General features: G+C 30.8%; 44 protein-coding genes, 1 riboswitch and 1 other annotated feature (2 of these 46 cut by a window edge). Of the genes, 29 read left to right on the forward strand and 15 right to left on the reverse strand.

Going from position 1 to position 57671, the window contains the following annotated elements; translation table 11 throughout:
- Positions 1-1518: the 3' portion of a hypothetical protein gene (locus CPJCM30710_RS00235; protein ID WP_212902149.1), read on the forward strand. The gene continues 156 nt to the left of window position 1, outside the view; only the last 1518 of its 1674 coding nucleotides appear in the window; the start codon falls outside the window, past its left edge; the stop codon is at positions 1516-1518.
- Positions 1519-1823: 305 nt separating this feature from the next.
- Here the strand turns inward: CPJCM30710_RS00235 and CPJCM30710_RS00240 are convergent, their stop codons facing one another.
- From CPJCM30710_RS00240 to CPJCM30710_RS00250, 3 genes are all read right to left on the reverse strand, one after another.
- Positions 1824-3290 (reverse strand): flippase, encoded by a 1467-nt coding sequence (locus CPJCM30710_RS00240; protein ID WP_212902150.1) that lies wholly within the window; start codon positions 3288-3290, stop codon positions 1824-1826.
- 656 nt (positions 3291-3946) lie between these two features.
- Entirely contained in the window at positions 3947-5164 is a 1218-nt protein-coding gene (locus CPJCM30710_RS00245) for a nucleotidyltransferase domain-containing protein (protein ID WP_212902151.1), read from the reverse strand.
- 39 nt (positions 5165-5203) lie between these two features.
- A complete protein-coding gene (locus CPJCM30710_RS00250; protein WP_212902152.1) occupies positions 5204-6904 on the reverse strand; it encodes an ABC transporter ATP-binding protein in 1701 nt (566 codons plus the stop codon).
- Positions 6905-7092: 188 nt separating this feature from the next.
- Between CPJCM30710_RS00250 and CPJCM30710_RS00255 the strand changes: the two genes are divergently transcribed.
- From CPJCM30710_RS00255 to CPJCM30710_RS00285, 7 genes are all read left to right on the forward strand, one after another.
- Positions 7093-9081, forward strand: a complete 1989-nt coding sequence (locus CPJCM30710_RS00255) for an asparagine synthase-related protein (RefSeq protein WP_212902153.1) — start codon at positions 7093-7095, stop codon at positions 9079-9081.
- Positions 9082-9233: 152 nt separating this feature from the next.
- A complete protein-coding gene (locus tag CPJCM30710_RS00260; RefSeq protein ID WP_212902154.1) occupies positions 9234-9383 on the forward strand; it encodes a hypothetical protein in 150 nt (49 codons plus the stop codon).
- Positions 9384-9509: 126 nt separating this feature from the next.
- The gene (locus CPJCM30710_RS00265; RefSeq protein WP_212902155.1) at positions 9510-10481 is read left to right on the forward strand and encodes a hypothetical protein; all 972 of its coding nucleotides are present in this window, start codon (positions 9510-9512) and stop codon (positions 10479-10481) included.
- A gap of 4 nt (positions 10482-10485) precedes the next feature.
- Positions 10486-10770 carry a lasso peptide biosynthesis PqqD family chaperone gene (locus CPJCM30710_RS00270; protein ID WP_212902156.1) on the forward strand — a complete coding sequence of 95 codons (285 nt, stop codon included), beginning with the start codon at positions 10486-10488 and terminating at the stop codon, positions 10768-10770.
- 22 nt (positions 10771-10792) lie between these two features.
- Positions 10793-11203, forward strand: coding sequence for a lasso peptide biosynthesis B2 protein (locus CPJCM30710_RS00275; protein ID WP_212902157.1), 411 nt, complete (start codon positions 10793-10795; stop codon positions 11201-11203).
- A 57-nt stretch (positions 11204-11260) separates the two neighbouring features.
- Positions 11261-11428, forward strand: coding sequence for a hypothetical protein (locus CPJCM30710_RS00280; RefSeq protein WP_212902158.1), 168 nt, complete (start codon positions 11261-11263; stop codon positions 11426-11428).
- Positions 11429-11586: 158 nt separating this feature from the next.
- Positions 11587-11841, forward strand: coding sequence for a hypothetical protein (locus tag CPJCM30710_RS00285; RefSeq protein ID WP_212902159.1), 255 nt, complete (start codon positions 11587-11589; stop codon positions 11839-11841).
- A gap of 203 nt (positions 11842-12044) precedes the next feature.
- Here CPJCM30710_RS00285 and CPJCM30710_RS00290 read toward each other — a convergent pair whose 3' ends face one another.
- Positions 12045-13952 (reverse strand): ABC-F family ATP-binding cassette domain-containing protein, encoded by a 1908-nt coding sequence (locus CPJCM30710_RS00290; protein WP_212902160.1) that lies wholly within the window; start codon positions 13950-13952, stop codon positions 12045-12047.
- 246 nt (positions 13953-14198) lie between these two features.
- Here CPJCM30710_RS00290 and CPJCM30710_RS00295 point away from each other — a divergent pair, with 246 nt between their 5' ends.
- The 5 genes from CPJCM30710_RS00295 (at position 14199) to CPJCM30710_RS00315 (ending at position 18894) form a co-directional block, all read left to right on the forward strand.
- Positions 14199-15020: a VanW family protein gene (locus CPJCM30710_RS00295; protein ID WP_212902161.1), complete on the forward strand. Its 822-nt coding sequence runs from the start codon at positions 14199-14201 to the stop codon at positions 15018-15020.
- Between the two features lie 250 nt (positions 15021-15270).
- A complete protein-coding gene (locus CPJCM30710_RS00300) occupies positions 15271-16146 on the forward strand; it encodes a S66 peptidase family protein (RefSeq protein WP_212902162.1) in 876 nt (291 codons plus the stop codon).
- A 239-nt stretch (positions 16147-16385) separates the two neighbouring features.
- The gene (locus tag CPJCM30710_RS00305; protein ID WP_212902163.1) at positions 16386-17051 is read left to right on the forward strand and encodes a response regulator transcription factor; all 666 of its coding nucleotides are present in this window, start codon (positions 16386-16388) and stop codon (positions 17049-17051) included.
- A gap of 2 nt (positions 17052-17053) precedes the next feature.
- On the forward strand, positions 17054-18382 hold the full coding sequence (locus CPJCM30710_RS00310; RefSeq protein WP_212902164.1) for a sensor histidine kinase: 1329 nt from the start codon (positions 17054-17056) through the stop codon (positions 18380-18382).
- A gap of 113 nt (positions 18383-18495) precedes the next feature.
- Positions 18496-18894: a DUF2680 domain-containing protein gene (locus tag CPJCM30710_RS00315; RefSeq protein WP_212902165.1), complete on the forward strand. Its 399-nt coding sequence runs from the start codon at positions 18496-18498 to the stop codon at positions 18892-18894.
- Positions 18895-19074: 180 nt separating this feature from the next.
- Here CPJCM30710_RS00315 and gatB read toward each other — a convergent pair whose 3' ends face one another.
- The 4 genes from gatB to aspS are packed head-to-tail and all read right to left on the reverse strand — an operon-like array spanning position 19075 to position 23609.
- The gene (gene gatB, locus CPJCM30710_RS00320) at positions 19075-20526 is read right to left on the reverse strand and encodes an Asp-tRNA(Asn)/Glu-tRNA(Gln) amidotransferase subunit GatB (protein ID WP_212902166.1); all 1452 of its coding nucleotides are present in this window, start codon (positions 20524-20526) and stop codon (positions 19075-19077) included.
- Between the two features lie 15 nt (positions 20527-20541).
- Positions 20542-22005, reverse strand: a complete 1464-nt coding sequence (gene gatA / locus CPJCM30710_RS00325) for an Asp-tRNA(Asn)/Glu-tRNA(Gln) amidotransferase subunit GatA (RefSeq protein ID WP_212902167.1) — start codon at positions 22003-22005, stop codon at positions 20542-20544.
- A gap of 12 nt (positions 22006-22017) precedes the next feature.
- The gene (gatC, locus tag CPJCM30710_RS00330; protein ID WP_212902168.1) at positions 22018-22305 is read right to left on the reverse strand and encodes an Asp-tRNA(Asn)/Glu-tRNA(Gln) amidotransferase subunit GatC; all 288 of its coding nucleotides are present in this window, start codon (positions 22303-22305) and stop codon (positions 22018-22020) included.
- A 14-nt stretch (positions 22306-22319) separates the two neighbouring features.
- Entirely contained in the window at positions 22320-23609 is a 1290-nt protein-coding gene (gene aspS / locus CPJCM30710_RS00335) for an aspartate--tRNA(Asn) ligase (protein WP_212902169.1), read from the reverse strand.
- An 85-nt stretch (positions 23610-23694) separates the two neighbouring features.
- Positions 23695-24035 (reverse strand) — a binding site (T-box leader).
- A gap of 343 nt (positions 24036-24378) precedes the next feature.
- On the opposite strand from aspS, the gene CPJCM30710_RS00340 reads away from it, so the two are divergent.
- The gene (locus CPJCM30710_RS00340; protein ID WP_212902170.1) at positions 24379-25110 is read left to right on the forward strand and encodes a gamma-glutamyl-gamma-aminobutyrate hydrolase family protein; all 732 of its coding nucleotides are present in this window, start codon (positions 24379-24381) and stop codon (positions 25108-25110) included.
- 298 nt (positions 25111-25408) lie between these two features.
- Here the strand turns inward: CPJCM30710_RS00340 and CPJCM30710_RS00345 are convergent, their stop codons facing one another.
- Both CPJCM30710_RS00345 and CPJCM30710_RS00350 read right to left on the reverse strand, forming a co-directional pair.
- Positions 25409-26500, reverse strand: coding sequence for a PRK06851 family protein (locus CPJCM30710_RS00345; protein ID WP_212902171.1), 1092 nt, complete (start codon positions 26498-26500; stop codon positions 25409-25411).
- Positions 26501-26748: 248 nt separating this feature from the next.
- Positions 26749-28182, reverse strand: a complete 1434-nt coding sequence (locus CPJCM30710_RS00350) for a carbon starvation CstA family protein (RefSeq protein WP_212902172.1) — start codon at positions 28180-28182, stop codon at positions 26749-26751.
- Positions 28183-28864: 682 nt separating this feature from the next.
- On the opposite strand from CPJCM30710_RS00350, the gene CPJCM30710_RS00355 reads away from it, so the two are divergent.
- Complete coding sequence (locus CPJCM30710_RS00355; RefSeq protein WP_212902173.1) at positions 28865-29890, forward strand: branched-chain amino acid aminotransferase; 1026 nt, start codon at positions 28865-28867, stop codon at positions 29888-29890.
- A gap of 390 nt (positions 29891-30280) precedes the next feature.
- Here the strand turns inward: CPJCM30710_RS00355 and CPJCM30710_RS00360 are convergent, their stop codons facing one another.
- The gene (locus CPJCM30710_RS00360) at positions 30281-31198 is read right to left on the reverse strand and encodes a patatin-like phospholipase family protein (RefSeq protein WP_212902174.1); all 918 of its coding nucleotides are present in this window, start codon (positions 31196-31198) and stop codon (positions 30281-30283) included.
- A gap of 364 nt (positions 31199-31562) precedes the next feature.
- On the opposite strand from CPJCM30710_RS00360, the gene CPJCM30710_RS00365 reads away from it, so the two are divergent.
- From CPJCM30710_RS00365 to CPJCM30710_RS00375, 3 genes are all read left to right on the forward strand, one after another.
- Positions 31563-33125, forward strand: coding sequence for an alkaline phosphatase (locus tag CPJCM30710_RS00365; protein ID WP_212902175.1), 1563 nt, complete (start codon positions 31563-31565; stop codon positions 33123-33125).
- Positions 33126-33323: 198 nt separating this feature from the next.
- Positions 33324-34514, forward strand: coding sequence for a YibE/F family protein (locus CPJCM30710_RS00370; RefSeq protein ID WP_212902176.1), 1191 nt, complete (start codon positions 33324-33326; stop codon positions 34512-34514).
- Between the two features lie 342 nt (positions 34515-34856).
- Positions 34857-37202, forward strand: a complete 2346-nt coding sequence (locus tag CPJCM30710_RS00375; RefSeq protein WP_212902177.1) for a right-handed parallel beta-helix repeat-containing protein — start codon at positions 34857-34859, stop codon at positions 37200-37202.
- 269 nt (positions 37203-37471) lie between these two features.
- On the opposite strand, the gene CPJCM30710_RS00380 is transcribed toward CPJCM30710_RS00375, so the two are convergent.
- Entirely contained in the window at positions 37472-38428 is a 957-nt protein-coding gene (locus tag CPJCM30710_RS00380) for a D-2-hydroxyacid dehydrogenase (RefSeq protein ID WP_212902178.1), read from the reverse strand.
- A gap of 125 nt (positions 38429-38553) precedes the next feature.
- Here CPJCM30710_RS00380 and CPJCM30710_RS00385 point away from each other — a divergent pair, with 125 nt between their 5' ends.
- Positions 38554-39159: a DUF2238 domain-containing protein gene (locus tag CPJCM30710_RS00385; RefSeq protein WP_212902179.1), complete on the forward strand. Its 606-nt coding sequence runs from the start codon at positions 38554-38556 to the stop codon at positions 39157-39159.
- Between the two features lie 400 nt (positions 39160-39559).
- Positions 39560-39645, forward strand: a riboswitch (glycine riboswitch).
- A 168-nt stretch (positions 39646-39813) separates the two neighbouring features.
- Positions 39814-41172, forward strand: coding sequence for an alanine/glycine:cation symporter family protein (locus CPJCM30710_RS00390; RefSeq protein ID WP_281413941.1), 1359 nt, complete (start codon positions 39814-39816; stop codon positions 41170-41172).
- 172 nt (positions 41173-41344) lie between these two features.
- Here CPJCM30710_RS00390 and CPJCM30710_RS00395 read toward each other — a convergent pair whose 3' ends face one another.
- The gene (locus CPJCM30710_RS00395) at positions 41345-42934 is read right to left on the reverse strand and encodes an ABC-F family ATP-binding cassette domain-containing protein (protein ID WP_212902180.1); all 1590 of its coding nucleotides are present in this window, start codon (positions 42932-42934) and stop codon (positions 41345-41347) included.
- An 878-nt stretch (positions 42935-43812) separates the two neighbouring features.
- Between CPJCM30710_RS00395 and CPJCM30710_RS00400 the strand changes: the two genes are divergently transcribed.
- From CPJCM30710_RS00400 to CPJCM30710_RS00415, 4 genes are all read left to right on the forward strand, one after another.
- Entirely contained in the window at positions 43813-44823 is a 1011-nt protein-coding gene (locus tag CPJCM30710_RS00400; protein ID WP_212902181.1) for an AI-2E family transporter, read from the forward strand.
- Positions 44824-45092: 269 nt separating this feature from the next.
- On the forward strand, positions 45093-45857 hold the full coding sequence (locus CPJCM30710_RS00405; protein ID WP_212902182.1) for an exodeoxyribonuclease III: 765 nt from the start codon (positions 45093-45095) through the stop codon (positions 45855-45857).
- Positions 45858-45971: 114 nt separating this feature from the next.
- Entirely contained in the window at positions 45972-46157 is a 186-nt protein-coding gene (locus tag CPJCM30710_RS00410; protein WP_212902183.1) for a small, acid-soluble spore protein, alpha/beta type, read from the forward strand.
- Positions 46158-46343: 186 nt separating this feature from the next.
- Positions 46344-47129, forward strand: a complete 786-nt coding sequence (locus tag CPJCM30710_RS00415; RefSeq protein WP_246503417.1) for a M50 family metallopeptidase — start codon at positions 46344-46346, stop codon at positions 47127-47129.
- A 78-nt stretch (positions 47130-47207) separates the two neighbouring features.
- On the opposite strand, the gene ric is transcribed toward CPJCM30710_RS00415, so the two are convergent.
- Positions 47208-47906, reverse strand: coding sequence for an iron-sulfur cluster repair di-iron protein (ric, locus tag CPJCM30710_RS00420; RefSeq protein WP_212902184.1), 699 nt, complete (start codon positions 47904-47906; stop codon positions 47208-47210).
- Between the two features lie 255 nt (positions 47907-48161).
- Positions 48162-48869, reverse strand: a complete 708-nt coding sequence (locus CPJCM30710_RS00425; RefSeq protein WP_212902185.1) for a Crp/Fnr family transcriptional regulator — start codon at positions 48867-48869, stop codon at positions 48162-48164.
- A gap of 740 nt (positions 48870-49609) precedes the next feature.
- On the opposite strand from CPJCM30710_RS00425, the gene gltB reads away from it, so the two are divergent.
- The 5 genes from gltB to hydF all read left to right on the forward strand — a co-directional run.
- A complete protein-coding gene (gene gltB / locus CPJCM30710_RS00430) occupies positions 49610-54145 on the forward strand; it encodes a glutamate synthase large subunit (RefSeq protein ID WP_212902186.1) in 4536 nt (1511 codons plus the stop codon).
- Between the two features lie 19 nt (positions 54146-54164).
- The gene (locus CPJCM30710_RS00435) at positions 54165-55649 is read left to right on the forward strand and encodes a glutamate synthase subunit beta (protein WP_212902187.1); all 1485 of its coding nucleotides are present in this window, start codon (positions 54165-54167) and stop codon (positions 55647-55649) included.
- Positions 55650-55880: 231 nt separating this feature from the next.
- The gene (locus tag CPJCM30710_RS17980) at positions 55881-56009 is read left to right on the forward strand and encodes a hypothetical protein (RefSeq protein ID WP_281413940.1); all 129 of its coding nucleotides are present in this window, start codon (positions 55881-55883) and stop codon (positions 56007-56009) included.
- Positions 56010-56046: 37 nt separating this feature from the next.
- The gene (locus CPJCM30710_RS00440; protein WP_212902188.1) at positions 56047-57444 is read left to right on the forward strand and encodes an aspartate ammonia-lyase; all 1398 of its coding nucleotides are present in this window, start codon (positions 56047-56049) and stop codon (positions 57442-57444) included.
- Positions 57445-57458: 14 nt separating this feature from the next.
- Positions 57459-57671, forward strand: the beginning of a protein-coding gene (hydF, locus tag CPJCM30710_RS00445; RefSeq protein WP_212902189.1) for a [FeFe] hydrogenase H-cluster maturation GTPase HydF. The gene runs 1023 nt beyond the window's last position; only the first 213 of its 1236 coding nucleotides appear in the window; it begins with the start codon at positions 57459-57461; its stop codon lies beyond the right edge, outside the window.

Below are 57671 nucleotides of genomic sequence, written 5' to 3' on the forward strand. Positions count from 1 at the left end.
AAGGGAGACGGAGTAACAGATGATACGAAAGCAATCAATGATGCCTATAATTTCGCTAGAGCTAATAGAATGGATGTTTATTATACTAGTTCAGCTTATTTGATAACAAGCATAATAAACGGGACAGGGGTTAATTCATTTGGAAATATGTCACGATTAATATTTAAAGTTAATCCAACAACAGGATGTGCGTTTAGGTGGGGTGGAGAAGGGTGTACTGTAAATGGATTATGGTTTGATTTGTATAATACTGTGCAAAATACAGCAATGCAAGGTGTGGTAAACTCAGTTAATAATGTTAAAAATCAGAATTTTACTAATAATAAGATTAATACTAATACATTTATGTCTAATGGTGATGCAAATATTTACGGGCTATGGTTTGATTCAACAGGGATAGAAGATTTATATGTAGCTAATAATGGTATTGACAATTGTAAGTATGGAATTCAGATAAATAATCAATCTAGCCAGGATATAGATGTAGATATAAGTCCTTTAGGTAATCCAAGTAAAAATATTATTATAGAGAATAATAGGTTAATGGATGCAACAATTGGTATAAATACACCACATATATTTTGTAGTAATGTAATAGTATCTAAGAATATAGTTAAAAGTAAATATGGACTTGAAATCAATTTAGCACATGTAACGAATTATAAAGTTATAGATAATATTTGTGAAGGGGATATAAGTGCCATTGATAGTAATATTCATATTGAAGATGTATCTTATAACGGTATAATTAGTGGTAATGAATTAAAGCCAAGTGCTAATCAGGATGGTATTAGATATATTGTAGCTCCGGGAGTAAGTAAAGATAGTAGGAATTTTAATGATTCTTCAATAATTACAAATAATTTTATCACTGGCAAAGGATCCAATTCCAATACTTCAGGTATTTTAGTAGGAGATATATATGGTAATTTTCTAAAAATAACTAATAATAAAGTATCTTCAATTAAAAATGGAATTATAACATGTGGATATAACAATTCAACTTCAAGAAACAACATAGATAATGCAAATTTAGCTTTAACTATAATTGGAGCTAATACAGAAATAAATGATTCTACATTTATTAACTGTTTTAATATTATAAAGACAACAAAAGATGTTGAAATTAACAATTGTAAGATTATTAATTCATATTGCATTAGTCCTATTCGTGATAAAAAAAGTAATTCTAAAGTAATATATAATAACATTAATTATATTAAAATTAATGTCAATGATAACACTCAATATGATTTAATTACTTTGCCAGAAGGTGAATTTAATTTTGATATTGGTATAACCGCTCAAAATGAAACTGACGTAATCTTATCTGAGTTTAGCATTAAAGGAAATAAGGATGAAGTTCACATTGAAAGAAGGGGTAATAAAGAAGGAGGGGTAGATAATATTGTATTAGAGAATTATGGAGGGAAAATAAGTATTCATAATTTAAATGTGAATAAAAGTGAAAATATATATACAACAATAAATATTAAAGGCAAATTAGTGTTTTATTAATATTTCAGATGTGTAGACTGAATAGGAAGTGCTTAAATGATTATGCGTAATTAGAAAATAGTTGAACTTAGAGTTATCGAATTAGCAGCACAATTATGCAAAGATAGATAAATATACTCAATGTTTATTGGAAGATTCTCTATTAAATAATGGTTGATTTTTGATGGAACCTATCTAAACCTATAGCTGGATTTCTAAATATTTTATAACACTTTTTCTCTGAGTAACTTAAAACTAGCTCTACCAAACATAGACTTTTTTATAATTTTTAATTTACTTATATTTCCTTAGTAAAAAGAACAAAACTAAATTTTAAAACTTAGCTTTGTTCTTTTTATTTTTTTAGTAATTGAATAAATAAAATCTAATGCATACTTATTTTTTAATATTATTAATTCAAACAAATAACAAATAAAAAATACAAATACTGATATTACCAAAATAATAATTGGTCTTGAAAATAAGTTTTTTATTGTTAAAATAATTAAGGATTCTAAAGCTGTACCTATTCCAACACTTATAAAATTATTTAAACTAATCTTAAGCTTAAATAACTTAATCGAATATTTATATAGAACTATGAAAATAACTAGCTCAATTATAACCCTTGTTATAGCAGCCCCTATGTTTTTATACATAAAGATTAAAGACAGTCCAATAAACAAATTTGCCACATTACCTATTATAATAGACGTTAAGAATTGCTTTTCTTTATTATTTGGCATTAATATTTGATAAACCATAAAATTATTTAATGCTATTAATATAATTACTGGAGATAAGATTTTTAAACATATAATTGACTCATAAAAGCCACTGCCAGCAAATATAAGTATTATTTCTTTAGCCAATAAAAATAATCCTAATGTAATAGGAATTGCAATCAAAAACAGTATGTTAAATCCGCCCTCTAGTATTCTATTTAAGCTAGTGTTATCTTTTATCTCTATGTAATATGATAATCTTGGAAATACAACTATATTTACAGATATCATAATTGAGATTATTAATTGTATTAATTTAAATGATGTGCTATATACCCCCACATTTGCATCATTTCCCAATATACCCAAAATGATAACTACTGCCTGTCCGTATAAACTCATTACTAAGTTAGTAGCAAAGATAATAACTATATTGCTTAAATGCTTTTTAATATTATAATTTTTATATATTTTGAAAGTTATATATTTAAAAGAATTAATTAAATTCAAAATATTTGATCCAAAAGAGGATATTGTTATTAATAAAGCATAAGAAACATAATCATTTTTGTTTTTGACAAATAAAAATAATAAAATTAATGATATTATTTGAAAAAATATTGTTCTTACCGTTATATATATATATTTCTCCAAACCTTGATATAGCCACTCCATACCTGCAGCATTTAATATTATTCCTATACTTAATATTAAATATAAAGACTTTTGATTAAATGCACTTTTATAAAAATAGAGAAAAAATAAAAAAAATGAATATGCTACTATTACAGAACAAATATTTATTATAATCATTTCATGACAAAACTTACTTAGTTTATCTTTATCTTGTCTCAACTTTGCAACTTCTCTTGTAGCATATGTGTTAATACCTAGCATTGCTATTATAATAAAATATGATATTATCGTTCTAGCGAATTCAACTTTTCCAACACCATCTGACATCAATATTCTTGCGACATATGGAAATGTTATTATTGGATATATAACTGCCATTGTAACTCTTAGAATGTTGAACAATATATTAATTTTTACTGATTCTTGTTTCATATATAAATACTCCCCTATATTTGCTACTTAATTTTCACTCGTAATTATTTATTATTAAAATATAATAAAAGATATATTCTTTTATAAAATATTTCCTATCTTATAAGTATCTCTTCCGGTATATTCGTATATTCCTCTAAACGTAGTATTTTTTCTATACTTAGAATTGATAACTATAACATAAAATACTTTTTATCATTAGAGAGAGAAAATTTACAATTAAATGCTTAGGACATAAAAAATTCTTAATCGTTAATATATGATAATTTTCACTAAATAGGATGATGTATTAGGATTGTGATGAAGCTTGTTATTGCTAGTTACCACTTAAATGCCACACATATTTTTAGTATTACTGTATGTTCTTTTGATTCTAGCGAAGTTGTAAATATCATAATTTTTAATAGTGTGCTTGCCAGCGTGTTAAGTTGTTCCTGTCCTCTTACTCCACCAGTACAAGTATTGAATATTTTACATTTATCTATGGTGTTAGTAATCTTACTATCTATATAAATATCTGTTTTTCAAGAATTTCTAACAGTATAACCAATTTTAGTTATATTAATTTAGCTAATTATTCACATTCAAAAGTTAATCTAGTAAAAGAAACATTGCTATAGTTATTAATGGTAATGAGAGGTTCTTTAAGTGTTTACTTATAATTGTAACCAATCAATTAAATCAAACCTGTCTTTTACTAAAGAAGCTGTTGAACTAAGTTTGAAAAGTTCTTTTAGTCTTTTAAAGGTATTAAGAAACAATTCATAAAAGATTCTGTGTAACCAAGCAAAAACTATTAAGAAAGTATACTTGGAGGCATATGAATACCTTTTGTCCAACTTATCCGATGATGGGAAAACATATCTAAATATAAGCTTAAATTTATTAAAATCATCATTAGACTGTAAGCTGTGACTTAGAATTCTAGTACTTGTTACTCTAGTTTCATCCCTTTTGCCATAAACACCACTCTCAAAAACCTCATTGGTTAAAATTTTAATATATTCAGCTGAGTCAAAGTAATTTGTTTTATAAGTAGCAGGTACATTTAAATCAAGTAAAGTATCACATAAGGTTAAAATGACGCTAATAAGTTTATTAAGCCTGCAAGATTCAGATAAATCAAATAGTAAGTCCCAATCAATCGCAGTTCTCTCACTTTCTATAAATACAACAATATCACAAAGCTGTCTCACCCCAAACCCAGATTTAATCATATGGGATGCTATATGAATGAAAAGATGCATTAGTTCATATTCAAGGGAAAGAGCTTGTACTTTAACTCCGTGGAAATCAAGTTCTCTGAGATTATTCCACACTGTATCCTCAAAGGGGGCTACATTTCTTAAATGTTCATGATTACTTAAAGACCAGTGAAGGTCAATGGAAAGATTGTTTTCATGGATAAAGCAGCATTCATAAGCAATTGAGCTATCTTTCTTATAGCCTAACTGAAGCAAAACCGTTTCTGCTGCTTCAACAAATTCTTCTTTTACTAGAATGTCAGCATCAGACATAGTCCTAAATTCAGGCCTAGGATATAAATCCCTAAGGATTAAGCCCTTTAAAGCAATAACAGGAACACCATCTTCCTCAAAAGCTTTGAAAACATTTTTCATTTGATTGATATGCTGAGTTTGCACTATACTGTTAATAATTGTATCTTTACTCCATTCAGTCAATAAGATAGAGTCGATATTACAGGTTTTACTCATCTTCTTAAAAAGAGGATAAATAAGGGCATAAACCTCGTGAGCTTTAGCTTCCTCATAAACTTCTCGCCAGTTAATATCATGTATATCTAATTTATCAATATCTTTTCCACGAATAGCAGCAGATAATAAGGTAACTAATGTTTTTTGTGTACTATTCATTTATAATCCTCCTCTATAAATAATATGAAACAAATTAATCTACATAACTCCTAAAGCCGATTCTTCAATAGAATATCCATCTACCGCATATATATTTCCACCATCAAGTTTTAATACTCTGTTACAAATAGCTAGTGCTGAAGGTCTATGGGTGATAATAATACAGGTTGGATGGTAATCAAGATTTTTAATAGCCTCCAAAACCTTCACTTCCGTATCCATATCAAGAGCAGAAGTGGCTTCATCAAGAATCAATAAAGGCTTTTGTCGGATTAGAGCTCTAGCTATAACAAGTCTCTGAGCTTGTCCTTCTGATAACCCTATACCATTCTCCCCTATAATAGTAAGTGTTTTATTAGGTAACTTATCTACAAAATCCCAGGCACAAGCAGCTTTTAGTGCCGATAGTATGTCCTCTTTAGTAGCATTTAGGTTTCCATACTTAAGATTGTCTTCGATAGTACCTGAGAATAAAGTATTTCCTTGAGGAACGTAAGAAATTTGATGTCGTGTCATTGGTGAAGATTCAATTGACTCATTATCATTTATAAAGTTGATAGAACCACTATTACTATTAAGCAAAGCTAGAAGTAGCCTTATAAATGTAGTTTTACCTTCACCTGACGGACCTACTAAAGCAACAATTTCACCAGGAAATATTGTTAAAGATATATTCTTTAAAATAGGTAAATCTTTGTTATATTCAAACCATACATCTTTATACTCAATAATAGGTGAGTTATATGGTGTAATAGTTGAAGATGAGAACTCATGATTTTCCAAAGGTAGTTTTTCGATTTCCATAAGTCTTTCTGTTGAAGCATATGAAGTAATGAATTGTGACAGAGAACTAGCTAAACCAGAAAGCGGCATCTGCACATTAGCTGTTAATTGCAGTAGTGCAGTTAAAGTTCCAAAAGTAGAAACGCCAGCTGAAAGTCTGGAGGTTCCTAAAGCAAATACTAAAAAGTAAGTGAGCCAATAGCTGAAGTTAATAGTGGAACTGTAAAGAGAGCTTATGCTGCTTCTTGATAAGAAGAGCTTAAGTTTTTTGTTTTGTATTTCATTAAACTTAGTTAAGTTATTTTTCTCAAGACAAAAAGTCTTAACTATAAGCATGTTTTGAATTGATTCCTGCATAAAGGATAAATACTTAGATTCATTTTCTTGGGTTTTCAAGTGGATATTTCTCAATTTTTTAGCATAAAACCTACCGAATAATAACGAAACAGGAGCTATGATAATAGTTAAAAAAGCTATAGTTGGTTCGTAGGATAAGAGAATTATAAAAGATGAAATCAGCATAGCAGATAGTGATATAACATTTGGCAACGTATTTACTATTAAATTTGTTACATTTGAAGTATCGCTTAATATTCTAGATATCATATCTCCACTATGATACTTTGAACCTTCCATCCATTGGCTGTAGGTAATGTGAGAATAGAGCCTTTTCTGAATATTATTTGAAAGTGAAGTTGAACAATAGGTAGTAAGTAGAGTCTGAATATAATTAATTATAATTTCTCCAATAATTAATGAACCAAGTATAATCAAGGGAGTAAAAATCAGTGAAACATTTCCGGATATTGATGAATCGATTAAGTTTTTGATTACAATAGCTCTATATACACTGATAAATGAAGTTAATACTCCTAGAAATATTAAAAAAACTAATTGTAGAGCAATATATCTACATTGACTTATTAGCCATTTACTTTTAATTAATAAGCTTTTCAAAAATAAAATCCTCCTTAGAATAAAATATAAATTTTAACTTATATAAATAATTATAAATTTCTAGGAAAATAATGTAAATAAATTGTATGGAAAAAAATGTATTTACAAAGCAAAAAAACAGATATACAATTACAATATGGAAGATAATTACAAATATATGAGTTAAAGTTGTTAATGGGGGATGAGTTATGAGTGCTATCTGTGGGCTTATGCATATGGACTTTAAAGCCGAAACTTATGATACAGGAATAGCAATGCTTGAAAAATTTAATATATATAAAGTTGATTCAGTAAGGCACCTAATGATAGACAATGTATTTATGGGATGTGGGATTCAATACATAACTCGCGAATCCAAATATGAAACCTTACCAGCCTATGATCAAAAGAGAGAATTAATAATTACAGCAGATGCTATTATTGATAACCGTAGTGAGTTGCTTAAGGTTTTTAATATTAAGTTAGATTCGTGGAGTAAAACAACAGATAGTGAGCTTATACTTAGAGCTTATGAGATGTGGGGAAAGGATTGTGCAAAATATTTAATTGGTGATTTTGCATTTGTAATATGGGATAAAGTAAAAAACGAGATCTTCTGTGCAAGAGATCATGTAGGAAAAAGAACATTATATTATTATTATGATGGAAATACATTTGCCTTTTCTACTTTGATGAACCCATTGTTTGAGGTACAACAGGATGTGGAACTTAATGATAGATGGATTGCTGATTTTCTTTCAATAGACGGAATACTTCATGAAGTTGAATGTAATGAAACAATATATAAGGGAATTTATCAAGTGCCGCCAGCTACAATTATAACAATTAACAAAAATGGACTATGTAAAGATTTATATTGGGATCCATTGAAAGAAGTTAAACCACTTAGGCTAAAAAAAGATGAAGAGTATGATAAATATTTTAAAAAAGTATTCTTTGAAGCTGTGGATTGTAGATTAAGAAGCAGTGGTGAAGTTGGGATAATGTTAAGTGGAGGGCTAGACTCAGGATCAGTAGGCTGTATAGCAGCTAGAAATCTTGAAAATGAAGGAAAGAGACTAAAGGCTTTCTGCTCTATACCGATGGATAGCTATAAAAATATAAACAACCAGTATTACATGTCAGATGAAAGTGAGTACGTTGAGGAGATTATAAAAGCTTATAACAATATAGATATTACCTATTGTAAAAGTGAAGGAAAAAACTCTTCTACCAATATAGATAGATTTGTATCAATATTAGAACAACCATATAAGACAATAGAGAATTTGTTTTGGAATGATGAGATTTTACAGCGTGCATCTAAAAGTGGATGCAAGGTACTGTTAAGTGGTCAGTATGGCAACTGTACTATATCCTTTGGAGATTTTGTCACCAATGCACTTACTTTATTTAGAGATATGAGATATATAAGATTGTATAAAGAAATTAGAGCATATAGTAGATTGAAAAAAATTCGTAGATACAAGATTGGTAAAGCGTTAATAAAGGTATTTACACCATATAATATTAGGAAATTATTAAGTTCAAAAAATGAAGGTTATGATAATTATGCAGATGTTCCAGCAAATAGAGAATTAATTAAGAAGTGGAACGTAGATAAGAGACTTAGTGAGCTTAAACTTAATGAATATCCACAGAGGTATTATGACCTATATGAAACCAGAAAGAGTATAGTTAACCCAATAGCTTTTTCACATATAGGTGCTATGGAGACGAAACTATCCTTATCACATGGAATTATCGAGAGGGATCCAACTAGGGACAAGCGTGTAATTGAGTTTTGCTTAAGCTTGCCTACAGAGCAGTTTTATAATGATGGCCAAGACAGGAATCTCATAAGGAGAGGAATGAAGGGAATTCTTCCAGACAAAATAAGACTTAATAGAACTAGGAGAGGACTTCAGAGTGCAGATTGGATTGAAAGACTAAATGATTCATGGAAAAGTATCAAAGAGCAGTTAGATGAATATTTACAGCTTCCTGAAATTAAGAATTATATAGATGTAGAAAAAGTTAAACTTAAGTTATCTACTATTGATAGTTTATCTGGAGATGAAAAATGGTTTTCAATACGTCTCATACTGGAGGCATTAGTATTCTCGTATTTTCTATTAGGTTTTAAAGAAGAAAAAGCTAAAGAGATAATTAGAAGAGAAACAGCAGCAACAAAATAGGATCTTATTAAAGTAATAGTGCTAGTAGCTTAGATCTAAAACTTATAAATTTGTTTAGATATAAGTTATATATATACAATAGGTTTCTAATGTATATTGTCAAAAGTTAACCACAACTTTTGAATACACTACAATTGAAAGGGGGACATGCTATGTCAAAGAAGAATTGGAACATTCCAAAATTATTCGAATTAGGAGTAGAAAACACAGAAGCTGCTACATTTGAAAGTAAGAATCATGATGGTTTATGGGTTAATGTAAGTTATGAAGGTTCAACATTTCCAGTAGAAAAGCACTCCTAATCATCTTTAAAGAAAAATCAAAAATATTACAAAAAGCATAATTGCCTTTTGTAATATTTTGGTTTAATAGGTTCTCTAAATAAGAGTATATTCTATTTATGATATTTTATAGTATGGAGATGTCTTATGAATATAGAAAAGAAAAATCTAAAATACCATTACAGAGTTTATGGGTTAACTGTTGAGTCAGAAGTGTTACTTTCTGAATTGATGGTTGCAGGAGAAAATGAATTAGAAAAGATTGATGTTAACATTAATTATGGAATAATGCCTGACTACATAAGAGATGCAGTGGTTCAGGAAGAGAATTATAGACTTAAAAAGAATGAAATGTGGTTTTCAATAAAAGAGGTAGCTAATTATTACATATATGATGGGAATTCCATAATTGTGGAACCATGTGTTGATGCAGACCCGGCACAAGTAAAAGCATTTTTATTAGGATCTGCTTTGGGGTTATTGTTAATTCAAAGAAACATCGTTGCAATACACGGTGGAACTATATTGATACATGGACAAGCTGTTATATTTACTGGGGATACAGGAGCCGGAAAGTCAACAATGACTGCTGTTTTTAGAGAACGAGGATATTACTTCATGGCAGATGATGTATCTGTTATTGGAGAATTTAAAAGTTTTAATCATGCTATATACCCTGGGTATCCTCAACAGAAATTATGTAGAGACGCAATTAAGTTAATGGGGTATGATCCAGACAGTTTTGTTAAAATCGATGATGATAGAGAAAAGCATATTATTCCTGTAAGGAGCAGCTTTGTAAGCGAACCTTGTACATTAGGGGCAATATTTGAATTATCAAAATGGGAAGGTGCTAATGTAGAAATTGAAGAGGTAACAGGAAGTGAAAAAATCATTACTTTAATGAAAAACTTATATAGGATAGAAGCAACTCATTTTGTAGGATTAAACCGTGAATATTTTAGGAAGTGTGTTGAGATTGCGAAGGACATACCTATATATAGGATAAAGAGGCCAAATGACAAATATACAGTTGATGAGCTAGTGGATATCGTATTAAAAGCTATGGATAAGAAAGAGGATAAAAGTAGTGTAAGTTATATTGGAAAAGGGGGTTGAATTTATGCAAGAGATAATTAATTTAAACACCACGGTAGGAAAGATATATGACATAGATGTTACAGACTTAAATGGAGAAAAGGTAATGATGAACTTAGAAAGTGGACAATATTTTGTTCTAAATGATGTTGGAAGTAGAATATGGGAGCTTATTGAAGCGCCTATAACTGTGAATGAAGTTATAAATAAATTATTAGATGAATATGATGTTGATTATAAAAGCTGCGAGGAAGCAGTTATAGCTTTTTTGACAAGGATGAATTATGCGGAACTTATTAAAATTAGCTAAAAAAACAAGGAGATTCTTTAGAATGAGCTGGGGGGAAAAGTTTTTATTCTTTGAAGCTTTTATATTAACAGGGATCTCTAGAATGGCAATTCTATATATACCATTTAAGAGAGTTAAAAGGTATATGGGTAGCTATAACGTTGAATCACCCTTTGAAGTTGAAAATAGTGTATATGAAACTACTAAAAAGGTAAAGTGTGCAGTATTAAGGGCTAGTAAATATACACCATGGGAGAGTAAGTGTCTAGTGCAAGCATTAACTGTTCAAAGAATGCTTAAAAAGAGAAAGATATCAAGTACAATTTACTTAGGTGTAAATAAAGATAAGGGAGATAAAATGCAAGCTCATGCATGGTGTAGAGTTGGAGAATTAACTATTACAGGTGGAGAACTTAAACAATACTTTACTCAAGTAGCTAAATTTTCTAATTAAATATCAAACAGTAAATATTTTATATTTAAATATTTAAATTTAATAAGGGGGATGAAAATGATGAAAAAATGGAGTGATCCGCAAATATGGCAATTAGGTATTGAAAATACAGCAGGTATCGGTAATGAAGAATATCCTGATCCGAATAACCCTCCAACAACACAGCATCCTGATTGGGTTTGGTGTTTTAAACATGCTAGATGGCATCCAAAAAATCATTCTTAATAGTAAACGGAGAGGTGAGCTTTTATGCTCACCTCTTTTACTTGGTATCATTTCACGAAATGATATCTGATTAAAGCTGATCAAAACTTGATATCTGATTAGTTTTATTATAATATTTATGCTGGTATGTTTAAGTAATTTAAAATGAGGAGCTCAAAATGAAAGGCGCATTAATACTTTTACTTGTAATATTTAATATTCCTGTCTATAAAACTATATATAAAACCTTCTTAGCAGAAGTAATGGAGATAGATAAAACTGATAGGATAGAAGGATTACAACTTAAACAGGAATTTTATAATAAGTCTTATGGTGATATGAAATTTAGTTTGTTTATATTTCTTTGTGTATTAGCTATAATGTTTGAATTTTTTATTATAGAAGGAACAATCTCATTCATAATATTTAACTAAAATATTGTGAATTTAAAAAAACATAAAGACATTAAGATTCGCTAATAAGTTCAGTATTTTAATTTTGTTACATAATTATACAAAAGTAAAGGCTGCTGGTAAATTATCAGCAGTCTGAGGTAAAATACAATGATAAATAAAGATGAGCAGGCATCAAGCCTACTCATCTTGAGTCAGATTTCACTTCGTGAAATGACAGCAAATCAGCGTGTTTTACCTTGTTCAATTTTTTCAGCTAATTCATTAAGATAAATCCATCTTTCCATCTTTTCTTCTAATTGCTTTTCAACATCTTCTTTTTCTGCCAATAATTCCTGTAAAAGAGTATAGTCAGTAGTTGTCTCACTAATTTTCTGCTCAAGTTGTTCTATTTTATCTTCAAGTCCAGAAATGACTGTATCTATTTCGTCATATTCTTTTTGTTCTTTATATGAAAACTTTAAAGGTCTTTCTTTCTTTTTTTCTGAATCATTTTTATTTACAACTTCTTTGGTTTTATCTTCTTTTTTATTAGAAGAAATAGTGGTTTCAATATTTTTACTGTTCTCTTTATAGTCTGAGTAGTTTCCTGTATACTGTGTGATTCTACCATTTCCCTCAAAGGCGAATATTTTTTCAGTTATTCTATCTAAGAAATATCTATCGTGGGACACTGTGATAACTGGACCTTGGAAATCATCAAGATAATCTTCTAAGATAGTAAGGGTTTCAATATCTAAATCATTAGTTGGTTCATCTAGAAACAGTACATTCGGAGATTCCATAAGAACTCTAAGAAGATAAAGTCTTCTCTTTTCTCCACCAGAAAGTTTTGCTATAGGGGTCCACTGTACAGCAGGTAGGAATAAGAATCTCTCTAGCATTTGAGAGGCACTTATTTTTTGACCATCTGCAGTAGTCAAGAATTCTGCCCCTTCTCTTATATATTCTATAACTCTTAAGTTATCATCCATGTGATAAGTTTCCTGTGAGTATAAACCAATCTTTACAGTTTCCCCAACCTCAATATTACCACTATCAGGCTTTATCTTATCGCACATAATATTTAGAAGAGTGGACTTTCCTTTTCCATTAGGTCCTACTATACCTATTCTGTCATTTCTGAGGAGGATATAGCTGAAATTATCTATTAACTTTTGGTTACCAAAGGATTTACTTATATGCTCTAATTCAATTACTTTTTTACCAAGACGGCTTCCAGCTACTGATATTTCCATTTTTTCATCAGATGTTTTTATATTCTGTTCACTTAGTTGTTCAAATCTATCTATTCTAGCTTTCTGTTTTGTGGTTCGTGCCTTTGCACCTCTTCTAATCCAAGCTAATTCTTTCTTAAATAGACTCTGTCTCTTTTTTTCATTAGCTGCTTCAATGTTTTCTCTTTCCAGTTTCTTTTCTAAAAAGTCGCTGTAGTTACCTTGATATGTATAAAGTTTTCCTTGATCCAACTCAACAATTTCATTTACCACTCTGTCCAAAAAGTATCTATCATGGGTAATCATAAGAAGAGCACCTTTTCTTTTATTAAGATATTGCTCTAACCAATCTATAGTATCATTATCGAGATGGTTTGTTGGCTCATCTAAAATAAGTAAATCTGAAGGATTTATTAGAGCTGCTGCTAAAGCAATTCTCTTCCTTTGTCCTCCAGATAAAACTCCTACTTTGGCAGTAAAATCTGAAATACCTAGCTTTGTAAGTATAGCTTTTGCTTCACTTTCTATATTCCAAGCATTCATTGTATCCATTTGGTGAGTAAGTGTCATGATTTTTTCATTTGATATGTCAGGATTCTGCATAACTTCTTCGTATTCTCTTATTAACTTCATAACAGGAGAATTACCTTTAAAAACTTGATTTAATACTGTAGCTTCAGGATCAAAATAAGGACTTTGAGAAAGGTATTCTATCCTAACTGAGTTTCCTATGATTATTCGTCCTTCATCTACTTGCTCAACTCCTGCAAAAACTTTTAATAGTGTAGACTTACCAGTACCATTTATCCCTATAATTCCTATTTTGTCTCCCTCGTTTATTCCAAGGTTTATATTATTAAACAATTGTTTTTCACTATAACTTTTAGATATATTTTCTGCACTTAAAAGATTCATAATGGTTCCTTTCTACGATATACTTGTTTTTTTATTTTCTCTCATTTCACAAAGTGAAATGTAGCTAAAAGAAATAGGTTGGATACCTATTTACTTTTATTTCTTTATATCATATAGGGGGAAAAAGAGCAAATTTTTTAGCAATTAATGAATTTTTTATTATATTAAAGAATAAGAAAAGTAGTGTAATAAACTCATGTAACTGATTCTTTATATCCTTTGAGAATATATTATTGAGGTGATATTATGTATATAGAGAAGAAACCTATTAAAAGGTCAAAGATTAGAAGTATATTAGGAAAGAAGTACTATATTTATAGGAGATATCTTCAGTGGTGTATAACAGGTAAGAAATTTGCAAAGAATTTAAGTAGTAAAAAGTTAGAGCACAAGATTTTTGAACACAATACTCCGCTTTTAAGGAAACTTAAAAATGTAGAGATGTGGATGCAGTATAATAAGATAACTAACTTGAAGATAGCTGCAGAAAAAATAAATGGAATTTTGATTAGGCCAGGAGAAACTTTTTCTTACTGGAAACTTATAGGCAAGCCTACCTATAAAAAGGGATACTTAGATGGCATGGTACTTTGTCCTGATGGAACTTTTAAGCCTGGAGTAGGGGGCGGTCTTTGTCAGTTGTCCAATTTAATTTATTGGATGACACTTCACACACCATTAACTGTTATAGAAAGATATAGGCACAGCCATGATGTATTTCCCGATGTAAATAGAACTCAACCCTTTGGAAGTGGTGCTACCTGTGTATATAATTATTTTGATCTCCAAATATATAATCCAACGAAAGATATTTATCAACTTAATGTACACTTAACTGATTCAGATTTAGTTGGAGAATGGAGAAGTACAAACCCCTTACTCTATAGGTGTGAGATTTATGAAAAAGATCACTCAATGACACCTAGCTATTGGGGGGGATATATAAGGAACAACAAAATATATAGGAAGGTTTATAACCTTCAAAATGAGCTTATAGATGATCAGTTCATTACAGAAAATCATGCAATTATGGTTTATAATCCATTCATTGAAAGTAATATGGGATAAATAAGATTATTAAAGAAAGTATAGGATTGATAAGTGGAGTTATAAGTATATGTATAAAAGAAATAATAAGTATAATAAAATTTATACACATCGAACCTATTAAAGATACACAACTTCAATCTTTAACGAATTTTAGATAAATAACACTGAAAGGGCATCGAACTCTTTCAGCTTTAGTCAGTTTTTCGTTGTGAAATCACAGCAAATAAAAGAACAAATGAGCAAATATTAATTAATTGGGGGGGATAATATGGAACCACTACTATGTAAAGGTGATGTAGTAGCATTAATCAGCTGTTCTGATGGGATAAAGCAAAAGAATAGTAAAATGGTAGATGATATTATTGAAGTAATGATTGCTATGGGACTTCAAGTAAGACTAGCTTCAACAGTTTTTAAAAAAGAGAGCACCTTTATCAGTACAGGAGAGAATAGAGCTAAAGAACTTATGAATCTTTTTAATGACAATCAGGTAAAAGTAATTTTTGATGTTTCTGGGGGAGATGAAGCTAATCAGATATTGCCGTTTTTAGATTTTGAAGCCATAAAAACTAAGGCTAAGCCATATTTCGGGCATAGTGATTTATCAGTGATTTTGAATTCGCTGTATTCCCAAAGTGGAATTTATTCGTATCATTATAATATTAGAAATTTAATAAGGGAGTTCTCAAAGGAGCAGGAAGAGTATTTTAAGTCTTCTTTTTTTGAAGGAGAGGATGACATATATAATTTTGACTATAACTTTTTAAGGGGAGAATCTATAGAAGGTGAAGTTATAGGGGGAAACCTAAGATGCTTTTTAAAGCTTGCAGGAACAAAATATCTTCCTGATCCTGATGGTAAAATTCTATTTTTAGAAAGCTTAGGTGGTGGAATAAGTAGGGCAACCTCATATTTTGAGCAGCTTATTCAAATGGGATATTTGGAAAGACTGTCAGGAATACTACTTGGAACATTTACTCAAGTTGAAAAAGATGATTATACTGAGGAGTTATATAGTTATTTATTAAGAAGGACAGAAGAACTTGATATTCCAATGGTAGTTACAGAGGAACTTGGACATGGCAGTGCTAGTAAGTGTATAGTAGTAGGACGGACGTTGACATTGGAAAGATTAGTAGATTGATATATAGCTTTACTTAGACACAAAGTGTAAATTTAAAGATAGTAGAGATTTATATCATCTACTATTTTTTTATTAAACGTAATCTAAAAAACTTATTATATATATTTGTATATTTTTAATTTAAAATTATAAGTAAGATGTATAAAACAACTTTATAACTGAATTTATTAAGGCTGTAAGTTGCCTACATTTATTAGATTTTATAAACAAATTAAAAGTATATTTGAGGAGTGATTTAAATGAAAGGCAAAATATTGTTAGTAGAAGATGAAAAAAAGTTAAGAGAAGTAATAAAGTTATATTTGACGAAAGAAGGATATGAGGTAGTATGTGCGGAAGATGGTCAAGTGGGTGAGAATTTAATTGAAAGTGAAGGTTTTTCTTTAGTTATCCTTGATGTTATGATGCCTAAGAAAGATGGATGGTCATTATTAAGAAAGATAAAGAGCAATAATAGTGAAACACCTGTTATTCTTACTACTGCGAGAGGGGAAGAAGAGGATAGAGTTTTTGGACTAGAACTTGGTGCAGATGATTATATGGTAAAACCTTTAAGTATGCGAGAACTTGTATTAAGAGTTAATTTAAGAATTAAAAGTAAACCTGTTAAGGAAGCAGAACTTATCTTTGGAGAATTGGTTATAGAAGAGCAAAAAAGATCTGTAATAGAAAAAGAAAAGGAAGTAATACTCACACCTAAGGAATTTGACTTAATGATATTCTTTGCTAAAAATCCAAACATTGTATTTAAAAGAGAGCATTTATTAGATAAAGTTTGGGGATTCGATTTCGCAGGAGATACTAGGACTGTGGATACTCATATAAAAAATCTTAGAGAAAAAATTAATTATTTTAGTGAAAATTTAAAGACAGTATGGGGAGTAGGTTATAAGTTTGAGAGGTAATTATGGATAGAATTACAAAAAAGTTATTAAGATATTTTTTTCTTATCACAATAATAGTTATTAGTATATGCCTTTTCCTTTCTACTATATTGTTATCAAAGCTATACTTAAGTCAACAGTATAAACAGCTAGAGGAAACAAGTTATGAGATTTATGATTCCTATAAAAATAATAGAAATATAGAAGTTTTAAACGTATCTGCGGTATTAGTAAAAGGCAATTCAGTAATGTCATTTGGACCAGGTAAAATGATGAATCTGAGAATGATTGATTTCAATGAATTAAAAGAAAAAGATGAATTTATAAATCATCAAGGGCAGAAATTTATTAGCTATAAGTATTCATCAGAGATAGGAGATATTGTTGTTTTTAAAAATTATCAAGATTCTAATGCTTTTATGAAGGTGGTTTATATTGTACTAAGTATAGTTTTTATTTTTTCTATAATATTAACAATACCTATGGCATTGTACTTGGGAAATAAGTTTACGAGACCAATAATAAGTATCCAAAAGGCTTCAGAAGATATTGCAGGAGAAAATTTTGATGTAAAACTAGCTATAGATACAAGAGATGAAATTGAGGATCTTGCAGAAAGCATTAATTTAATGGCTAATCAATTAAAGCATAAGTATAAGCTCCAAAGAGATTTTATTGCTAATGTTAGCCATGATTTTAAAACACCTCTAAGTATCATAAGAAATTACAGCGAGGCTATTAAGGATGGTATAGTAGAGGAGAAACAGTGCAAGGTATTTAGTGAGGAAATAATTGATGAAGTAGATAGACTTAATAATTTAGTTTCTCAAATCATGCAGCTTTCAAAGCTTAAAGATAATAAAAATATTATGGAGATTAAATTTTTTAATTTAATTGATTTCGTTGAAGAAGCGTATAATAAATTCTCTATGCTAGTAAAGAGTATGAATATAAAGTTTAATCTTATAATAGAAGAGGATTTAAAGAAAAAAAATTTACTTATAAATGGAGATGGAGATTATCTATATAGAGTTTTGTATAATTTCATAGATAATGCTATTAAATATTCACCAAAGGGCGGAATAGTAAAACTTAAGGTTGGTAGTTATGATGATGGTATTAAAGTATCTATTAAGGATGAAGGCCAAGGTATTTCTAATGAGATTGTAGAAGATATATGGGATAGATACTATAAACATAACAGCAGTGGAGGTATGGGATTAGGATTAGCTATCTCAAAGGAGATTTTAATAAAGCATGGTTTTCTATATGGTGTGGAAAGTGAAGATGGACAGGGAACAGAGTTTTACTTTATTGTTCCTAAAAATAAATTTAGTATATCTAATCAATAATCTTTACAATTCCATCACAAATTCTCCAATACTTCTTTAAAAAGAGGGTTTATTATTAAATTGTAAGATAAACATAGAACAAAAAAATAATAAATTATTGGAGGTTGATTTTTATGAAAAAATCATTAATAGCATTAGCAATGGCTGGTGTTCTAGCAATTGGTACAGGAATAGTTGCATTTGCCAGTGAGTCTGATAGTGGAAGTGCACCTTTTGGATTCAGAACAAAGGGTACAACAGGGGTTCAATATGAAATGAGCCAAGGAAAGACCTTTGAGGAAGCTAAGTCAGCTATGCTTCAAAAAAAGTATGAATATATTGATAAGGCTGTTGCAGATGGAAAAATAACAAAAGAAAGAGGAGAAGAACTTAAGGCTCAAATGAAGGAAAATTCAGATGCTTGCACAGAGCCAGGATCAATGAGAGGTAAAGGTAATGGCCTTGGCTTAGGTGGAGGAAGAGGCATGGGATTTGGCCAATGTAATGGTTTGGATACTCAAAACAGTAAGTAAGGATAAATAACATTATTCCTTAATTCAATTATGAAGTTGTGTATTTATAGATTGAGTCAGATTTCACTTTGTGAAGTAACAGTAAATAAAAAGAAGCAAGTTAGTTAGCTTGCTTCTTTTTTTCATAAACAACTTTATAACTGAATTTATAAAGTTGCCTATCTTTAGTAGATTATATTTTTATAAATTTTCTACTCTTTCCTTAAGTTTGGCATCAATGATTTCTTTAGCTACCTTTGGATTTGCCTTTCCTTTAGAAGCCTTCATTAGTTGACCCATTAAGAAACCAGCAGCCTGAGTTTTTCCTGCAGCAAAGTCACTGATGGATTGAGGGTTGTTATCAAGAATTTCATCAACAATTCTCTCAAGCTCAGAAGTATCACTTATCTGAGTTAATCCTTTAGCCTTAACAATCTCTTCTGCACTCTTACCACTTGCAAACATTTCTTCAAAGACTTCTTTACCAGCAGTATTACTTATCTTTCCTTCCTCAATAAGCTTTAAAAGCTCGTATAATCCTTGAGGAGTAACTGGTATACTATCTGAAGAAATTTCTTTTTCTTTTAATAATCTAAGGATGTCACCTAACACCCAGTTTGCCACAGTTTTAGGATTTGCACCAGCAGTTACAGTATCCTCGTAGAAGTGAGCTAGTGCTTTATCGTCAACAATAATATCAACTTCTTTTTCAGAAAGACCGTATAGGTTAATGAATCTTTCCTTTTTAGATGCAGGCATTTCTGGTAAGGTAGATTTTATACTTTCAATTTGCTCATCCTTAATTATGATTGGCACAAGATCTGGCTCAGGGAAATATCTATAGTCGTGAGCATCTTCTTTAGATCTCATAGGCATAGTTTTTCCTTTAGCAGCGTCCCAACGTCTAGTTTCTTGTTTAATTTTGAACTCTTCTCCAAAAGCATAAAGCTCTCTTTGACGCTTTTCTTCCTTTTCAAGAGCTTTTTGAAGTTCTTTAAAGGAGTTGATGTTTTTAATTTCAACCTTAGTGTTATAAGTTTCTTGGCCTAATCTTCTTATTGATATATTAGCATCACATCTTAAAGAACCTTGTTCCATCCTACAGTCTGAGATTTCACCGTACTCAAGGATAGACTTAAGAGTTTTAACAAAAGCAACAGCTTCTTCAGGTGAGCGCATATCTGGTTCTGATACTATTTCAATTAGAGGAACTCCAACACGGTTGTAGTCAATAAGTGAAACAGGTTCATCTTCTAAATGCACAAGTTTTCCAGCATCTTCTTCTATATGAATTCTATTTAATCTTACCATTCTCTTTGTGCCATCTACATCAAGTTCAACATGACCCCCTTTACATATTGGAAGGTCAAATTGTGATGTTTGGTAGGCCTTAGGAAGGTCAGGATAGAAATAGTTTTTACGATCCATTTTATTAAGTTTATTGATTTCACAGTTTAGTGCCATACCAGCTTTTATTGCTAGGTTTACAACCTCTTCATTAAGAACTGGTAGTGTTCCAGGTAGACCTAAGCATATAGGGCATGTGTTTGCATTAGGTTTAGCACCAAATTCAGTGGAACAGGAACAGAATATTTTAGATTTTGTGTGTAATTCAGCATGTATTTCAAGACCGATTATAGTTTCAAAACTCATGTCTTTTCCTCCCTTCTATAGTTGAGGCAGCTTATCTGTAAGCTTTAGCTCTTGTTCTAAAGCGTATGCTGCTTTTAGTATTTGACTTTCACCAAAGTGAGGTCCTATTAATTGAAGTCCTATTGGAAGTCCTTCTTTGCTAAATCCACAAGGTAGTGAAATAGCAGGAAGTCCAGCAAGGTTAATATTTATTGTATATATATCAGCAAGGTACATTTCTAATGGATTTTCGCTCTTTTCTCCACATTTAAATGGAAGTACTGGAGAAACTGGGCTTAAGATTACGTCATATTTTTCAAAGGCTTCTTTAAATTGTTCCTTAATTTTCTTTTTAAGCTTTTGAGCTCTATTATAGTAAGCATCATAATATCCTGAAGAAAGAGCGTAAGTTCCAAGCATAATTCTTCTCTTAACTTCTTTACCAAATGCTTCAGTTCTACTTTGTTCCATTAAGTCTTCTACACCTTTAAATTCGTCAGGTCTATATCCGTATCTTATTCCATCAAATCTAGCAAGGTTAGAACTAGCTTCAGCAGATGAAATTATATAGTAAGCAGAAAGTCCTTCTTGAGTAATTGGAAGGGACATTTCTTCAACAACAGCACCAAGCTCTTTAAGTTTTTCAATAGAACTTTGTATTGAGGAAGCTATCTCTTCATCAAGTCCGCTTTGGAAGAATTCTTTAGGAACACCTATTTTCATTCCTTTAACGCCATCACCTAAAACACTTAAATAATCTTCTGTTATTTCATGCTTTACTGAAGTTGAATCTAATGGATCTTCTCCTTGAATAACTTCTAGTGTTAAAGCACAATCTTCAACAGTCTTTGAGAATGGGCCTATTTGATCTAAGGATGAACCAAAAGCAATAAGTCCAAATCTTGAAACTAAGCCGTAAGTTGGTTTAAGTCCTACAACTCCACAGAAAGCAGCAGGCTGTCTTATAGAACCACCAGTATCTGATCCAAGAGATAATGGGGCAATTCCAGCACCAACAACAGCAGCAGAACCACCAGAAGAACCACCAGGAACTCTATCTAAATCCCATGGGTTTTTAGTTTTCTTGAATGCTGAATTCTCTGTAGAAGATCCCATAGCGAATTCGTCCATGTTTGCTTTACCAATGATTATGGCATCTTCCTTTAGTAATTTGTTTATAACTGTTGCATTGTAAGGTGGAACAAAATCCGCAAGCATTTTTGAAGCACAGGTAGTTTTGATTCCATCAGTGCAAATATTATCTTTTATAGCTATAGGAATTCCTCCAAACTTTCCAAGAGGCTCACCGTTCTTTACTTTCTCATCTATTTTTCTAGCTTGAGTTAGTGCTTCTTCTTCACATAAAGTGATGTAGCCTTCAACTTTTGGCTCTACATCTCTTATTCTGTTAAATAGGGAAGTAACCACTTCTTCAGCAGTAAATTGTTTATCTAAAATACCTTTTTTTATTTCATGAGCAGTCATTGACTCTATCTTCATCTAAGCCACCACCTATTCAATAATCTTAGGAACCTTAATAGAGGTATCCTTCATTGATTTCACATTGCTAAATAGTTTTTTCTTGTCTTCAAAAACAGTAGTTTCATCCTTACGTAATACAGGTTTTAAGTCTTCAGAATATAAATCAAGATGAATATCACTTAAATCAAATTTGTCGATGGATTCAAAGTGAGTTAATATACCTTGAAATTCTTCTGCAAGTTTCTTTGCTTCATCTTCTGTAAATTTTAATTTTGCAAGTTTTGCAATATAATTTACTTCTTCAACACTAATTCTCATTTTAATTCCTCCTTCTAAGGTTCTAATCTCTTCATATCTCTTGGAAGTAGAGTAGCCTCTCTGATATTTTCAAGGCCTAAAATTTTCATAGTTAATCTTTCAAGACCTATAGCGAATCCACCGTGTGGAGGCATTCCGTATCTAAAGCTGTCTAGGTAGAATGAGAAGTCATCAGGGTTTAATCCAAATTTTTCAATGTTTGACTTTAACATTTCATAATCATGAATTCTTTGACCACCAGTAGTTATTTCTAGTCCTTTAAATATAAGGTCAAAGCTTCTAGTCATACCAGGAAGATTTTCATCAGGCATAGTATACATAGGTCTCTTTGATACTGGGTATTTAGTAAGGAAAATAAAGTCACTATCATAAGTTTCCTTAACGTATTTTGAAAGTATAATTTCACCTTCTGCATCAATGTTACCTACAGGAGATTTTTTGTTGAACTTTTCAAGTAAAAGCTCTTGTGCTTCACTTAAAGGCATTCTTGGAATCTTCACAACCTCTGGAAGAGTAATATTGTAAAGTGCAAGTTCGTCCTTACATGTTTCTCTTAGATGAGCATATAAATAATTGATAAATCCTTCTTCAACGTCCATAATGTCAAACTCATCTTTTATAAAGCCCATTTCTACATCAAGACTCACATATTCATTTAAATGTCTCCATGTGTTATGAAGCTCAGCTCTGTATGCGTGACCAATTTCAAAAACTCTCTCAAAACCTGCACCAACCATCATTTGCTTATAAAACTGAGGGCTTTGTGATAAGAATGCACGTCTATCAAAGTAACTAACTGTAAACATTTCTGATCCGCCTTCAGTACTGGATGATATTATTTTTGGAGTGTGTATTTCTGAAAATCTTAAAGATTTAAGATAGTTTTTAAAAGCTTCAGCAATTTCTTCCTGTACTTTAAATATAGCTCTTACCTTTGGAGCTCTTAGGCTTAAGCTTCTAAAATCCAATTGCTTTTCTAAAGAAGCTTTTTGTTTGTAGCTATTTATTTCAAATGGCAGTTTATCATAGTGTGCCTTACCTAAAACTTTCAATTCCTTAACTTGGATTTCTACTCCTTTTGGAGCTTTTTCATTAATAACTCTTTCTCCACAAGCTTCTATGCTCATCTCTAATCTAAGATTTTCTCTAAGTTCTTTATCTATAACAAGCTGAACTATACCAGTCTTATCTCTAAGATGAATAAATGTTATTTGACCAAGGTCGTGGATTTTATGAATCCATCCTCTAACCATTAAATTAGATTCTGTACTTTTGTTAACATCACATGCAAAAGTTCTTTCCATTATAATTTTCCTCCCTTTTTCCTTTTCAAGTTTAAAAATAAAAATAAGTCCTAAAATAAAAAATCCGTCCCTATACCTATAATGGTATAAGGACGGAAATAATATCCGTGGTGCCACCTTAATTAGCGAAATATCTATTTTAGGTGCGGATGAATAATAAAAAAACCATTTCTATACTTTCGTATAGGAACGGTAATATCCGCGGTGCCATCCTAAATTAGCTTTCGCTCACTCAAATTGGTACGTAACAGTATTTAACTATCCATACCTAGTCATTTTATCGGTTGACAACCGGTTAAGCCTACTCTTTACATTTCGGTTAACGTCTCAGAGGTGTTCTTCAATACAGGCATCATATTGGGCTTCCATCGTCCCCAACTCGCTTTAAATCTACGTTGTATTTACTCTCCTCGTCATTGACTTCCAACAGTAATTTTGTCATTGATATTATATGATTAACATTTAAAAAAGTCAACCAAATTAATTAATATTTTATAACCTGAACATATTCTAGCAACTTTCATAAAAAAAATCAATAGAAAAAGATGGTTTTTGTTATTGATCCTTCACTATCATATCATAAAGTGAAATTTGACAATAGTGAAGGGTTTTGATGCCTATTAAATTTTATTTTTATGATTGTATAGCTATATTTAACAAATGGCTTAAGAATAGGATATTTAATGGTATAAGGTATTTATGGCAAAAAGTTCAGATTAAGAATAAAATAAAGTAGCACCTGTAGAACAGAAAGAAGGAGGATATACTTATGAAAAAACCTCTTATAGGAATTTTAGGAAATTTGCTATTAGTTGAAAATGGAGTTTTTGCAGGTATGGAAAGATCTTATGTAAATAATGACTATATTGAATCAGTTAAAAATGCTGGGGGAGTGCCAATAATAATTCCTCCACTAGAGTGTATTGACGTAATAAAAGCTCAAATAAATATTTTAGACGGAGTTATCATATCTGGTGGATATGATATAAATCCATTGTTTTATGGAGATGAACCAAGAGAAAAACTGGGTCATGTTCATCCACTAGTTGATGAATTTACTGTAAAAGCAATAAAAGTAGCAGTACAGTTAGGTAAACCTATTTTAGGAATATGTAAGGGGATACAGATATTAAATGTAGCTTTTGGTGGAACATTATATCAGGATATATCCTATATGCCCGGTGCGTTTGTTAAGCATTCTCAGAATGTTGAAAGACATGCAGCAACTCATTCAATTGAAGTAGAGAAGGGGAGTAAACTGTATCAAATCACTCAAGGAGATATTCAGGTAAACAGTTTTCATCATGAGGTTTTGAAGGATGTGGCACAGGGATTTAAGGTTACAGCAAGGGCAAAGGATGGGGTTGTTGAGGCTATAGAGAAAGAAGGGGAAATCTTTGTTATGGGTGTTCAATGGCATCCAGAGATGATGGCAGCCACCAATGAAAAGATGATGAAGTTGTTTGAAAGATTTATAGATGAAGCCGGTGGTAAATTATAAATATTAATATATAGAATGAGATAAAAGTAGCTTATTCTGCAAGTTTATTAATTGTTCATTAATTTTATATTTAAAAAGACCAGTATTGAATGTTATAGATATACAACTTCATAACTGAACTTATAATTCCTGAAAAAGCATTGCATGTCGAGGCTATTTTCAGGAATTGTTTAAAGACTGAAGTTGTTTCTCTTTATTAATAGCTCAATATTGGTCTTTATTACTAAATTTTACACTTGATTAAGTGGTGTAGCTAAAATTTTAGTTATAAAATATAGGTTCATTTATATAGAACTACTTATTTAGTTAGATCATCTATTTTACAGTTAATCTCTTTAACTATTTCATTGATTTTGTCAAAATTCATTGAAGATATATAAATTTTTTCTAAATCATCATGTAATGATTTGGCTTTAGCAAGGAAAGAAGTACCTTCACTGATAGCTACTTTGTATCTTGAGACAATAGACTTCAATTCTTCTGAATACTTTTCGTCTGTTCCCTGAGTAATTAATTCGCTGTACATATCTATAATTTCATCAGAATCTCTAGAAGGGAAATATTCATGAGGGGCTGTAGAGTCAAAAATACATACATCTAATTCTCTAAGTATAACCATATCTAAACTATTAGGGTCAAAGCCACAATGATAAACTTCTACATCAAAACCTCTTTCTTCAGCTCTTTTTGCCAACTTTTTAAGTAGAGTTGATTTTCCAGAGCCAGGTCTACCTTTTATAAAATATCTTTTCGATACACTAGAAGTTAAGTTTTCAACAAAATCTCTAGCTCCTTTTGGTGTTGAACCTCCCATAAGACGATGTTTAATAATAGGTGATTTTATTAAACTGTGATTCTGTAATAATGTATTTATTATTTCTTCTGTTAATTTATCAGCTTTTGCAAAGTCCATATTAGCAATATATATTTTTTCCCATTCATCATGAATAGTTAAGGCTTTTTCAAAAAGAGAATATGCTTGTTTATAGCATTCATTAATAAGTTGCTTTATATCAATAATAGTATTTTTATAGTCCTTTAAATATTCTGAGTTCCAGGCTACACCTAAGTTAACATAATCTTCAATTGCGCCAGGTGCTTTAGGCTCTATAACATGTGGAGCAGTGCCATCTACTACACCAACTTTAAGTTTAGGAATTATAACTCCATCTAATGAATTATTATCTGATGAACAATGAATAAATTCTATATCGTATCCTTTATTTACCCATATTTCACCAATTTTTTTTATAAGTGATGATTTTCCTGTGCCAGGTCCACCTTTTAATATAAATATTTTATCTAGACCCTGAAGACTTGACTCAAATAAGTCATAAAAACCTTTTGCTGTATTTCCACATGTATAATAGTTTATAATTTTATTGTTCATTATAATCTCTCCTTAAATGTTTTATTTAAAGCTATAATATCTAATATATGAAGAAAAATTTTTTTTGTTAAATATTTCCTGAACAAGCTAAAAGACCAGTGTTGAGATATCGATATAATTCTCAATACTGGTCTTTTTGAATATAAAATAAATGTATAATTTATAAACTTGTAGAACGAGCTACTTTTATCTTAGCCTCTTTATTTACTTCTAAAATATTATTTAGGGAAGAAGTTTTTTGAATTTAATTATTCACCTAGAGCTTTTTCTAAGCATACTGAATTTGACTTCTTCATTTTCAGGTAGAATAAAGCAGAGAAGAATAATGCTACGGCTAATCCTACAACATTAGAAAATCCTGCCTGTAATTTAAAGCCTTCTTTTGCTTGAAGAATATAGCTTATGCTAACTGCAGTCATAAATATTGCAGGTAAAGTTGTAAGCCAGTGATTCTTTTCCTTTTGATATAGGTATACAGAGCATGCCCATAGTGTTACCATTGCATATGCCTGAGTAAGCCATGTCATATATCTCCATAAAACGGGAAATTCAACAAAAGTTAAAAATACTGCAATAGCAAACATAGGTATTGCTAAAACTAATCTGTTTTTAATTTTTTCTTGAGGATATTTAAGTATTTCAGCAAGGGCTAATCGTGCACTTCTAAAAGCTGTGTCTCCAGTAGTAATAGGGCAGAAAATAACTCCTAACAGAACTAGTACACTTCCTGCTGGGCCTAATAATGTTCTTGTTATTTCGAATACTGCCCCAGCTGGACCTGCTTTTCCAAGTACTATTTTGCCTAAACCAGGAACTCCACCATAGAAAGCTAATCCTGCTGCTATCCAGATTAAAGCTACAACTCCTTCAGTAATCATTGCTCCGTAGAATACTTTTCTTCCATCCTTTTCGTTTTTTAGGCATCTTGCCATCATAGGAGATTGAGTTGCATGGAAACCTGAAACTGCTCCACAAGCAATAGTAATAAACATCATAGGCCATACGGATACATTTTGAGGATGTAAATTGGTTAAAGATAATTCTGGTATAGAGTATCCTTTAAATATTATTGATCCACCTACTCCTATGGCCATAAAGAAAAGTGCTGCTCCAAATAGAGGATAAATCTTTCCAATTATTACATCGATAGGAAGAATAGTAGCTAAGAAATAATAAATTAAAATAACAAAAATCCAAAACATTACCCCGAAAGTATTAGGTGTTAATTGTGCTAATAGCTTAGCTGGTCCAGCTATGAAAACTACTCCTACAATAACACAGAAAAATACTGTTAATACTCTCATAAATTTTTGTACTGATTTACCAAGGTACATTCCATGAATTTCAGAAAGTCCAGCACCATTATGTCTAACTGAAATCATACCAGATACATAATCATGTACTGCTCCACCTAATATACAACCGAAAATAACCCATACAAATGCAATTGGCCCAAATAACGCTCCTTGGATTGCTCCGAATATAGGGCCAAGTCCTGCAATATTTAAGAATTGTATTAGATAAACTTTCCAAGTAGCCATAGGTATATAATCTACGCCATCTTGCATTGCATATGCAGGAGTAGTTTTATCTGCTTCTGATCCAAATTGCTTCTCAATATATTTTGAGTAAAATAAATAACCTGATATAAGTATTAATAATCCCCCTAAAAAAGTATACATAACAATCCCCCTCATTTATTTAAAGTTAGAATATATAAGTTTATATAAATACTTATGAGATTCCATCTTTCCTGCTCTCTTTAAAGATTCCTGCTTCTAAACTTATCCATTTTAAAGCTTATTAAAATGGATAAGTTTAGAAGTAGGCGATTATTTATTATTATAATGGATTTAACTTTAATGTCAATGAAACGTTAATAAAAATATATTTAATTATATATTTTATTGATAATAAGTAAATTTTAAGGTGTATAAAATGATAAAATATCATTTGAATCCTTGTTGTAAAAGGGTTTATTCTGAAATGTTCTACTTGTTAACATGTGCAGCACACTTGTGGATGTAAAAAAGAGGTATAGTAAAACAAATTGGACTTTATTTTTAATATTTAATAAGTTTTTACAAAATAACGGGTTTTAAAAAATGTTGCTTTTACAATTTTTATGCTATAATCTTATTTAATACTTTTTTGTATATAGTATAAAAAGCCTAATATAAAATCACTTTGTTGTATAGAGTTTTAATTTTGTTCTTTTAAGAATGCATAAGTTTAATCTTTAATGAATTTTAGAAAACAGTTTCGGTGTTTAATGCTTTTTTTAAAATTCTAAATTTAGCAATGAACTTATGTATCTAAATTATAAATAAACTTAAATCTAAACATATCTAGGAGGAGAAGCAATTGAGTAAAAATGTAAATATCGATTGGAGTAATTTAGGATTTTCCTATATAAAAACTGATTTTCGTTATGTTTCAAGATGGAAAGACGGTAGTTGGGATGAAGGACAATTAGTTGAAGATAATCAACTTACTATAAGCGAGGCCTCAACTGCTCTGCACTATGGGCAACAATGTTTTGAAGGATTAAAAGCATATAGGACAAAAGATGGCAAGATTCAACTCTTCAGACCAGATCAAAATTCTAAGCGTATTAATAACAGTTGTAGACGTATATTAATGCCTGAAATACCAGAAGAAAAGTTTATTGATGCATGTATTAAAGTAGTTAAAGCAAATGAACACTATGTACCACCATATGGAACAGGCGCAACTCTTTATATTAGACCCTTCGTTATAGGTGTTGGAGATAATATTGGAGTAAAAACAGCTCCAGAATTTATATTCTGTGTATTCTGTATTCCAGTAGGACCTTATTTTAAAGGCGGATTAGCTCCTGTTAATTTTATAGTTTCTGAATATGATAGAGCAGCACCATATGGAACGGGTGGAGCAAAGGTTGGTGGAAACTATGCAGCAAGTCTTTATCCTCATGAAGTTGCTGCAAAGAAAGGTTTTGCAGATTGTATTTATCTTGATCCAGCTACCCATACAAAAATAGAAGAGGTTGGAGCTGCTAATTTCTTTGGAATTACAAAAGATAATAAGTTTATAACTCCACAATCTCCATCAATTCTTCCAAGTATAACTAAATACTCATTACTATACATAGCAAAAGAATATTTAGGAATGGAAACAGAAGAGGGAGACGTTTTAATAGATAATTTAGATAGATTTACAGAAGCAGGTGCTTGTGGTACTGCTGCTGTAATAACTCCTATTGGAGGAATAGAGTATAAGGGAAATCTTCACGTTTTCCATAGTGAAACGGAAGTTGGACCTATAACTAAGAAACTTTACGATACTCTTTATGGAATTCAGTTTGGAGATGTAAAAGCTCCAGAAGGATGGATTGTAGAAGTTAAATAATTTATATTTTTATATAAAATATAAAGCTTGCTAAATTTAGTATTTTTAGCAAGCTTTTTGTTTATTTATAAATAAGGTTATAAGCATCTATATAGATACACAACTTCATAACTGAACTTATAATTCTGGCTATACAAGTTCATATTGAATTAAGAATTTTAGGAAAAGTATTGAATGCCGAGACTATATGCTGTCATTTCACGAAGTGAAATCTGACTAAGGCTAAAAGGGCTCGATGCTCTTTTAATGTTATTTGCCTAAAATCCATTAAGGATTGAACTTATATATCCTAGAAAAAGCATTGTATGTTGAGGCTATTTTCATGAATTGTTTAAAGATTGAAGTTGTTTATCTTTAATAATAGGGTAAGTAAGTTTATGCTCAATAAGGTTATGTTCTATACTTTCTTACATAATCTCCAAAGTTCCAAGTGCTTAAAAATTGTCTGGCAGTATTATACCCCTCTTCAAATAGTCTTAAACTTTCTTTTTTAGTTATATCAAACTGAGTAGTTGTAATACCAAGAGTAGGAATAGACATAGTTCTTACGGCATCTTTATCATTAAGATACACTTCTTCATTTCTTTCAAGTACTGTAGCAATAATATCAAGCAAATATGAAACAAAAGTTGTTTTGTCTGATGATGTACAATTCTTCTTGCTAGTAAAAAATTTAAATCCAAAGGTAGGTCTTTTAGGAATTTCTTTAACATCAAAAATCCAAATTGGAAAATTACTTAGTAACCCTCCATCTACAATAAAACTAGTGCATTTATCATATGTAAGCTGTACTGGATTAAAGTAAAAAGGAATACTGGTGCTCATTCTGACTGCTTTAGCTATCTCAAATTCCATAGGATCTATGCCATATTTAATTATATCGTCTGGAAGTATTAACATCTCCCTTTTAATTATATCTGAGGCAATAATTTTAAGTGGTGATTTCCCTTTTACACTTATATCCTTAAATTTTATTTTTCCTTTTGCATTTAAAAGTTCATTTAACCAATTTTCAATATAATTTCCACAATAAATACCCTTATATTTAAATAGTCCAAGCGTCTTTCCAAGCAAAGGAATACTTTGAATTTTATTTTTATCTAAAAACTTTTTATAGTTCAAATCAGTAATAATTTGTTTTAATTCGCTACCTTTATAGCCTACTGCTAGAAGCGAAGCAACTAAAGCTCCTGCTGAAGTTCCAGCTAGTTTTCCCCATGTATAACCTTGTTCCTCCAGATAACAAATTGCGCCAACGAATCCTATTCCCTTAACTCCGCCACCCTGAAAAATAGCATCAGCTTTCATTAAATCATCCTTATTCAATTATTATATTTTACTTAAAAAGATAAAAAGGTGTTTTCTCTAAATAAATCTTACTATTATAATATGCTGACATCGAAATTTGTGAGAATTTTTTAATCAATAACCATAGTTAACCACAAATTAACTTTAAATAACATAACCATAAATTTAACTTAACGTTTATCTTGTAGTATATATTTGTAATTAGTTGCAGATAAATCTAGACTGGATAATTAAAAAATTTATTCTGTAACTAAAGGTAACTAAGTTCATTATAAATGAATCCTAGAAAATAATCGTAATTTTAATATTTTAGTGGACTTATTTATTTGCAGTAATTTATTGTTATGGGGTTTAGGAGGAAAAAATGGTTAAAAAGAAATTGATCGGTGTAGTTTCGTCTATAGTTTTATCATCATTCTTAATTTTCACAGGATGTACCAACAATGGTAAAATTCAAAGTGTTGCAGGTTCTAATGAGTTTAAAGGGAAAAATCCAAAATATGTTTTCCTATTTATAGGAGACGGTATGGGGATGACTCAAATTAATTCGGCAGAAATTTATTTAGGAAACAAAAAAGATAGTAAGGTGCCAAATGTACAAAAACTTAATTTTACTCAATTCCCAGTAGAAGGTATAAATACAACCTATGCGTCTGATTCATTTATACCAGATTCTGCTTCAGCAGGCACAGCTATAGCTACAGGAAATAAGACTTCTGATGGTGTTATAAGTATGGATCCATCAAAAAAAGAAAAATATAAATCTATGGCAGAGATAGCAAAAGAAAACGGAATGAAAGTTGGTATAGTATCTAGTGTTTCGTTAGACCATGCAACTCCAGCGGTATTTTATGCTCATCAGCCTTCAAGAAATAATTACTATGATATAGAGATAGAGCTCGGAAAAAGTAATTTTGATTATTTTGCAGGTGGTGGATTTAAACAACCAACTGGCAGTGATAAAAATAAGCCAGATGCTTTTGAAGAGGCAAAAAAGAACGGATATAAGGTAGTTAATACAAAAGACGACTTTGAAAAACTTGATTCTAAAGATGGAAAAGTAATAGCTATAAGTCCGAAGCTTGATAGTGAAAAAGCTATTCCATTTAGTATCAATAATGATAAAGAGGTTATATCACTTGCAGATTTTACTAAAAAGGGTATTGAGGTTTTAGATAATAATAAAGGATTTTTTATGATGGTTGAAGGCGGAAAAGTTGACTGGGCTTGTCATGCTAATGATGCCGCTTCATCTATAAATGAAGTTATAGGTTTTGATAATTCTATTGTTGAAGCTATGAAGTTTTATGAAAAACATCCTGATGAAACATTAATCGTTGTTACTGCTGACCATGAAACAGGGGGATTTTCAATAGGGTTCGCAGGAACAGGATATGAAACATTCTTTAATAAGTTATCAAATCAAAAAATTTCTTATGATGAATTTACAAAAAAGATTGATGAATATAGAAAATCTCATACTCAAGAAAATGCAAAAATTGAAGATCTATTACCTTTAATAAAAGAAAACTACGGACTTGAGGCTATAGATTCAAGTGTTAGAGCGGATTTAGAAACAAAAGTTAAAGCTGGAGATGAAGATGCAGCTGAAAAACTTGGTATGGTTCTTAACGATAACGATATTAGTTCTCTTAAAGAAGCGTTAAAACAGAGTATGATTGATCCAAAGGCTAGAACTAAGGATGAACAATCAAAATTATTATATGGTGGATATGATCCTGTAACGGTTACTCTAACTCATATATTAAACAGCAAGGCAGGAATTGCATTTACATCATATGCTCATACAGGAGTACCTGTTGGGGTTTATGCTAAGGGTGTTGGTCAGGAGATGTTTGGTGGTTATTTTGATGATACGGATTTAAATAAGAAGTTACTATCAATAATGGGAATTTCAAAAAAATAGTGAATAAGTAAATTTGAACAAGCATCGAACCTGCTTGGATTTAGTTAGATTTCACTTTGTAAAATAGTTGTACATAAAAGCGAGATAGATTTTGTCTCGCTTTTATGTAAATAGGATTAATTAAGAAAGATTTATATTTACTATAGTTCCCTGATGTGTTTCATTATATATTTACTTACATTAATGGGATGGTGATTTATGTTAAAAGGATTAATAAAATCAGAGAGTATATTTGTAATTATCCTTGTAATTATAAATATAGGGCTGCTTTTTTTACCAACTAATTTTGAAAAAAGCGGTAATGGTAGCATACCAAGTAAGGCATTGGTAATTGGTATAGATAATAATCAAGTTGAGCAAAGAGGTATAGTAAAAACAGGAGTTCAAGAGGTGAAATTAAAAATATTAAATGGGCCCTTTAAGGGACAAGAAGTATCCTCTCCTAATAATCTAAAAGGACAACTTGAATTAGATAAGATGTTTAATGTTGGAGATAAAGCGTTAGTAGTTATTGATCATGCTGGTGATAAGTTGATTTTCGCTAATGTTATAGATCACTATAGAATTAACATAGAAATAATACTATTTATTATTTTTATAGCTCTGTTAATAATCTTTGCTGGCTGGACGGGCGTAAAATCGGTTATATCATTTGTTTTTACTTTACTTATGATATGGAAGATACTTATTCCTGGTTTTCTTAAAGGATGGAATCCTGTTATACTAGCGCTTGTTGTTGTTACTATATTAATTGGAGCAACTACTTATTTAGTAGCAGGGCTTAATAGAAAAGCTCTAGTTGCATTTTTAGGAGCTTTTTCTGGCATAGTACTAACATGTATATTTGCATTATTTTTTGGTAGATTTTTTAATATTCATGGTGCAATAATAGCTTTTTCTGAAAGTTTGCTTTACTCAGGATATGCTAACTTGGATCTTACTCGTATATTTTTGGCCGGAATATTTATAGCATCTTCTGGAGCTATAATGGATGTTACTATGGATATTTCTGTATCAATGCATGAAGTTGTGCTAAAAAAACCTAACATATCAACCAAAGAGGTTATTAAGTCAGGGTTTTCTGTAGCTAGGGCTGTAGTAGGAACAATGACTACAACACTGCTCTTAGCATATTCAGGTGGATATACAGGAATGCTCATGGTATTTATGGCTCAGGGAACACCTTTAATAAATGTTTTTAATATAACTTATGTAGCAGGGGAGTTTTTACACACTATAATTGGAAGTTTTGGTTTGGTTCTGGTAGCGCCATTAACTGCTATTCTAGGTGGGATATTGTATACACAACCTAATTATATAAAGTCTCTTGAGGGTGAGATTCAAAAAGAAAATGTTGATTTACTGGATATATCTGCAAGGGTATTATAGAATTTAGAATTGATAATCTTATTATATAAAATATTAGACAAATTTATTGTTGTACTGCAATGATAAATATAAGTAAATGATAAAGGGATTTTTTAGGCAAGTTACCGTAGGGGAGACGGTAATTTGCCTTTTAACGTAATATAGTTATTCAACTCTATTTTTTTGAGTATATAAAGTCTAAATACCTGGGGTTAATGCTGATTATTTAAATAATGATATGTTTAAAGAAATAACAAATAGAAAACTAAAAAGATATAATTTAAAATTGATCTAGAAAAGAGGTTTAAAAAACGTGTTTTTAGTATATAAGTAATTAATAACATATAAAAAGAGGTGTTGACCTTGATCAAACGTATTTATATAGTATTTCTTTATTCCCTATTAGTAGCTTTTCTACTAACCTTTACAGAAAATACAAATATACTTAATAGTGAGCTGGTAAGAACACAAAACCTAATAACAAACGATTCCTACCGTACAGGCACTAGAGTAGCTTCTGAAAGTAAGATAAAATCTGCACCTGAAGTACCTTCTAAACTTACAGAATCTTTGATAACTGTTAAAGAAGTAATTGATTATTTAGGTACTGATGCTGATAAAACAATTGAGGAAGCACATAAAAATCTTATTAATTTTAAAAATTTAATTGAAAAAAATAATGGAAACGTGATTGCAACACTTAATGAAAAAAATTACGATGCATTCCAGCTCAGTAAACCTGTAAAAGAATACGATATAGAACTTTCACGCTGGGGAATTTATAATGATGGTACTCACCCTAAAGAAAATTTAAAAGGATTAAATTCTGCACTAGCATGGGCTTCATCAAATGGATATAATAAAATACATTTAAAATCTGGCACATATTTAGTAGATGTGGGATTACCTGAATGTGCAGGAACAAAAGGTATTACTATCCCCAACAACACAGAATTTGTAATGGATTCAGATACTATTATTAAAGCAGAAACTAATTCATCTACTGCATATCATATTATATATATTGAAAATAAAGAAAATATAAAAATTACTGGAGGTCAAATTATAGGAGATAAAGACACTCATTTTTACGGTGTTACTTCAGGATTTGAGAAAGGTTCTTTAGATAACAGAGGAAATCTCATTAAAGATAATACTAAAATTAGATCACCACTTATAGATGCAGATGCTTATCCCGGAACCTTGGGCAGCAGTTATGGAGTTATTCGAGCTGTTGCAACAGAAAATGTTAAAGTACCTAAATTTGATATATTCTTTTATGACAGTAAGAATAATTTTAAAGGAGCATCATATAATCAAGTCTGGGGCTCAGTAAAATATCCTACTGGTGTTACCAAGTTTAGGTTTGTTTTATCTCAAAATAATACAGATGATGTTAAAGTTACAATAAAAAATGGTACTTATTACACTTATGAAGCTGGAATTGGAATACAAGTAGTTAGTTCAAAAAATATAGTCATTAAAAACGTTACCATTTCTAATATGACTGGAGATGCTATATGCGTTGGAGGAAGATATGTAGATGGATCTACATACAAACAACATCCAATATCTTATGATGTTATTGTTCAGGATTGTCATTTATTCAATTGTAGAAGACAGGGCGTTACAATAGGGGGAGTTGCTAATATGACTGTTGCAAGATGTTATATACATGACATCAGGGGAACAGCTCCTCAATTTGGTATAGATATCGAAGGAGATATATTTAAAAATGAAAACATTACTATAAGAGGAAATTTTTTTGAAAATAATGGGGCTGGAGATATAGTTAACTGTGATGGTAAATATGTAGATGTTCAAAATAATTTACTAACAGGAACTGTTGGGTTAAACGTTGGACAGAATTTAACTCTAAAAAATAATATCTGTCTAGGCACCTGGATTATGAATATCAGTACCTTAGATTGTAAAGATAATACTATAGAAAATAATATTTTTGTTAATGGTTGGATAAGACCAAATGTATCATTAAATACTAAAATTATTAATAATAAAATGATTGAAGGAAAAATAACTTTCAACGGTGAAAATATTTTACTAAAAGGGAATTCAGTATATTCTTCTGGAAAAAAAGATAGTGGAATTGGAATATGGAATGCGTCTGGAATGGCAGATAATAATAAACTCATTGGATGTGCTATAGGTGGAAGTATACTGCCCACAAATTCTTTTACTTGGAACAATTTAAATATTAAAAATTACAAATATATAAGTATACCACCAGGAAATTATATTAACTGTACTTTTGAATCAGGTAGCAATACTGTAGGACTTTATACAGCAGATGTAGGGTTAAGTTCTGATGGCGCATACTCATTTAACAACTGTAAATTTATTGAATACAAAAGAAGTGCTTTAGAAAGTGGAGCTAGTAATTTAAATCTTAAAGTAACCAACTGTACCTTTCAAACATCCAGTAGTGGAAGAGCGGCCTTAAGTTTTCCAAAAGGAAAATCTTTAGAGTTTTCTAATAACACTATTAATATTACTCAAGCAACTAAATACACAAAAGGAATAGACTTATTAGCTAGCTGTAATGCAATATTCTCAAACAATACAATAAATATGCCAGAAGGAAATCATATAGGAATTGATACAGCTTCTTCAAGTGGAACTGCTAAAATCACAAATAACAAATTAACTAATTGCAAATTAAATACTAAAGATTCTGATATTGTTAATTAAACAACTCTCCATGATACTAATAGGTTGATTTTAGTCAAATTTCACAAGTGAAAGAGGGAGAGGGTATACCAAAAGTATAACTTTTAGGTTTCTTATTTGCTACTATTTCACAAAGTGAAATTTGGCTAAAATTTAATACGCTTGATGCCTGCGCAGCTTTATTATTTATATAACTACTAAGAAATAAAGTTTTATATTTTTAATTTTAATTCATATTAAATAAAAATAAAGACTACTGGTACTTTTCCAATAGTCTGAAAGAAATAGAATTATTCAACTCTATTTCTTTTCTCATTATTCAAAAATGCAGCTATGTTCTTAGCAACCTCAGACAATAGTCTTTCTCTTGCCTCAATACTAGCCCATGCAATATGAGGTGTAATTATAAGTTTTTCTTTTCTTGATATATTAAGAAGAGGATTTTCTTCTTTTATTGGCTCATGAGATAGAACATCAAGACCTGCTCCCCAGATTTTATTCTCATCTAGTGCTTTGGCTAATCCTTCTTCATCTACTATACCTCCTCTTCCCATATTGAGAAGTATGGAAGTATTTTTCATTTTGCATAATTTTGTATAATCAAGTAGTCCTTTAGTTGCTTCATTTAGAGGAGAATGTATAGATACTATATCGCTTTCCTTGAGCAGTGTTTCAAGGTTAACTCTTTCAAAGTCAGTACTAGTATTTTTACCTGAGGTCGAGAAATAGATAACTCTACATCCAAAGGCTTTAGCGATTGATGCAACATTTCGGCCTATTTCTCCAAGTCCTATTATTCCCCAAGTCTTACCACATAACTCCCAGAATGGTTTGTCAAGGTTGGTAAATAAAGGACTTTTGGAATATTGATTGCTTTTTACGTATTCATCATAATATTTTAAGTTTTCAAGAATATAAAATAAGCAGGCAAAAGTGTGTTGAACTACACTATTTGTTGAGTAACCTGCAACATTAGTAACTGCAATCCCCATTTCTTTTGCGTAGTTTAAATCCACGTTATTTGTTCCAGTAGCAGTTATGCAAATAAGTTTAACCTTTAAAGCATTAGCTAAATTAAATCTATCTAATATGACCTTATTTGCCAGAATAACATCTGCATCACAAATTCTCTCACCAACTTCGTGTGGTTCTGTTGTTCCATAAGCTATAACTTCTCCAAACTTTTCTAATAAACTTAGATCAGCGTCATCTCCAAGGGTTTTAGAGTCCAAAATAACAATCTTCATATTATCACCTCAAAACTTTATTTTTAAAATAAATTAATTACATTATAACATTTATGTGAATTATAAGGCGTATATAAAGGCAAAATATTACCATAAAGTGTATTAAAGTAGGAGTTGATTTTATTATGAAGAAAAATAATAAACTTCCAATTGTTTATTTAGTAATTATTATAGGAGTTATTATATGGTCAATTATTACACCAAGAAGTTATTTAGTATGGTTTCTTGAATCTATGCCTGTTTTAATAGGGTTGAGTGTTTTAACTTTTACATATAAAAAATTTAGATTAAGTAATTTTACTTATACGTGGATATTTATAGCTTTTATTATTATGTTAATAGGAGGGCATTACAATTATAGTGAGGTGCCTTTATTTACATGGTTAAAACAGAAGATGTCTTTAAGTAGAAATCATTATGATAGGGTAGGTCATGTTATAAATGGAATAACCACATCTGTTCTTTTTAAGGAAGTGCTTTGGAGAAGAGGAGTAATTAGGAGAAAAGGATGGCTCTATTTTATTATATTTTTAATGTGTCTTGGTGTAAGTGCTACCTATGAGATTATTGAATTTCTTGTGGCATTTTCAGTGAGAGGAAAAGCTGATCCTTTTTTAGGAATGCAAGGAGATGAATGGGATTCACAGTGGGATATGTTGATAGCTTTCAGTGGAGTTATCTTATCTAACATATTCTTTGGAATAAAATATATAGATACAGATTATCGTTAAATAAGTGAATTAATAGTTTGGTTTTTAACAGTAAGAAATCTGTAGATACACAAGTTCATAACTGAATTTAAATTCAAAAAAGTATAGGAATTTAGATTGTTTTAAATTTTCTTTGAAAGTAGTGCTTGTGTATCCTTAGTTCATGTATGGCATAGCGATATTATGAATTTTTATATATTATTAAATATTTTTTAACGAATTATTATCAGAATGATTTTATTAATAAAATATAAATAATTTATAGATAAAATATTGTATTATTTGAAAGTGTGTATTAAAATAAGTTCTGTAAAAACTTCATAGTTCGGATGAAGGTAATGGGAGAGCGATGATGCATAGTATCATCCACCGAAGAAGTAAATCTTTCAGGTGCCTATTTTTATAGGTGGTGACCGCTACTGGACGAGCCTCTGGAGAGACTCTTATGAGCACCGAAGGAGAAAGCCTAAAGGCGAAACTCTCAGGTAAAAGGACAGGGGATAGATAATATTTCTTACAGAGGTCAGGTATTGCTATTTTTACTATCGGTATCATTAATATCATTTTTGTTACTATCGATAGCATTATTTATCTGGCTTTTTTGATTATCTTTTTCTATTTCTGTCCCTAATTATTAAATATTTTAATTATTATGGAGGGATAATAGTGGAACAAATTATTAATGTGCTTAACAAAATTGATTCTATTGTATGGGGACCAGCTCTACTAATTTTATTAGTTGGAACAGGTATCTATCTAACTGTACGTCTTGGATTACTTCAAGTATTTAAATTACCTTTAGCTATAAAATTACTTTTTGCTAAAGATGATGATGATAATGGAGATGGTGATGTTACAAGCTTTGCTGCATTATGTACAGCACTTGCAGCTACTATAGGAACTGGAAATATCGTTGGTGTCGCTACAGCAATTAAGATGGGTGGACCAGGTGCTCTTTTCTGGATGTGGATGGCAGCTTTCTTTGGAATGGCTACTAAATATGCAGAAGGACTACTAGCAATAAAATACAGAGTTACAGACAAAAATGGTCAGATGTCCGGTGGTCCTATGTATTATATTGAAAAAGGTCTTGGAATAAAGTGGATGGCTAAATTGTTTGCTTTATTTGGTATCGGTGTTGCTTACTTTGGAATAGGAACATTTGCTCAAATTAATTCTATAACACAATCTGTAAATGTAGCATTTAATGTTCCTGTTGTAGTTACATCAGTTATAATAACTATATTAGTTGCTCTTGTAACTCTTGGAGGTATACAAAGTATATCTAAAGTATCAGAATTAGTAGTACCTTTCATGGCTATTTTTTATGTAGTAGGATCAGTAATTATTTTAATTTACAATGCTTCTGTACTTCCAGGCGCAATAGCTCTAATTATAAAAAGTGCATTTACTCCTGCTGCTGCGGCAGGTGGATTCTTAGGAGCTACAGTAAGACAGGCTATTCAAAATGGTATTGCAAGAGGGGTTTTCTCTAATGAATCAGGACTTGGTAGTGCACCAATTGCAGCAGCTGCTGCTAGAACTAAATCTTGTGTTCGTCAAGGACTAATATCAATGACAGGAACTTTCTTTGATACTATTGTTATATGTACAATGACTGGTTTAGTATTAATATCCACAGGTGTATGGAACTCAGATCTTCAAGGAGCTGCAATGACTAATCAAGCTTTTACAGTAGGGTTACCAATACCTGTTATAGGTAAGCTTATAGTAACTATTGGACTTATATTCTTTGCATTCACAACAATAATAGGATGGAACTATTATGGTGAAAGATGTACTGAGTATTTATTTGGAGTAAAGGGAATAAAGCCTTATAGATATATATTTATATTCTTAGTTGCTATAGGAGCATTCTTAAAGCTTGATTTAGTATGGATATTAGCTGATATTGTAAATGCATTAATGGCAATTCCAAACCTTATTGCTTTAATAGGATTAAGTGGAGTTATAGTAGCTGAAACTAAAAGCTATTTTAATCAACAAAAACAAGATAAAAAAAAAGCTGCATAAGATAAGATAGATAAATAGTGCCAGCCTCTTTACATTTACATTAGAAGAGGCTGGCACCTTTTTTAAAATAATCCAAGGCTGTCTTAAATAGAAAGTAATTTCTAAAGTGAGATTGGTTAACTTTTTTTATAAAAAGACAAAGAGCGGGTTCTAAGAATCCGCTCTTTAACAATTAATTCATGCCTTTACTTTCTAGGTATTCATCATATGTACACTTCTTATCAATGATTCCTTCTGGCAGTATTTCAATAATTCTATTTGCTATAGTTTCAACGAATTGGTGGTCATGACAAGAGAATAAAAGAACACTCTTAAAGTCAATTAAGCCGTTGTTTACTGCTGTAATAGATTCTAGATCAAGGTGGTTTGTAGGTTGATCTAATATAAGTACGTTAGCAGTGCTTAACATCATTTTAGATAGCATACAACGAACTTTTTCTCCTCCAGAAAGTACATTAGCTTGCTTTAAAGCCTCTTCTCCAGAGAACAACATTCTTCCTAAAAATCCTCTTAAGTAGCTTTCAGATTTTTCCTCTGAGTATTGACGTAACCAATCTACTAAACTTAAAGTACAGTCATTAAAGTACTCTGAGTTATCTTTTGGGAAGTAAGCTTGAGAAGTAGTTATACCCCATTTAAAGCTTCCGCTGTCTGGTTCAAGCTCACCCATTAATATCTTAAATAGAGTTGATACAGCAATTTCATTACCTACAAAGGCAATTTTATCTTCTTTTCCTACCATGAAGCTAACATTGTCTAATACCTTAACTCCATCTATAGTTTTAGTTAATCCTTCTACAGTTAAAATATCATTACCTACTTCTCTAGCTGGTTTAAAACCTACGAATGGATATTTTCTACTAGAAGGTTGAATATCGTCTAAAGTTATCTTATCTAATAGCTTCTTACGAGAAGTAGCTTGTTTAGATTTTGAAGCATTAGCACTGAATCTAGCAATGAAGTTTTGAAGTTCTTTAATTTTTTCTTCTTTCTTCTTATTTTGATCCTTAGCCATTTGAAGTGCTAGTTGGCTTGATTCATACCAGAAGTCATAGTTACCAACATATAATTTGATTTTTCCGAAGTCCACATCACAAATATTAGTACATACCATATTTAAGAAGTGTCTATCATGGGATACAACTATAACTATACCTTCAAAGTCTGCTAAGAAGTTTTCTAGCCAAGTTACAGATTTCATGTCAAGGTGGTTAGTAGGCTCGTCCAGTATTAGAACGCCAGGTTTTCCAAACAAAGTTTGAGCTAAAAGAACCTTAACCTTTTCTCCACCAGTTAATTCTCCTACATTTTTATAGTGTAAATCTGTTCCTATGCCTAATCCTTGTAATAGAGATGATGCTTCTGATTCAGCTTCCCATCCATTAAGATCAGCAAATTCACACTCAAGTTCTGAAGCCTTTATACCATCTTCATCACTGAAGTCAGGTTTAGCATAAAGAGCATCCTTTTCTTTCATTATGCTATAAAGTTTTTCGTTTCCTCTTATAACTGTTTCTAAAACCTGACAATCATCGTATTGATAATGATCCTGTTTTAATACTGAAACTCTTGTATTTGGAGCTATAATAACTTCACCTGTATTTGCTTCAACTTCTCCTGAAAGTATTTTTAAGAAAGTAGATTTTCCGGCACCATTAGCACCTATAACTCCATAACAGTTTCCAGGAGTAAATTTTAGATTAACATCTTCAAAAAGTTTACGTCCACCATATCTTAAGCTTATGTTACTTACTGTAATCATGTACACTTTCCTTTCTTTAGTTATATTTTAAAATTAATTTAATAATCTTCACACATTTTTTTATTATAGCATATAAATATCATCTTTAGTACTTATAAATTTTAGCATTAAGAAAATACCTATATACTGTATTGTGGATGAGCATTTTCTTCTATATCCTCAGTTGTAAATTGACTTATGAAGTTGTTTATCAGCCAACTAAACAAGCTTTTAAAGCAAGAAATTATTGTTATAAATTGACTTGTCAAGTTGTTTATCTATACAAAATATTTATTCTAGAACCCACTATCTCTTTATAGACGTGTGATTATTATATACATCGAGAATAATGGTTTAAAAAACTATATAAAGAAGTTTGAATTATGGTTTAATTTAAGTAAACTTCTATTTTATAAGCATTTTGGCTTAATTTTAATTTGATATTTTTAGTCAAATTTGATACCATTATTTTAGTAATTATGTTATTTATAAGGAAACTTTTTAATGAATTAGCATCATTTATGAAAGTGAATGGTTTCCTAATGAATACCTCCAACAGAGCAGGTTTATCGACGACAGCAAGTTCGTGCCAGCCTCGTGAATACTGGGTTGTACGGTTTAACTTTAGTTCTTTGGATATTTTATTTAGGAAAGATTTATTTTAGGTTTCTTGTTTTCATATTCTCTCTACAATCTCATGTATCCAATTATCAAAGAATCTTTAATATTGATATAATATTAAACTTTAAGAAATTTTATATAAAATTAATTATTGTAGTTGATATCGATCCATTTACAATAATGTGTTATTCATCCCAGACCTTAGGGTATGGAGGGATTTGGTACAGTTTAGTTGAATGCCTATAAAAATATTTAACAAAGAGAGGGTTTCGTATGTTATGGACACAATAATGGAGTTTTTTAGGGGGCAAGGATTTAAGCGATTTACAATACTAGCTGTTTTGACATTCTTTATATATGTGATGAGAGATTTTGCGAACGTATTTTTAATAACGTTTATACTAACTTTTCTAATGTATAGACTCCAAAGATTTATAGCTAAAATGCTAGCTAAATTTATAAAAATAGAACAAGAGGTTATTGTAATAGCACTATATGTTTTATTTATAACAATGATTGTTTTAGTAATTAGTAAGTATCTTCCTATAATTATAGACCAGGGAATACAGATTACAAAACAGATAATGTCTTTTTATCAACAATCTCATGATGATCCTATAATTAATTATGTAATTGAAAGTACTAAAAGGCTTAATATTGTAGATTACATAGAGCAATGGGATATTGCAATATTTAAGTATATTACAGATGTAAGTAAATGGGGTTTAAATATCTTTATTTCATTAATTTTAAGTTTATTTTTCTTGCTAGAAAGAAATAAGATAATTAGGTTTACTACTAAATTTAAATATAGTAAAATATCAAGCTTCTATAATGAAATTGAATATTTTTGTAGAAAGTTTATTCGTTCCTTTGGCAAGGTTATTGAAGTACAAATCTTAATATCTCTAATTAATAGTATACTTTCTATAATAGCTTTAACATTGATTGGGTTACCAAAAGTGTTAGGGTTAGGAATAATGATATTTATTTTAGGATTAATTCCTGTAGCTGGTGTATTTATTTCTCTAGTTCCACTTTCGTTAACTGCCTATACTGTAGGAGGATTAACAAAGGTTATATATGTATTGATTATAATAGCTGTACTTCATGCGTTAGAAGGATATATATTAAACCCTAAATTGATGTCTTCTAAAACAAAATTACCTGTATTCTATACTTTCATAATTTTAATTGTATCAGAGCATTTTTTTGGAATATGGGGACTTATCATAGGGATGCCTATTTTCATATTTATTCTAGATATTTTAGAAGTTAATAATGATTAAAATAATATTTAGAAACGATAAGTAATTTTACTAAGTGAATCTAAATAAAGCTGATCAGGCTCGATGCCTGATCAGCTTTATTTTTTATGATTAGAAATTGTTGAGGTAAAAATACAATATTATGAATATAGATTAAGATATAACAACAACATATTGTTAAATTATGTAAATGTTATATAATAATAATGTTGAATAATAATTATGGTAATTAATATAAACATATTATAGTTTGTATTAATTAATAAAAATTATCAAAGGGAGTATACGTTATGAGAATATATTCATGGAATGTAAATGGACTTAGAGCAATATTTAAAAAAGATTTTTTAGTATGGATAGAGAATGAGCATCCAGATATACTTTGCATACAAGAAACTAAATTACAAGAGAAAACTTTAGATGAGGAAGGTAGGAACATAGAAGGATATTATTCATACTTTTCTTTTGCAGAAAAGAAGGGATACAGCGGAGTTGCTATATATACAAGGATAAGGCCTACCATGGTTAGATATGGAATGGGAATTAAAGAGTTTGATGATGAAGGAAGGATATTAATTGCTGAGTTTGAGGAGTTTACTCTATTAAATATATATTTCCCTAATGGTCAGATGAGTGAAGAAAGGTTAACTTATAAATTAAGGTTTTATGATGCTATTTTAGACTATTGTAATAATGAAGTTAAGAGTGGTAAAAAGTTGATAATATGTGGAGATTACAACACTGCTCATACACCAATGGATATAAAAAATGCTAAAGCTAATGAGAAAAACTCAGGATTTTTACCTATAGAAAGGAAATGGATTGATAAGTTTATAGCAAATGGATATACTGATACCTTTAGGCATTTAAATCCTGAAACAATAAAATACTCCTGGTGGAGTTATAAATTTAAAGCTAGAGAAAGAAATGCTGGGTGGAGAATTGATTATCATTTTGTATCAAATAATCTATTAAACAAGGTTATAAGTGCAAGGATATTAAATGAGGTATATGGATCAGATCATTGTCCTGTAGTTTTAGAATTAGAATTATAAAAATATTATCTAAATAAAGTATAATGCAGTAATAGAACTATAAAGACATAATTAAATATTAAATGTGAAATAATACTTTTAAGTACAAAGTTTTTAAAAGGGTGGTGTTATTTCATGGAAGAAAAAGTAAACAAGGTTGATACTAAAACTGAACAGGCTATGCAGATGGGAATTAATGTACCAGAGAATGGTTATTGGGGAAATATGAGTTCTAAGGTTTGTGGCATGGTAGGAGGAGCTCAGGGCGGAAATTTTACAAAGGAAGCAGTAAAAGCCTTTGAGAAGAAGCTAATTGAATAAATAACAATAGGGGAGTTGCTTGTAAGTAGCTTCTCTTTTTATTTTTATTAAAAGATAGAGAGTAAATATTTTTAATTAAAAATAGATATTAAATTTAAAAATAACTTTAATGGCTCAAAAAATGAGATATTAACTTGTAATTTTTTGAATAAAAATAAGTACAGAAGTTTTTATGGAGGAATAAGGTTGGAATTTTTAATTGTATTTTTTGTTATTTATTTTTCTATAGCTTTTCATGAATTGGGGCATTTATTTGCCTTAAGACTTACAAAGGTAAGAGCATTAAAATATACAGTTGGGATTGGCACTAGAATATTACAATTGCACCAAAAAGGAATAGTTTATACTTTTAATTTGTTTCCTTTGGGAGGGGTAGTAATTCCTGTTGAGGACGATTATTACAAAGTTAGTGTAACAAAAAGAATTGTTATTGCACTTGCTGGAGTTTGTGTTAATTTAACATTGATCTTAGTTGGGCTTTTAATCTATGTAAAGGGAGATTTAACTTTAGTTTCACATATTGTTAAGGATATTGTTTTACTTTTGAGAAAGGATTTTAGCTATGAGCAAATACATGATCCAATAAATAGATTTGGCATAGTATTTTTTCAGGAAGTAGACAGTGTAAACTTAAATTTTATTCAGTACTTAATTATAATAAATGTTGTTTTGTTTGTTATAAATTTGCTTCCTATACCTCCACTAGATGGTAGTAAGATTATCATAGAACCTGCAAGAGAATTTTTTACGCTTTTAGGAGCAAAGGATAAGACTATTAATGAAATATTAACAATAATAACGATTTTTGGGCTTATTACTTTATTTGTACCTGCTATATTAGATATGTTTTTAAAAAAGATAAGAGAAATTAATATTGTGGAATTGCTTTGTTTTATAGTCATTGTAATTTCATCAGCACTAATAGTATTAGAATATAAAATTATGTATTTATCAAAGCATATAGGAAAATGATGAATAAGAAACTTATGAAGTAAAAAAGCTTATCATGTGGAAATAACCTCAATGATAAGCTTCTTTAATATAAGAGAATTATATTATTTTGAAAAGTACGCTATTTTCTAAATGTATATGAGTAAATAAATCCTGTTCTAAATCTTGAAGTTTTGAGTATACTAGTTTGTATGTTGTACATACATCAAATGGAGCCTGATAGTCATTAGTAATTTCTCTTAATTCTTTTAATATATCTCCTGCGGCATGATGTTCATCTTCTGTTTCTTGTATAAACTTTTTAATATCTATCAGAAGTGATTCATCCTTAGTATTTACATAGGCTTCTATTAAAGGGAATAGAATTTCCTCTTCTTTAATTAAATGCTCCTGAATATCTACCTTAAGTAGTCCAAAAAGTTTATGAATTTTTAAAAGTTCTTCACCGTGGTGATCAAAGTGAACCTTTAGAATTTTAAATATTAATCCGTCTAAAATAGGAAGTTCCTTTTTTGTATAGATATGGTGAATGGATACTATATGATTTATTAAATCTATAGGGTCTTCTTCTTCCCACTTTTTTAATGTAGCACCTGAATCAAAGAATTTTTCATATGCTTTGTTTAACTCATCTAGAAACTCGTTAACCTGTAATCCTTTTTCATTTACTGCTTTATCAAGAGGATCATTTCCACCACAGCAGTAATCTATTTTATATTTATTAAAAATCTCATTTGCTTCTGGAAATTTTAAAACTATATCTCCTAGTGTTTCATTTATTTTAATTTCTTTTAACATACCATAGACCTCCTTATACTTATGCTGCTTTCACAGCTAGATCTGAAACAAATTCATAAATTCTTTCAACTTCGTTAATGATTATTAAAGTTTTTATAAATAATGAAGGTAAGCTTCCCTTTGTTTCTTGTTACAAGTTTATTATATTGGTTGTTACGAAGAAAAACTGTGATTAAAATCAAATTCTAAAAAAATAAAAAAACATGATTGCACTCTTTAAACACAATCATGATTTATACACTGTCTCTATTCTTTTTAAATGTAATCCATTAATGCTTCTTTATCTAATATTATTAAGGTTTTATTGCCTATAAGCGTTATGATTCCTAATTCCTGAAACTTATTAAGTTTTCTACTTATGGTCTCTCTTGTAACGCCAATATAATTTGCCATGTCCTCTCTACTTATAGGAAGCTTAATTTCAATACGATTACCATTAACTTTTCCGTATTTTTCACTAAGTTCAAGGATTAAATTAGCAACTCTTATTTCTGCATCGTTAGTAGCCAGGTTTTGAGCAAGATTTTCTGTCTGCATTAGCCTTTGAGAAACCTCTTTAAGTATTTTTATAGATATTTCTGGATTCTCCATAAGGATTAGATTCATATCTTCTTTATTCAAACTGCAAATGTTAACTGGTGATAATGCATAGGCTGAGAAATTATATGTTTCATTATCACTAAAAATACTAAATTCACCTAAAAAGTCGCCAGTAGTTAAAAGCCGAATAATTTGTTCCTTTCCTTCTTTAGTGATTTTAGTAAGTTTTACTTTGCCATTATTTATTATGATTAGAGAATCAGATAGTTCACCTTCTAGGCAAATAGGTTCCCCCTTTTTATATTCATAGTGATGAATTTTAGAGACTATCTTTACTATATCTTCTTTAGAAAGAGCGGAGAATATAGGTACTTTACTAGCACATAGTTTTGTTTTACATGATATACAGTTACATGTTTTCATACTTATAACACCTCAATTAATGATAATACTTAAAAAGTATTATCTTATTTACTACCATTTCGCAAAGTAAAATCTGGCTCAGTTTTAATAATTTTATTTGTGATGATTTCTAAAAGCGAAGCTCAATAGGAGTGACAGGGCATATAACTCTTTCATTTTTATCTTGATATAATTATGTATTCTTTATTTTAGTATAATTTACAGTTTTTAATGTGATACTAGTAATATAATCATATTGTAATTTTTCTATAATATTTTATAATAAGTGTTGGAGCAATATTTTAGTGATGGTTAAAGTATTGTAATTTTCTTATGTTATTTTATAATACTTTAAGTTTATTAGCTACTATGATATAGAATATAGATGTTTTTAAAACAATAAGTAATATATGATACTTTTTCTAAATTAAAGTTAAATAATAGACTATTTAATAGAAAAAATAATACTAAATATTTTATAAAAATATATAATTAAAAATATATTTCTATAGACATAGTACATAAACAATATAAACTTTTCCATATATATGAAATAAAATATTGTAAAACTTGCATGGCCATTATTTTTTTATAAATTTTAAAAGAAAAATGTTGATAAATTGCAATTTAAATGCTATTATAATTTCAAAATTAGTTTTCTGTTTAGTGTTTTTGAAAGATTAAAATTATTTTGTATCACTATTGATTCTACGGTATTAAAGCTATATGCTTAAGAAGAATAAATAAAGGGGGGACCTATAATGTTTAGTAGAATTCCAAAGGGTCAAGGTATGTATGATCCTATTTTTGAAAAAGATGCCTGTGGTATTGGGGCGATAACACATATTAAAGGTAAAAAATCCCATGGTATAGTAAAAGATGCACTAAAGGTACTAGTAAACCTTGAACATAGAGGGGGAGCAGGTGCAGATATTAAGGTCGGAGATGGTGCAGGAATTTTATTTCAAATCCCTCATAAATTCTTTAAAAAGGTATGTTCCTTTACACTTCCTGAGGAAAGAGAATATGGTGTTGGAATGTTCTTTCTTCCTATGGATGAAAAGAAGAGAGAAGAGGCAAAGGCGCTTTTTGAGAATATTGTACTTAAAGAAGGGCAGAGCTTCCTAGGATGGAGAGAAGTACCTATAAATCCAGAGGATTTAGGTAAAGCATCAAAAGAAGCTATGCCTTTTATTATCCAAGGATTTGTAAAAAGAAGTGAAGAAATAAAAGATACAAATGAGTTCGAAAAGAAACTTTATGTGATTAGAAGAACTTTTGAAAAGTCAGTAGAAGAAGCTTATGTTGCAAGTCTTTCAAGTAAGACTATTGTTTATAAGGGTATGTTAACATCAAAGCAAGTAGAAGAATTCTACTTAGATTTAAAGGATGTGGACCTTGAAAGTGCGATTGCTCTAGTTCACTCAAGATTTAGTACTAATACTTTCCCAAGCTGGGATAGAGCACATCCAAATCGTTATATCATTCATAATGGGGAAATTAACACAATTAGAGGAAACGTAAATTGGATGAATGCTAGAGAAGCAAACTTTGAATCTGATGTTTTCGGTGATGAGCTAGAAAAGGTTGTTCCTGCAATTGGAAGAGAAAGTTCAGATTCAGCTATGTTTGATAATTCAATAGAATTCTTATATATGAATGGAAGACCACTTCCAGAAGTTATGATGATGCTTATTCCAGAACCTTGGAGTAAGAATGAAGAAATGGCTAGGGAAAAGAAGGATTTCTATGAATATCATTCTACAATGATGGAACCATGGGATGGGCCAGCAGCTGTTGCTTTTACAGATGGGGATATGCTAGGAGCATGTCTTGATAGAAATGGATTAAGACCTTCAAGATACTACATAACTGAAGATGACATTATGGTCCTTTCTTCAGAAGTTGGTGTATTAGAGATAGATCCTTCTAAGGTTGTTAAAAAAGGTAGATTAACACCAGGAAGAATGCTTTTAGTTGACACTGTAAAGGGTGAAGTTATTAATGATGAGGAATTAAAGGAAAATTACTCAAAGTTAAAACCTTATGGTGAATGGATTTCTAATAATTTAGTTAAGCTTAACAAGATTTCAGATGATTCTTTTGAAGAAGAAAACATGGATGAATTTAAGAGAGTTATATTGCAAAAAGCATTCGGTTATACATATGAGGATTTAACAACAACACTAGCGCCTATGGCTGAAAATGGAGATGATCCTTTAGCTGCAATGGGTATTGATACACCTTTAGCAGTACTTAGTGAAAAACCTCAACTTTTATATAACTACTTCAAGCAGATGTTTGCGCAGGTTACTAATCCTCCAATAGATGCTATTAGAGAAGAAATTGTAACTTCTGTAAGAGTTTATCTTGGAGGAGAGGGCAATCTTCTTTCAGAAGGTGAGAAGAATTGCAGAAGAATTAAGCTTAATAGTCCAATATTAACTAATAAGGATCTTCATAAAGTTCTTTCTTTAGAGAGTGAAGGATTTAAACATAAAATTTTACCAATAGTGTTTGATAAGAATGCAGGAGAAAAGGGTCTTGAAAGTGCTTTAGAAAGACTGTTCCAGGACGCAGACAATGCTATAGAAGAAGGAGCATCTATACTTGTACTTTCAGATAAGATGGTGGACGAGAATAATGTACCAATTCCAGCATTACTTGCAACATCAGCACTTCACCACCACTTAGTAAGAAACTGTAAGAGAACTAAGGTAAGCATCGTATTAGAATCAGGAGAACCTAGAGAAATACATCATTTCGCTTGTTTATTAGGATTTGGTGTTAATGCGATAAATCCATATCTTGCATATGAATCTATTAAGGAACTTATAGATAAGGAAATGCTAAAGACAGATTATGAGGATGCTGTTTATAAGTATAATAAGGGAGCCTTAAAGGGAATCGTAAAAGTTATTTCTAAAATGGGTATCTCAACTATTCAATCATATAACGGTGCTCAAATTTTTGAAGCAATAGGAATTTCTAAGGAAGTTATCGAGAAATACTTTACTTGGACGCCTTCAAGAATAGAGGGTATGCAATTAGAAGATATAGCAAAAGAAGCGTTGATGAGACACATTCAAGGTTTTGATAAGCTTATAGTAGATTTAACTCTTGATTCAGAGGGAAGTCATAAGTTCAGAAGCTCAAAAGAGGAGCATATGTATAATCCACTAACTATTCATAAGCTTCAAAGTGCTTGTAAAAATGGTAGTTACGAAGAATTTAAGGAATATACAACTCTTTTAGGTACTGATAAAAATGCTATGACTTTAAGAGGATTATTAGATTTTAACTATGTAGAGAATTCAATTCCTCTAGAGGAAGTTGAATCAGTAGAATCTATCGTTAAGCGTTTCAAGACAGGAGCGATGTCTTATGGTTCTATAAGTAAGGAAGCTCATGAATGTCTTGCGATTGCTATGAATAGAATAGGCGGTAAGTCCAACTCTGGAGAAGGTGGAGAAGAAAGCGAAAGATTTATAAGAGATGAGAATGGAGATCTTCGTTCTTCAGCTATAAAGCAGGTTGCTTCAGGAAGATTTGGAGTTACTTCTGAATACTTAGTAGATGCAAGAGAACTTCAAATAAAGGTTGCACAAGGAGCTAAGCCAGGTGAAGGCGGACAGCTTCCAGCTACTAAGGTATATCCTTGGGTTGCAAAGGCAAGACACTCAACAACAGGAGTAGGACTTATATCTCCACCACCTCACCATGATATATATTCTATAGAAGACTTAGCTCAGCTAATTTACGATCTTAAGAATGCTAACACTAAGGCAAGAGTAAGTGTTAAGCTTGTTTCTGAAGCTGGAGTAGGTACTATAGCAGCAGGGGTTGCAAAGGGTGGCGCAGATGTAATATTAATAAGTGGATATGATGGTGGTACAGGAGCTTCACCAAAAACATCAATAAAACACGCAGGATTACCTTGGGAACTTGGTCTTGCTGAAACTCATCAAACACTTGTACTTAATGGATTAAGAGAAAGAGTTACTGTAGAAACTGACGGAAAATTAATGTCAGGAAGAGATTTAGCTATTGCTGCTCTTCTTGGTGCAGAAGAATTCGGTTTTGCAACAGCGCCACTTGTAGTTGTTGGTTGCGTTATGATGAGAGTTTGTAATTTAGATACTTGTCCAGTTGGTGTTGCTACTCAAAACGAAGCATTAAGAAAGAGATTTGCAGGTAAACCTGAGCATGTAGTTAACTTTATGTACTTCATTGCTCAAGAACTTAGAGAATATATGGCTAAGTTAGGTTTCAGAACAATTGAAGAGATGATAGGTAGAACTGATAAGCTTAAGGCTAAGGAAGTTGATAGCTGGAAGGCTAGAAAGGTTGATCTTTCAAGAGTTCTTTATAATCCAGAAGTTCCAAATGATAAAGCTGTTCATTTTGAAAGATATTATGACTATAAATTAGAAGATACTATGGATTCAAAAGTTTTACTTGAAGCTTGTAAGAATGCACTTGAAAATGGTGAAAAAGTTACTGTTGAAGTAGAATCAACAAATACAGATAGAGTTCTTGGTACTATACTTGGAAGTGAAATTACAAGAAGATATGGTGCAAAGGGACTTCCAGAAGATACTGTTACTGTTAAGGTTACAGGTTCAGGTGGTCAAAGTTTTGGTGCGTTCATTCCTAATGGATTAACTCTTGAACTAGTAGGGGATTGTAATGACTACTTAGGTAAAGGATTGTCTGGAGGAAAGATAATTGTTTATGAACCAGAATGTTCAAAGCTTATACCTGAAGAAAATATTCTTATAGGTAACGTTGCTCTTTATGGTGCAACACAAGGTAAGGTATTTATTAAAGGTGTAGCAGGAGAAAGATTCTGTGTAAGAAACTCTGGAGCTTATGCTGTTGTTGAAGGTGTAGGTGATCACGCATGTGAATACATGACTGGTGGTAGAGTTGTAGTTCTAGGTAGCATAGGAAGAAACTTTGCTGCTGGTATGTCTGGTGGTGTAGCTTATATTTTAGATGAAGAAGGCACTAAGGCAAATAGAATAAATAAAGAAATGATTAATATAGAAGCAGTAGAATGTGAAGATGAACAAGAACTTCTTTCAATGGTTAAAGAGCATTATGAAGTTACTAATTCTTCTTTAGCTAAGAGAGTAGTTGATAACTTTGATACTTTAAAGCATAAGTTTATTAAGGTTATGCCAAGAGATTACAAAAAGATGGTAACAGTAATAAAGAAATACGAAGCTTCAGGACTTTCAGAAGATGCGGCAATGCTTGCTGCCTTTGAAGAAATTTGTGGAGTAAAGAAGTAAAGGAAAGAGGGGGAGAAACATGGGTAAACCAACAGGGTTTTTAGATTATGAAAGAAAAACAGCTGGGAAAGTAAAACCACTAGAAAGAATTAAACATTATAAAGAATTTTCCATACCTCTTTCCAAAGAGGAACAAGAAATCCAAGGTGCTAGATGTATGGATTGTGGTATACCTTTCTGCCAATCAGGGATTATGATTGGTGGAGGTGTATCAGGGTGTCCTGTAAATAACTTAATTCCTGAGTGGAATGATTTAATTCACAAAGGACTTTGGAAGGAAGCTGTAAGAAGACTTCTAAAGACAAACAACTTTCCAGAATTCACTGGAAAGGTTTGTCCTGCGCCTTGTGAAGCAGCTTGTACTGCTGGAATACATGGCCCAGCTATTTCTATTAAAGAAAATGAATGTTCTATTATAGAAAGAGCTTACGAAGAAGGTGTTATAGTTCCTAATCCACCAAAGGTAAGAACAGGAAAGAAGGTTGCTGTAATTGGTTCAGGTCCTGCAGGGCTTGCTGCTGCTGATCAAATTAATAAAAGAGGTCATTTAGTTACTGTTTTTGAAAGACATGATAGATTAGGTGGTCTTTTAATGTATGGAATACCTAACATGAAGCTTGATAAAACATTAATTGATAGAAGAATTAATTTAATGAAAGCTGAAGGCATTAACTTCGAAGTAAATGCTAATGTTGGAGAGAATGTAGATACTAAAGAACTTCTTGAAAATTTTGATGCTGTAGTGCTTGCTTGTGGAGCAACTAATCCAAGAGATCTAAAGGTTGAAGGAAGAGACCTTGACGGTATATACTTTGCAGTTGACTTCTTAAAAGAGACTACAAAGAGTCTTCTAGATTCAAATTTAGAAGATAAGGCATATGTATCTGCTGAAGGTAAGGATGTTATTGTAATTGGTGGAGGAGACACTGGTACTGACTGTGTTGCTACAAGCCTTCGTCATGGCTGTAATTCCCTAGTACAGTTTGAAATAATGAATAAACTTCCTTCAGAAAGAGGAGAAAATAATCCATGGCCTCAATGGCCTAGAATCCATAAGGTAGATTATGGTCAAGAAGAATTTGAGGCAGTTCATGGTGAAGATCCTAGGAAGTTTGCAGTTACAGTTAAGAAGTTCGTAGGTGATAATGAAGGTAGAGTTAAAGAAGTTATCACTGTTGATGTAAATTGGGAGAAAAATGAAAAAGGCTTCATGGTACCAAAGGAAGTTCCAGGAACTGAAAAGTCATGGAAGGCAGACTTAGTACTTCTAGCTATGGGCTTCGTAGGAGCTGAAACAAATCTTCCTTCACTTTTAGGAGTAGAGTTAGATGAAAGAACAAACGTAAAGGCTAACTATGGCGAATTTAAGACAAATGCAGATAAAGTATTCGCTTGTGGAGATGTTAGAAGAGGGCAAAGTCTTGTAGTTTGGGCAATCAACGAAGGAAGAGCTTGTGCAAGAGAAGTAGATAACTTCCTAATGGGATATACTATACTTCCATAGATAATATATTTAACAAATTAATTTAAAATATAATTATTAATAATTCCAACATATTATGTATACATAGTATGTTGGAATTTTGTTTTTATAGAGTTTATTAACATAAATATTTAAACTGCCATAGAAATGTTGTAACGTTAGCATATTTACCAATATATTAAACAAAAAGGTGTAAATAGAGTAAAATAGTATCAGCAATTAGCATGCTATGATCAATATGGAGTGGTAATTATGATAAAGGTTTTAATAACAGGTGCAAATAGAGGGTTAGGTTATGAGCTTACAAAGGTATTTTGGGAAAATGGAAATGAGGTTTTTTGTATTGTTAGGAATATTGAAATTTATTACATTTTACTATAGCATAAATGTATAAAGTTAACGTTGAGGAGTAGAAATTATGGATTATAGATTAGAAAAAGATTTAATAGGTTCAAAAGAAATTGATAACTCTAAATATTATGGTATAAATACTGCAAGAGCTCTAGAAAACTTTGAATTGAACAATAAGGCTGTAAACATGGATTTCATTAGAGAAATAGCTGTTATCAAAAAAGCAGCTGCAATTGTAAATATTAAACTTAATACGCTGACAGAGGAAAAGGGAAATGCTATAATTAAGGCAAGTGAGGAAGTTATTGATGGAAAGTTTGATGATCAATTTAAGGTTAGTGCATTCCAGGGTGGGGCTGGTACATCTACAAATATGAATGTTAATGAAGTTATAGCTAACAGAGCTATAGAGATTTTAGGCGGACAGAAGGGTGAGTATGAGATTGTACATCCACTGAATGATGTAAATATGTCTCAATCTACGAACGATGTTTGTCCAACGGCTCTTAGGATAGCGGCCATTAAAAGAATAAGGAAATTAGCTAATGCCTTAGCAGAACTTCAGGAAGCACTTCAGATAAAGGAAAATGAATTTTCAGATATCATTCATCTTGGTAGAACTCAGCTTATGGATGCTCTTCCAATAATGGTAGGTCAAGGCTTTGGAGCTTATGCCAAGGCTATTGAGAGAGATAGATGGAGAATATATAAAGTTGAAGAAAGATTAAGAGTTATAAATATAGGTGGTACAGCTATCGGTACAGGATTAAATGCTACAAATAAGTATATATTTATGGTTACAGATGTGCTTCAAGACCTTACAAAGCTAGGCATTGCAAGATCAGATTTTCCTATTGATACAACACAAAATTGTGATGTTTTTGTAGAAGTTTCAGGTCTTTTAAAAGCATGTGCAGTAAATCTTATGAAGATTTCTAATGATTTAAGGTTATTAGGTTCAGGTCCAAGAGGAGGATTTGCAGAAATCATACTTCCAATGTGCCAAGCTGGTTCAACAATCATGCCAGGCAAAGTAAATCCTGTTATTCCTGAAATGGTTGGGCAGGTAAGCATGAGAGTTATAGCTAATGATACTGCTATAACGTTAGCAGCATCTTCTGGTCAACTTGAGTTAAATGCCTTTATACCACTTATAGTAGAGTGCCTTCTGGAATCGCTTGAACTCTTAGAAAAGACTGTTATAATTTTTAAAGAAAAATGTATAGAACACATTATTGTAAATGAATTGAATTGTAAAGAAAATCTTGAAAGATCTACAGCGCTTGTGACTGCTTTAGTTCATCATATAGGATATGATAAAGCTAGTGATTTAGCTAAAGTAGCTTTAAAAGAAGAGAAATCAATTAGAGAAGTTCTTTATGATGAAGGAACTTATTCAAAAGAAGAAATAGATAAAATATTAAATCCATTTGAATTAACAAGTCCAGGAATACCTGGAAAGTAGACGGAGGAGATTTTATGAGCTTAAACTCAACACCACGTTCAGAAAGAGTACATATTGCTCTTTTTGGAAAGCGAAATGCAGGAAAGTCAAGTATTATAAATGCAATAACTAATCAGGAAATTGCAATAGTTTCTGATGTTAAGGGAACGACTACAGACCCTGTTTATAAGTCTATTGAAATACTTCCGATTGGGCCTTGTGTAATTATTGATACTGCAGGTCTTGAT

This window comes from Clostridium polyendosporum, assembly GCF_018332455.1.
Classification (GTDB): Bacteria; Bacillota; Clostridia; order Clostridiales; family Clostridiaceae; genus Clostridium_AY; species Clostridium_AY polyendosporum.

What these genes read in the sequence shown, in the direction of transcription:
- CPJCM30710_RS00395 (WP_212902180.1), bottom strand. Translation starts at nt 42,934, where the DNA reads ATGATTACAGTAAGTAACATAAGCTTAAGATATGGTGGACGTAAACTT.
- CPJCM30710_RS00410 (WP_212902183.1), top strand. Translation starts at nt 45,972, where the DNA reads ATGGAAGAAAAAGTAAACAAGGTTGATACTAAAACTGAACAGGCTATG.
- CPJCM30710_RS00365 (WP_212902175.1), top strand. Translation starts at nt 31,563, where the DNA reads ATGGTTAAAAAGAAATTGATCGGTGTAGTTTCGTCTATAGTTTTATCA.
- CPJCM30710_RS00260 (WP_212902154.1), top strand. Translation starts at nt 9,234, where the DNA reads ATGTCAAAGAAGAATTGGAACATTCCAAAATTATTCGAATTAGGAGTA.
- CPJCM30710_RS00340 (WP_212902170.1), top strand. Translation starts at nt 24,379, where the DNA reads ATGAAAAAACCTCTTATAGGAATTTTAGGAAATTTGCTATTAGTTGAA.
- gatB (WP_212902166.1), bottom strand. Translation starts at nt 20,526, where the DNA reads ATGAGTTTTGAAACTATAATCGGTCTTGAAATACATGCTGAATTACAC.
- CPJCM30710_RS00270 (WP_212902156.1), top strand. Translation starts at nt 10,486, where the DNA reads ATGCAAGAGATAATTAATTTAAACACCACGGTAGGAAAGATATATGAC.
- CPJCM30710_RS00290 (WP_212902160.1), bottom strand. Translation starts at nt 13,952, where the DNA reads ATGAATCTTTTAAGTGCAGAAAATATATCTAAAAGTTATAGTGAAAAA.
- CPJCM30710_RS00280 (WP_212902158.1), top strand. Translation starts at nt 11,261, where the DNA reads ATGATGAAAAAATGGAGTGATCCGCAAATATGGCAATTAGGTATTGAA.
- CPJCM30710_RS00255 (WP_212902153.1), top strand. Translation starts at nt 7,093, where the DNA reads ATGAGTGCTATCTGTGGGCTTATGCATATGGACTTTAAAGCCGAAACT.
- CPJCM30710_RS00440 (WP_212902188.1), top strand. Translation starts at nt 56,047, where the DNA reads ATGGATTATAGATTAGAAAAAGATTTAATAGGTTCAAAAGAAATTGAT.
- CPJCM30710_RS17980 (WP_281413940.1), top strand. Translation starts at nt 55,881, where the DNA reads ATGATAAAGGTTTTAATAACAGGTGCAAATAGAGGGTTAGGTTATGAG.
- CPJCM30710_RS00425 (WP_212902185.1), bottom strand. Translation starts at nt 48,869, where the DNA reads ATGAAAACATGTAACTGTATATCATGTAAAACAAAACTATGTGCTAGT.
- CPJCM30710_RS00315 (WP_212902165.1), top strand. Translation starts at nt 18,496, where the DNA reads ATGAAAAAATCATTAATAGCATTAGCAATGGCTGGTGTTCTAGCAATT.
- CPJCM30710_RS00400 (WP_212902181.1), top strand. Translation starts at nt 43,813, where the DNA reads ATGGACACAATAATGGAGTTTTTTAGGGGGCAAGGATTTAAGCGATTT.
- gatC (WP_212902168.1), bottom strand. Translation starts at nt 22,305, where the DNA reads ATGAGAATTAGTGTTGAAGAAGTAAATTATATTGCAAAACTTGCAAAA.
- CPJCM30710_RS00370 (WP_212902176.1), top strand. Translation starts at nt 33,324, where the DNA reads ATGTTAAAAGGATTAATAAAATCAGAGAGTATATTTGTAATTATCCTT.
- gltB (WP_212902186.1), top strand. Translation starts at nt 49,610, where the DNA reads ATGTTTAGTAGAATTCCAAAGGGTCAAGGTATGTATGATCCTATTTTT.
- gatA (WP_212902167.1), bottom strand. Translation starts at nt 22,005, where the DNA reads ATGAAGATAGAGTCAATGACTGCTCATGAAATAAAAAAAGGTATTTTA.
- CPJCM30710_RS00275 (WP_212902157.1), top strand. Translation starts at nt 10,793, where the DNA reads ATGAGCTGGGGGGAAAAGTTTTTATTCTTTGAAGCTTTTATATTAACA.
- CPJCM30710_RS00385 (WP_212902179.1), top strand. Translation starts at nt 38,554, where the DNA reads ATGAAGAAAAATAATAAACTTCCAATTGTTTATTTAGTAATTATTATA.
- CPJCM30710_RS00295 (WP_212902161.1), top strand. Translation starts at nt 14,199, where the DNA reads ATGTATATAGAGAAGAAACCTATTAAAAGGTCAAAGATTAGAAGTATA.
- CPJCM30710_RS00360 (WP_212902174.1), bottom strand. Translation starts at nt 31,198, where the DNA reads ATGAAAGCTGATGCTATTTTTCAGGGTGGCGGAGTTAAGGGAATAGGA.
- CPJCM30710_RS00300 (WP_212902162.1), top strand. Translation starts at nt 15,271, where the DNA reads ATGGAACCACTACTATGTAAAGGTGATGTAGTAGCATTAATCAGCTGT.
- CPJCM30710_RS00310 (WP_212902164.1), top strand. Translation starts at nt 17,054, where the DNA reads ATGGATAGAATTACAAAAAAGTTATTAAGATATTTTTTTCTTATCACA.
- ric (WP_212902184.1), bottom strand. Translation starts at nt 47,906, where the DNA reads ATGTTAAAAGAAATTAAAATAAATGAAACACTAGGAGATATAGTTTTA.
- CPJCM30710_RS00380 (WP_212902178.1), bottom strand. Translation starts at nt 38,428, where the DNA reads ATGAAGATTGTTATTTTGGACTCTAAAACCCTTGGAGATGACGCTGAT.
- aspS (WP_212902169.1), bottom strand. Translation starts at nt 23,609, where the DNA reads ATGGAAAGAACTTTTGCATGTGATGTTAACAAAAGTACAGAATCTAAT.
- CPJCM30710_RS00305 (WP_212902163.1), top strand. Translation starts at nt 16,386, where the DNA reads ATGAAAGGCAAAATATTGTTAGTAGAAGATGAAAAAAAGTTAAGAGAA.
- CPJCM30710_RS00350 (WP_212902172.1), bottom strand. Translation starts at nt 28,182, where the DNA reads ATGTATACTTTTTTAGGGGGATTATTAATACTTATATCAGGTTATTTA.
- CPJCM30710_RS00240 (WP_212902150.1), bottom strand. Translation starts at nt 3,290, where the DNA reads ATGAAACAAGAATCAGTAAAAATTAATATATTGTTCAACATTCTAAGA.
- CPJCM30710_RS00405 (WP_212902182.1), top strand. Translation starts at nt 45,093, where the DNA reads ATGAGAATATATTCATGGAATGTAAATGGACTTAGAGCAATATTTAAA.
- CPJCM30710_RS00285 (WP_212902159.1), top strand. Translation starts at nt 11,587, where the DNA reads ATGAAAGGCGCATTAATACTTTTACTTGTAATATTTAATATTCCTGTC.
- CPJCM30710_RS00245 (WP_212902151.1), bottom strand. Translation starts at nt 5,164, where the DNA reads ATGAATAGTACACAAAAAACATTAGTTACCTTATTATCTGCTGCTATT.
- CPJCM30710_RS00265 (WP_212902155.1), top strand. Translation starts at nt 9,510, where the DNA reads ATGAATATAGAAAAGAAAAATCTAAAATACCATTACAGAGTTTATGGG.
- CPJCM30710_RS00435 (WP_212902187.1), top strand. Translation starts at nt 54,165, where the DNA reads ATGGGTAAACCAACAGGGTTTTTAGATTATGAAAGAAAAACAGCTGGG.
- CPJCM30710_RS00345 (WP_212902171.1), bottom strand. Translation starts at nt 26,500, where the DNA reads ATGAACAATAAAATTATAAACTATTATACATGTGGAAATACAGCAAAA.